The organism is Actinobaculum suis, from assembly GCF_900618115.1.
Classification (GTDB): domain Bacteria; phylum Actinomycetota; class Actinomycetes; order Actinomycetales; family Actinomycetaceae; genus Actinobaculum; species Actinobaculum suis.
In genome coordinates, this window is record NZ_UYIO01000001.1 from 807,399 (window position 1) to 863,538 (window position 56,140).

A 56,140-nucleotide genomic window follows, 5' to 3' on the forward strand; every position below is an offset into this window, starting at 1 on the left:
GGGCAACCAGGTGTTCAAGGAGGCCGCCAAGAAGGCGAAGCCGGTACTCCTGGAGCCGATTATGGATGTGGAAGTTCGCACCCCCGAAGAGTACATGGGCGACGTTATCGGCGACCTGAACTCGCGGCGCGGTACGATTCGTTCGATGGAAGATTCGCGCGGTGTTAAAATCATTCGTGCGGACGTTCCGCTGAGCGAAATGTTCGGTTATGTTGGTGACCTCCGGTCGAAGACCCAGGGCCGTGCAGTCTACTCGATGCAGGCTGGATCCTACGCGGAAGTTCCGAAGGCAGTAGCCGACGAAATCGTGGCGAAGGCCCACGGCGAATAAGCTCCTTTTTCGTTTAGAATTAGGAACTAATAATTCGACAAGGGCGGGTGCGAAAGCGCCAGTCCATAAAGCTGTAAGTAAATTTAGTTAGAGTCCCAGGAGGGCCCAGTGGCGAAGGCCAAGTACGATAAGTCCAAGGTGCACATGAACATCGGCACCATCGGTCACGTTGATCACGGTAAGACGACGACGACCGCCGCAATCACCAAGGTACTTGCGGACAAGTACCCGGATCTGAACGAGTTCACGCCGTTCGATCAGGTGGATAACGCTCCGGAAGAGCGCCAGCGCGGTATTACCATTAACGTTTCTCACGTTGAATACCAGACCGAGAAGCGTCACTACGCTCACGTTGACGCCCCCGGCCACGCCGACTACATCAAGAACATGATTACCGGTGCGGCCCAGATGGACGGCGCCATCCTCGTGGTCGCTGCAACTGACGGCCCGATGGCCCAGACGCGTGAGCACGTACTGCTCGCCCGTCAGGTCGGCGTACCGCAGATCATCGTGGCACTCAACAAGTCCGACATGGTGGACGACGAAGAGCTGCTCGAACTGGTAGAAATGGAGACCCGTGATCTCCTTTCTTCCCAGGGTTACCCGGGGGATGACCTGCCGGTAGTCCGCATCTCCGCGCTCAAGGCGCTGGAAGGCGACGCCAAGTGGGTTGCTTCCATCGAAGAACTCATGGACCAGGTAGACAACTACTTCGAAGATCCGGTTCGCGACACCGACAAGCCGTTCCTGATGCCGATCGAAGACGTCTTCACGATTACCGGCCGCGGTACCGTAGTGACCGGCCGTGTGGAACGCGGTACCTTGCAGCTCAACTCCGAAGTGGAAATCGTTGGTATCCGCCCGGTGCAGAAGACCACCGTTACCGGTATCGAAATGTTCCACAAGTCCATGGACTACGCCGAAGCCGGCGAAAACTGCGGCCTGCTGCTGCGCGGTATCAACCGCGACGATGTCGAACGTGGCCAGGTTGTGGCCGTGCCGGGCACCGTTCAGCCGCACACCCAGTTCGAAGCTCAGGTATACGTGTTGAAGAAGGAAGAAGGCGGCCGCCACAATCCGTTCTTCACCAACTACCGTCCGCAGTTCTACTTCCGTACCACGGACGTTACCGGCACCATTACCCTGCCGGAAGGCACCGAAATGGTTATGCCCGGTGACAACACCGAAATGTCCGTTGAGCTGATCCACCCGATCGCTCTGGAAGAAGGCCTCGGCTTCGCTATTCGTGAGGGTGGCCACACCGTTGGTTCCGGGCGTGTAACGAAGATCGTCCGCTAAGACCAAATGAGTAAAAGTGAAAGGCTCGGGCTAAACGCCCGGGCCTTTTGCTTTGTATACCGCCGCTAGAATATGCGGCTCGCCACTTGCAGCAGCGAATGCTTGCGGAAAGTGGCTCGCTCGCGGCATAATATACAAGTTGCTCGAAACGCGGTGTTAGCACCGCGTTTACGAAGCTGGCTTATCGGCCTCGCGCCGATGTGAATGAAAACTGGTTCCTTGTAACCTCACATAGGGTGGATTGAGCGCTCTCGTTCTCGTTGGCGCGACACGCCCGAGTGCGGGTACCGGGGCACCAACGCAGAAGAGAGGTAGACGCGCCATGGCGGGACAGAAGATCCGCATCCGGCTGAAGGCCTATGACCACGAGGTCATTGACAGCGCAGCCAAAAAGCTCGTCGACGAGGTCACGCGTACCGGCGCGAAAGTAGTCGGCCCGGTGCCGCTCCCGACGGAAAAGAACGTGTTCGTCGTCGTCCGCTCGCCGCACATGTATAAGGACTCGCGCGAGCAGTTCGAGATGCGCACTCATAAGCGCCTCATCGACATCGTTGATCCGACTCTGAAGACGATCGACAGCCTCCGCCGTCTCGATCTTCCGGCGGACGTCAACGTGGAAATCAAGCTCTGAGGTAAGTAGGCAATGAACTCCAAGCAGGCTACTGCCAGCAAGCCCGTCAAGGCTCTGCTCGGCACAAAGCTGGGTATGACCCAGACATGGGATGAACAGGGGCGTGTAGTCCCGATCACCGTTGTGCGCGTTGGAACGAACGTCGTTACCCAGGTGCGCACCCCCGAAGTTGACGGCTATTCCGCCGTGCAGCTCGCTTCGGGTGATGAACAGAAGAAGAACGTAAAGAAGCCGATGGCTGGGCATTTCGCGAAGGCCGGCGTGACGCCGCGCAAGAAGCTCGCAGAAATCCGCACCTCGGACGCTTCCGAATACACGCTCGGCCAGGAACTGACGGCCGATGTTTTCGAAGCGGGCCAGAAGGTTGATGTAATCGGCACCTCCAAGGGTAAGGGCTTCACCGGGGTAATGAAGCGCCACGGCTTCGGCGGTGGTCCGGCTTCGCACGGTGCCCACCGTATCCACCGCAAGCCCGGCTCCATCGGCGCGTGCGCCACACCGTCTCGTGTTTTCCGTGGCACGCGCATGGCTGGCCGGAGCGGGAAGAGCCGCGTGACGGTCCAGAACCTGTCCATCCACGCCGTCGATGCTGAGAAGGGACTCCTCCTCGTCGTCGGTGCCATCCCTGGTAACAAGGGTGGCTCGGTCGTGGTTCGCACGTCCGTGAAGGGAAACTAAGCGATGGCAGACTTCCAGATTGACGTCCTCGATGCTTCGGGGAAGACCACCGGTAGCGCGGTTCTTCCGGAGGCCCTGTTCGACGTCGAAGTAAATATTCCGTTGCTCCACCAGGTCGTTAACGCGCAGCTCGCGGCGGCCCGGGCGGGCACACACAAGACCAAGACTCGCGGGGAAGTTCGCGGCGGTGGCCGTAAGCCGTTCCGGCAGAAGGGTACCGGCCGGGCACGTCAGGGTTCGATCCGCGCTCCGCAGTTCACCGGTGGTGGCACCGTACACGGCCCGCAGCCGCGCTCTTACGCGCAGCGCACGCCCAAGAAGATGATTGCCGCTGCGCTTTTGCAGTCGCTTTCGGACCGGGCTCGGGCCAGCCGCATTCACGCGGTTACCGCCTTCACCGAAGATGATGTTCCGTCCACGAAGAGCGCAAAGAACTTGCTCCACTCCTTCACCGAGGGACGCCGTTCGCTCGTGGTAACGGAGCGCGGCGAAGATACCGCGGTACGTTCCGTGCGTAATCTGCCCGAAGTGCACCCGATTTACGTCGATCAGCTCAATAGCTACGACGTACTGGTAGCCGATCACGTGGTATTCACCGAAAGCGCGCTCAACAAATTTGTGGAAACGCATACGAAGGGTGAGAAGTAATGAGCGATAAGTTCTGGAACCGGGATCCGCACGATATTATCCTCGCCCCGCTGGTGACCGAGAAAACGGCAATTGCCGAAGAAATTGGCCAGTACACCTTCTTTGTTGATCCGCGCGCTAACAAGCCGGAGATCAAGTGGGCGATCGAGAAGATTTTCGACGTCAAGGTGGCTTCCGTTAATACACAAAACCGGAAGGGGAAGACGCGGCGCACGCGTACCGGCATTGCCCGGAAGAAGGATACGAAGCGCGCGATCGTTACCCTGCGGGAAGGCACGATCGATATCTACGGCGACGTCCTGTAGGGCGAGCCCGAGAAGCTGAGGAATAGAACTCATGGGAATTCGTAAGTACAAGCCGACGACCCCGGGTCGTCGCGGTGCGAGCGTTGCCGACTTCGCCGAGATCACCAGATCGACCCCGGAAAAGTCGCTCGTTCGTCCGCTCAAGAAGACTGGCGGCCGGGATAACCGCGGCCGCATTGCCACCCGGCATCGTGGTGGTGGGCATAAGCGGCAGTACCGGATTATTGATTTCCGGCGCTGGGATAAGGATGGCGTACCAGCAAAGGTAGCGCACATCGAATACGATCCGAACCGCACTGCCCGCATTGCTCTTCTGCACTACGTAGACGGCGCCAAGCGTTACATTTTGGCGCCGAAGGGCATTTCGCAAGGCGACGTGGTAGAAAACGGCCCGGATGCGGATATCAAGGTTGGCAATAACCTGCCGCTGCGTAACATTCCGCTCGGTACCACCGTTCACAATGTGGAACTGCAACCGCTCGGCGGCGCGAAGATCGCGCGTTCGGCCGGGGCCTCAGTGCAGCTGGTAGCCCGCGAAGGCCGCTACGCGCAGTTGCGCATGCCTTCCGGCGAAATCCGCAATGTGGATGTGCGTTGCCGCGCCACGGTAGGCGAAGTTGGCAATGCCGAACACATTAACATCAGTTGGGGTAAGGCCGGCCGTATGCGGTGGAAGGGCATTCGCCCGTCCGTCCGTGGTGTGGCCATGAACCCGATTGATCACCCGCACGGTGGTGGTGAAGGTAAGACTTCAGGTGGCCGCCATCCGGTCAGCCCCTGGGGTAAGAAGGAAGGCCGCACGCGCCGTCCGAAGAAGGCCAGCGACAAGCTCATTGTGCGCCGTCGCAAGACCGGCAAGAAGCACTAGGGAGGTAATCGCTTATGCCGCGTAGTTTGAAGAAGGGTCCGTTCGTTGACGACCACCTCATGAAGAAGGTCGACGAACAGAACAAGAACAACACACGTAACGTCATCAAGACGTGGTCGCGTCGCTCTGTGATCACCCCGGATTTCCTGGGTCACACCTTCGCGGTACACGACGGACGCAAGCACGTGCCGGTGTTCATCACCGAAGCAATGGTGGGGCACAAGCTCGGGGAGTTCGCTCCCACGCGCACGTTCCGCGGACATGAGAAAGACGACCGGAAAGGGCGGCGCCGCTAAGGCGCTCCCAGGAGAGTAAGGCAGACAAATGAAAGCACACGCGCAAGCGCGGTTCGTGCGCGTCACGCCGATGAAGGCTCGCCGCGTCGTGGATATTATCCGCGGCCAGCGTGCCGTTGATGCGCTCGATACGCTGCAGTTCGCACCCCAGCGGGCGGCCGTCCAGATCCGCAAGGTATTGGAATCCGCCATCGCTAACGCTCGTTACCACGCTGATGAAGCAGGGGAGCGCTTTGATGAAGAAGACCTGTACGTCACCGAGGCTTACGCCGACGAAGGTCCGACCATGAAGCGTATCCGGCCGCGTGCCCAAGGCCGCGCCAACCGCATCCTGAAGCGCACGAGCCACATTACGGTTGTCGTTTCTGACGATAAACCGAAGGCAAAGAAAACGACTAGGCAGCAGAGGAGGGCCCGCTAGTGGGACAGAAGGTTAACCCAATCGGGTTCCGTCTCGGCATTACCACCGATCACCGCTCGAAGTGGTTCGCTGATTCGACCAAGAAGGGTCAGCGTTACGCCGACTATGTGATCGAAGACGTCAAGATTCGCGAAATGATTACCAAGACGCTGGAACGCGCCGGTATTTCGCGGGTCAATATCGAACGCCGCGCGGAGCGGGTAGTGGTAGACATCCACACCGCTCGTCCGGGCATCGTCATTGGACGGCGCGGGGCAGAAGCAGACCGGCTGCGTGCCGATCTGGAAAAGCTCACCGGCAAGGCAATCCAGCTCAACATTCTGGAAGTCAAGAATGCCGAAGCCGATGCGCAGCTGGTAGCGCAGGGCGTAGCCGAACAGCTCGCCTCGCGCGTCTCCTTCCGCCGCGCCATGCGCCGGGCTATTCAGTCCGCGGAGCGCGCCGGTGTGAAGGGCATCCGCGTGCAGGTTTCGGGCCGTTTGGGTGGCGCCGAAATGTCGCGTTCGGAATTCTATCGGGAAGGCCGTGTGCCGCTGCACACCCTTCGCGCAAACATTGATTACGGCTTCTACGAAGCTCGCACCACCTTCGGCCGGATTGGCGTGAAGGTGTGGGTGTACCGCGGCGATATTACCGACGCCGAGTACTACCGCAGCCTGGCAGAAGCTCCGCGGGGACGCGGCCGGGGCGGCCGCGGGCGCGGAGAACGGCGCGGTGGTGGCCGCGGGCGCGGTGGCGCACGCCGCCAGCAGCAGGCGCCGCAGGCGCAGCAAGCGCAGCCAGAAGCCGCAGAAGCTACTGCTTCGGCTCAGGGCGCTGGCGCCGCCAAGCCGAACACTGGATCGGAGGCATAAACCATGCTGATTCCTCGTCGCACAAAGTGGCGCAAGCAGCATCGCCCGGACCGTCACGGCATGGCCAAGGGCGGTACCGAACTGGCATTCGGTGAATACGGCATCATGGCCCTGGAGCCCGCCTACATCACCAATCGGCAGATTGAAGCGGCCCGTGTGGCTGCCACCCGTCACGTCAAGCGTGGCGGCAAACTGTGGATCAACATCTTCCCGGATCGCCCGCTTACGAAGAAGGCGCTGGGAGTCCGTATGGGTTCCGGTAAGGGCCCGGTGGAAACCTGGATTGCGAATGTAAAGCCAGGCCGCGTGATGTTTGAAATCGCTGGAGTGGATGAAAAGCTGGCCCGCGAGGCCCTGAACCGCGCCCAGCACAAGCTCCCGATTAAGACCCGGTTCATCAGCCGGGAGGAGGTTGAGTAATGGCTAAGGGAATTTCCACCGAAGAGCTCGACGGGATGACCGACGCCGAGCTGCTGGAAAAGCTCCGCGAATCCAAGCGTGAGGCCTTCAACCTTCGTTTCTCCGCGGTCACGCACCGCCTCGAAGATCAAGGTCGTCTCAAGCAAGTCCGTCGCGAAATCGCTCGGATTTACACCATTAAGCGCGAACGGGAGCTCGGCATTCGTACCGCTCCTGATTCCGAAGAGTGAGGCAAAAGATGAGCGAAACACAGGAACGTAATCACCGGAAGGTGCTTCGCGGCTACGTCGTCTCGGACAAGATGGATAAGACCGTTGTCATCGAGGTCGAAAGCCGGGTCAAGCACCCGCTATACGGTAAAATTATTACCCGTACCAAGCGTGTCAAGGCGCATGATGAAACCAATGAGGTACGCGAAGGCGATCTCGTGTCCATCATGGAAACTCGCCCGCTTTCCAAGACCAAGCACTTCCGCGTGGTCGAGGTAATCGAAAAGGCGAAGTAGCGCCCAGAGCACCAAGTCCGGTAAGGCTCGGATAGTTCCGAAGAACCAACCGGCATTCAGTTCGGCAAGGCTCAGTATTGAGAACCAGCACGACAACAGGAGAAGATAAATGATCCAGCAGGAGACGCGGCTAACCGTCGCCGATAACACCGGAGCAAGGGAACTGCTTTGCATCCGCGTGCTCGGTGGCTCTGGCCGGCGCTACGCCGGGATAGGCGATACCTTTGTCGCCACCGTCAAGGATGCTATTCCGGGCGGCAATGTGAAGAAGGGCGACGTCGTCAAGGCGGTGCTCGTCCGTGCAAAGAAGGAAACCCGTCGCGTTGACGGTTCCTACATCAAGTTCGACGAAAACGCAGCCGTCCTGATTAAGGACGATGGCACCCCGCGCGGCACCCGTATCTTCGGGCCGGTCGGGCGTGAGCTGCGTGATAAGAAGTTCATGCGTATCGTTTCGCTCGCGCCGGAGGTGATTTAGTTGGCAAAGATCAAGAAGGACGATCTTGTGCAGGTCATCGCCGGGCGCGATAAGGGTAAGCAGGGCCGTGTGCTCAAGGTAGACCCGAAGAAGGACCGCGTGATCGTAGAAGGCGTGCAGCGCGTCAAGCGCCACCGCCGGGCCGGAGCTCCCGGCTCGCAGACCGCTTCGGGCGGCATCGAAACCATCGAAGCCCCGATCCACATTTCCAACGTGATGCTGGTGGCTCCGGACGGCAAGCCCGTTCGCGTGGGCTACCGCGAGGTGGAAGTGGAACGTGACGGCCGGAAGAAGATTGTGCGCGAACGCATCGGCCGGCGTGGCGGGAAGGAGATCGAGCTGTGACCCCTCGGCTCAAGACCCAATACCTCGAGCAGGTTGTGCCTGAACTCCAAAAGGAATTCAAGTACCAGAACGTAAATCAGATCCCGAAGCTGCAGAAGATCGTGGTCAATATGGGCGTTGGCGATGCCGCGCACGACCACAAGGTCATGGACGGCGCGGTTGCGGATATGGCCGCTATCACCGGGCAAAAGCCGCAGGTGACGCGGGCTCGCAAGTCGATTGCGCAGTTCAAGCTCCGTGAAGGGCAGCCGATTGGTTGCCATGTGACCCTGCGTGGGGATCGCATGTGGGAGTTCCTGGACCGTTTGATTTCGACGGCGCTCCCGCGTATTCGCGATTTCCGTGGCCTTTCGCCGCGTCAGTTCGACGGCCGTGGTAATTATACCTTTGGCCTGACCGACCAGACCGTCTTCCGCGAGATCGACCAAGACAAGATCGATCGGGTGCGTGGTATGGATATCACGATCGTGACCACCGCGCAGACGAATGACGAAGGGCGTGCCGTTCTCCGCCACCTCGGCTTCCCCTTCAAGGAGGCGTAAGAAAACATGGCGAAAACAGCACTGAAGAACAAAGCGGCTCGTAAGCCAAAGTTCAAGGTTCGCGGCTACACGCGGTGCAACCGCTGCGGGCGTCCGCGCTCCGTTTATCGCAAGTTCGGCCTGTGCCGAATTTGCCTCCGTGAGCTCGCGCTACGCGGCGAACTCCCCGGTGTAAAGAAGTCCAGCTGGTAAGAAACTACGTCGCAGGTCCGGTAGGGAAACCGCGACGAGGAAGGGCAAAAGCCCAGAAATGACAATGACTGACCCCATCGCAGACATGCTGACGCGTCTGCGTAACGCCAATTCGGCGTTCCATGAGTCGGTGAGCATGCCTTACTCCAAGATTAAGTCCCGCATCGCGGAAATCTTGAAGCGCGAAGGCTACATCGCCGACTATAAAGTCGAGGATGCCGAGGTTGGAAAGAACCTGACCCTCACGCTCAAGTACGGCTCCAACCGCGAACGTGCCCTGGCTGGGTTGCGCCGCGTCTCCAAGCCGGGCCTGCGCGTTTACGCCAAGTCCACGAACCTTCCGCGGGTTCTTGATGGCCTGGGTGTAGCAATCCTCTCCACTTCTTCCGGTCTGCTCACAGACCGCGAGGCCAAGGACCAGGGCGTGGGCGGCGAAGTCCTCGCCTACGTGTGGTAAGGGAGGAATAGATACATGTCGCGTATTGGAAGACTCCCGATTACCGTTCCGGCCGGTGTAGAAATTACCGTGGCCGAAAGCAAGGTCACCGTGAAAGGCCCGAAGGGCGAACTAGCCTACGAACTTCCCGAACCGATTACGGCGAAGGTGGAAGACGGCGTCGTTACCGTAGAACGGCCGAACGAAAGCCGCGAGGCGCGTTCCCTGCACGGACTGTGCCGCACGCTCATCAACAATATGGTGGTTGGCGTTACCGAAGGCTATGCGAAGAAGCTCGAAATCGTTGGTACCGGTTACCGCGTGGCAGCGAAGGGCCAGGGCCTGGAATTTGCGCTCGGCTTCTCGCACCCGGTTGTTGTGAACCCGCCGGAAGGCATCACCTTTACCGTGGAGGGTAACAACAAGGTAACGGTTTCTGGAATTGATAAGCAGCTCGTTGGAGAAACAGCCGCGCAGATCCGGAAGCTCCGCGCCCCTGAACCGTACAAGGGTAAGGGCATCAAGTACGCTGGCGAAGTTATTCGCCGCAAGGCTGGAAAGGCTGGTAAGTAATGGCTGTTCCTCCACAAGGTAAGGGCAAGTTTGTAGCTCGCTCGCGCCGTCACTTCCGCCTTCGCAAGCGCGTGAGTGGCACGCCAGAGCGGCCGCGTCTGGTGGTCTCGCGTTCCAATCGCAATATGCAAGCCCAGGTGATTGACGATACCGTCGGCCACACGCTGGCCGCGGCTTCCACCCTGGAAGAAGCATTGCGCGATCTGGAAGGCACGAAGACGGAACAGGCGCGCCGAGTCGGCGAACTCGTTGGCAAGCGTGCCAAGGAAGCCGGCATCACCACGGTCGTCTTCGATCGTGGCGGCAACAAGTATCACGGTCGCGTGGCGGCGGTCGCCGATGGCGCCCGCGCCGCTGGACTCGAATTCTAACGGCTCAGGAAAGGCAGAGGAAATGTCTGTGAATGAACAGCAAAACCCGGCCGCCGAAGGCCGGAATCAACAAGACAATCGCGGCGGCCAGCGCGGTCGCGGCGAGCGTGGCGGCCGACGCGAACGGCGTGGCCGGCGCGAAGAAAGCCAGTACGTAGAACGCGTTGTCACCATCAACCGCGTGGCGAAGACCGTCAAGGGTGGCCGCCGCATGTCCTTCACCGCTCTCGTGGTGGTAGGCGATGGCAACGGCATGGTGGGCGTTGGCTACGGCAAGGCGAAGGAAGTACCCGCGGCGATCTCCAAGGGCACGGAAGACGCGAAGAAGAACTTCTTCCGCGTACCGCTCATGGGACGCTCCATCCCGCACATCGTGCAGGGTGAAGATTCTGCGGGCATCGTGCTGCTGCGTCCGGCTGCTCCCGGTACCGGTGTAATCGCCGGCGGTCCGGTGCGTGCGGTAATGGAAGCGGCAGGCATCCACGATGTACTCACGAAGTCCCTCGGATCTTCGAACGCCATCAATATCGTGCGTGCCACCGTGGCCGCGCTGAAGCAACTCGAACAGCCCGAAGCAGTGGCGGCCCGCCGTGGCCTGCCGCTCGAACGGGTGGCTCCGGAAGGCATGCTCCGTGCCCGAGCAGAATTTGATGCGCGCGAACGCGCAGAAAAGGAAGCTGCGGCCGCGCAAGCTGAAAACGAAGCCGCGGCAGCAGGAGTGGGTGCGTAATGGCAAAGCTAAAGATCACTCAGGTCAGGGGCACGGTTGGGCAGAACGAACGGCAGCGGGAGAACCTCCGCACGCTCGGACTGCGGAAGATCGGCCAGAGCGTGGAACATGAAGATACCCCGATCATTCGCGGTATTCTTCGCGTGGTCGCGCATCTCGTAGAAGTAGAGGAGGCGTAGCGATGGCAGAAAAGAATCCGGCCGAAGAGCCCAAGATTCTCAAGATCCACGACCTGCGTCCGGCCCCCGGATCCAACAAGTCTCGTACCCGCGTAGGCCGCGGTGAGGCCTCCAAGGGTAAGACCGCTGGGCGGGGAACGAAGGGTACGAAGGCGCGTAATACAGTACGGCCAGGCTTCGAAGGTGGCCAGATGCCACTGCACATGCGCCTGCCCAAGCTGCGTGGCTTCAAGAACCCGTTCCGCAAGGAATACCAGGTTGTCAATGTTGGGCTGCTCGCCGAACTCTTCCCGGAGGGCGGCACGGTCACGATTCCCGATCTCGTAGCCAAGGGCGCGGTTCGCAAGAACGAACTCGTCAAGGTCCTCGGCGAAGGCGAAATCTCGGTCAAGGTAGACGTGACCGTAGATGCCTGCTCCGGATCGGCAAAGTCGAAGATCGAAGCAGCTGGCGGTTCGGTAACGCTCAACGCGGCCGAATAAGCGGTTCGGTATCGCGAAGCGCGGCCGAACAATCGGTTCGGTAACACGCAACGCAGCCGAACAAACAGCAACAGCAGCGCAATAGATAAGTGCTTCAGGCACTTCTCACCGAATTACGCTCGCGCGTAGTTCGGTACGGCACTGGGGCCCCGCACAACTGAAAGTGCGGGGCCCCAGTCCTATATACGTATTGTGGATATGGCTATACAGCGTGCCGCCTCGGTGAGCGCTCAGGCACAGTTTTCGCTGTGTGAGTGCGAATCCGGAAAGTCGCGGTTATCATGGCCAAGGCATGCTTTCCGCGCGTGCTACCGTCAGGTAGTAGACTGCCAGTCATCACGCGGCAAGCAAACGCAATGCGTCACGTGAAATATTGGCCCTCGCGGGCACAAACGAGGCGAGCCCGGGCTCGCACCATCTGGAGGAACCTTGATTAAGGCCTTTGCAGCGGCGTTCCGCACGCCAGACTTGCGCAATAAGCTTCTCTTCACCATGTTCATCATGGTGATTTACCGCCTCGGAAGCTTTGTTCCGGCTCCCTTCGTGAGCCTCTCGAACGTGCGCCAGTGCCTTTCGACCCAGGCCGGTACGAATGACCTCGTCTCGATGATGAACCTGTTCTCCGGCGGGGCCATGATGCACCTGTCGATCTTCGCACTCGGGATCATGCCCTACATTACGGCGTCGATTATTGTGCAACTCTTGCGCGTGGTGATTCCGCGTTTCCAAGAGCTCCACAAAGAAGGTCAAACCGGGCAGGCCAAACTTACGGAGTACACGCGGTATTTGACCATCGGGCTGGCACTCTTGCAGTCGGCCGTCGTTGTTTCCACCGCTAACTACACCATTTTCCAGGGATGCAACCTGGACGTTATCCCAGACGCTACGTGGTGGACGTACACGATGACCATTCTTGCCATGACGGCCGGCACCGGCCTGATCATGTGGATGGCGGAACTGATTACTGAACGCGGCGTGGGTAACGGCATGTCGATCCTGATCTTCACCGGTATTTGCGCCGGATTCCCGGGCCTGCTTGGCGGCATCTTGCAAACCCACGGCTGGGGCACGGTTGCCCTCGTGGTGGCGGTATTCCTGGTGATCACACTCGTGGTTACTTTCGTGGAGCAGTCGCAGCGGCGCATCCCGGTCCAGTACGCGAAGCGCGTTATTGGCCGGCGCACCTACGGTGGTTCGACGACGTACCTGCCCATCAAGATCAATATGGCGAACGTTATTCCAGTAATTTTCGCGTCCTCGATTTTGATGCTCCCCACCATGATTTCCACCTTCGGCAGTCCGGAGGCCGGCTGGGTGCAGTGGATCCAACGCAACTTCACGCAAAGCGGTTGGGCCTATATTCTTTGCTATGCGCTCCTCACGTTCTTCTTCACCTTCTTCTACACGTCGATTGCTTTCGATACGGAAGAAGTGGCGGATAATATGAAACGCTACGGCGGTTTCATTCCGGGCGTGCGCGCGGGCCGGCCGACGGCAGAATACTTGCACTTCGTTTCCAACCGCCTCACCTGGGTGGGCGCTACTTACCTGGCGATCGTCGCGCTGATTCCGATTTTGCTTTTTGCGGCGCTCGGTATTCACCAGTCCGGTTTCGGCGGCACATCCATCATGATTCTCGTGGGTGTGGGCTTGCAGACCGTCAAGGACATCAACGCCCAGCTCCAGCAGCGGCACTACGAAGGCTTCCTTTCCGGCAATAACAGCCGCAAGTAGCTTCGCTGGAAAAGCTTTGCGCGCAGGCTCGGAATGCGAGCTGGGGTTGTTTCTGGCGGAAGCTACGCGCGTGGTGGCCGCTGGTAAAAGAAATAGCAGTAGAAGGACGAAACATGGCGTATCGACTGATTATCGTGGGTCCACCCGGAGCGGGGAAGGGCACGCAGGCGAAAGGTATTGCAGAACGGCGGGGCATTCCCGCAATTTCTACCGGTGATCTTTTCCGCGCTCACGCGGCCGCGCAAGACGAGCTCGGTAAACTCGCCGCTTCCTATTCGGAACGTGGTGCGCTGGTGCCCGATGAGGTCACCAACCGCATGGTGGCAGAGCGCATTGCCGAAGACGACGCCGCCGCGGGCTTCCTCCTCGATGGCTATCCGCGTAATCTCGCGCAGGTTGATGCCCTGGATGAAATGCTCGGCGAAACCAAGATCGATGCGGTAATCATGCTCGATGTGGACGACGACGTAGTGGTTCGGCGCTTGCTGGGCCGGGCCAAGCAACAAAACCGGGCCGATGATACCGAGGAAGTAATCCGCCACCGGCTTGAGGTCTACCATCAGGAGACCCAGCCGATCGTTGATGCCTACGCGGCGCGCGGGCTGGTAGTACGGATCGATGGTGGGGCTGGGATTGCCGAAACCACGCAGCGCATCGAAACTGCTCTCCAGGATTTCCTTGGCTAAACAACGAGGATGAATTTTGGCTTATGCGGAAACGGCCGCGCCCCGAGGCGCGGCCGTTTCCGCATAAGTGGTTGGTAGATAAAAATATTTTCGGTAGCGGTGCGCAGAAAACTATACAAACGCCAACCGCACAAGCAGAAGTACCGCAGAAGCAGAAGTACCGCAGAAGCAGAAGTACCGCAGAAGCAGAAGTACCGCAGAAGTCAAAAACAGCGCAGAGGTAGAAGAGGAAAAGATGAGAAGCCGCAGCGGCATTCAATATAAAACGAACGAGGAAATCCGCAAGTGTCGGCGGGCGGCACTGATTGTCCGGCAGATCCACAAAGAACTCGTGGCGGCCGCAAAACCGGGCGTTTCCACCGGGGAGCTAGATCGGATCGCTAAAGAAGTGCTAGACGCCGCTGGTGCGGTTTCAAACTTCTATGGCTACTACGACTACCCGGCACAAACCTGCATTTCCGTAAATGACACCGTGGTGCACGGCATCCCCAGCGATACCGAAATCTTACAACCGGGCGATATTGTTTCCTTCGATTGCGGGTCTCTGATTGACGGATGGAACGGAGATTCTTGCTATTCAGTGGTAATCCCTGGTGGGGATCCGGAAGTAACTGCCCGGCGCGAACGCCTTTCGGAACTCACTCGGCAAGCCATGTGGGTAGGTATCGCGGCCATGGCTACCGGAAAATATGTAGGTGATATTGGGGAAGCAATCGACGATTTTGCAACATCCCAAGATCCTGAACCGGGCATCGTGGAAGATTTCACGGGGCACGGGATCGGGAAAGCGATGCACGAACCGCCAAATGTTTTCAATTATGCGACGGCGGCCCGCGGTCCGCGTTTGCGGCCCGGCATGGTGCTGTGCATCGAACCGATTTTCACCGAAGGTGACCAAGCCAATCACACGTTAGCGGACGGGTGGACCACGAAAACGAATGATGGCTCGGATGCCTGCCATTGGGAATCACAAGTTGCGCTCCATAAGGGCGGCATTTGGGTACTCAATGAGCCCGACGGGGGAGCAGCCGGCCTCGCGCCTTTCGGCATCACTCCGGTTCCGCTCGAGGACTAACCCTCGCGGGTGGGTCCCGCGCGGATTAATTCGGTGGGGCTGGTTTTCATACGGCTCCAGCTCGCCTCTGCCCGATCTGGAAGGCACTGTATGCCGTGATGGACCACATGTGTTTGCGACCTTTTCAACACTGGGCGAAACCTAGTAGTATGGGAGGTCGGTACGTTTTGCCCAAAATGGAATTACGGGCGGGCTGCCTGTACCGTGCGCGGCAGGCGGGCGGTAGGAGTAATAGCGGAGGATCATGGCCAAGAAAGACGGAGTCATCGAGGTAGAGGGGACCGTTGTAGAAGCGCTTCCCAATGCGATGTTCAAGGTCGAGCTGGAAAATGGGCACGAAGTGCTGGCCCATATTTCTGGGAAAATGCGTCAGCACTACATCAGGATTCTTCCGGAGGACCGGGTAGTAGTGGAGCTTACTCCCTACGATCTGAGCCGCGGGCGAATCGTGTACCGCTATAAGTAAATACAGAGGGAAGCAAGGATGAAGGTCAAGCCGAGCGTTAAGCGGATGTGCGACAGCTGCAAGATCATTCGTCGCCACGGGCGCGTGATGGTCATCTGCAGCGCAAATCCCCGGCATAAGCAGCGTCAGGGTAACTGACGTTTTTTCAAGCATCGCCTGCTGTGAAGCAACCCCCGGTCCGGAGGCCGGGGCTCGCGTTTTGAGACGTGCGAGTACGGCGATGCAGGATACCTCCGGCCAGATATGAGGAGCTAAGAAATTGGCACGTGTCTCTGGCGTCGATATCCCGCGTGAGAAGCGGGTAGAAATCGCGCTTACATACATTTACGGCATCGGCCGCACTCGTTCCCATGAGACGCTCGCCGCTACGGGGATCAGCCCCGATACGCGCGTGCGTGACCTCACGGACGATCAGCTGGCGACGCTCTCGAACTACATCAACGAGCACTACATGATTGAAGGCGATCTGCGCCGCGATGTGCAGGCCAATATTCGCCGCAAGGTAGAAATCGGGTGCTACCAGGGTATTCGCCACCGCCGTGGCCTGCCCGTGCACGGCCAGCGCACCAAGACCAACGCGCGTACCCGCAAGGGCCCGAAGCGCACGGTTGCCGGCAAGAAGAAGGCCTAAGGGCCTGCCACTCGCATAGCAGTAGTTCGAAAGAAGGAAGAAATGGCTCGTCAGTCAACGGCGGCCCGGCGTCCGCGCCGCGCTACACGCCGCAACGTGGTACAGGGTCAGGCCCACATTAAGTCCACGTTTAACAACACTATCGTTTCTATTACCGACCCCACGGGTGCGGTTATCTCCTCCGCCTCCGCTGGGCAGATGGGATTCAAGGGCTCTCGTAAGTCCACTCCGTACGCAGCCCAGCTGGCTGCCGAATCCGCCGCACGCGGCGCGATGGAACAGGGAATGAAGAAGGTAGACGTCTTCGTCAAGGGCCCGGGCTCGGGGCGCGAAACGGCTATCCGTTCGCTCACCGCTACCGGTCTGGAAGTGACCTCCATTCAGGACGTCACTCCGCAGGCTCACAACGGTTGCCGGCCGCCGAAGCGCCGCCGCGTCTAATCCCGCACTTCGCCGGGTAAGTTTTCCAGCCAGCCGGCTGGAAAATATCCCCGAAGTACATCGAAAAAACTTTATAGCATCCCAATCTCGCTTCGTCTTTAGTGCGGGTAGCGGCAACTATTGCCGCGCCTGGCCTGGGAAAGCGCGAGAATCATGGGTAGTGCAGATTATTTCTCGTAACCGGTCCGAGTGTTACGAGGATTTGCGTGGGCGTCATATAGCGGTCGCCTACGGGAAGGATACAAAGTGCTCATTGCGCAGCGTCCTGTTCTCAAGGAAGAACAGATCTCGGAGCTTCGCTCCAAGTTCGTGATCGAACCGTTGGAACCTGGATTCGGCTACACCATCGGTAATTCTCTACGCCGTACCCTGCTGTCGTCGATCCCCGGCGCGGCAGTTACTTCCATCCGGATCGACGGAGTGCTCCACGAGTTCTCCACCATTCCGGGCGTGAAGGAAGACGTAGCGGAAATCATCCTCAACCTGAAGGAACTCGTGGTTTCTTCGGAACAGGATGAACCCGTTTTGATGTACCTGCGCAAGCAGGGCCCGGGTGAGGTAACGGCCGGAGACATTACACCTCCGGCCGGCGTTGAGATCCTCAACCCGGAACTGCACATCGCCACCTTGAACGAAAAGGGCAAGATCGAAATCGATCTCACCGTCGAACGCGGCCGCGGCTACGTTTCTGCGGCTCTGAATAAGGGTGACGACGACGAAATCGGGCGCATTCCGATCGACTCCATATATTCGCCGGTTGTCCGGGTTTCCTACAAGGTCGAGGCCACGCGTGTGGAACAGCGTACGGACTTCGATCGCCTCGTCATTGATGTTGAGGTGAAGCCCTCGATTACTCCGCGCGATGCGCTGGCTTCCGCCGGTAAGACCCTGGTCGAGCTCTTCGGGCTCACCACGGAGCTGAACGAAGAAGCAGAAGGTATTGAGATCGGTCCGGCTCCGGTGCAAGAGCAGCGTTCTTCTGATCTGCAACGTCCCATTACGATCCTCAACCTGCCGGCGCGTTCTCAGAACTGCCTGCAGCGTGAAGGTATCCACACCATTGGTGAGCTCGTACAGCGTAGCGAAGAAGATCTTCTTGATATTCGCAACTTCGGCGCCAAGTCGATCGAAGATGTCAAGGATGAACTAGCCAAGCTGGACTTGGCGCTCAAGGATAGCGGTGCTGCCTTCAGCTACAGCGACGATTACGGGATGCAGTTCAGCGATAACGCCTAAATAATCCCGGGCGAAGAATTTTTATAGGAGAACACAATGCCTACACCGAAGAAGGGTCCGCGTCTGGGCGGAAGCCCCTCGCATCAGCGCAAGATCATCGCGAACTTGTGCAAGGAACTGGTGCACCACAAGTCCGTCCGTACCACCTTGGCGCGGGCCAAGACGGTGCAGCCCTACATGGAACGCCTCATCACGAAGGCGAAGAAGGGTGATACGCACAATCGTCGCCTGGCGCTGAAGACGCTCAAGGATCGCGAGACCGCTTATATCCTCTTCGAGGAACTGGCCCCGCTGTTCGCGGAACGTCAAGGCGGCTACACCCGCATCGTTAAGATTGGTAACCGCCGCGGAGATAACGCCCCAATGGCCGTTATCTCTCTGGTCACGGAAAAGGTTTCGCCCAAGCAGGCAGTAGTCCGCGAAGCTGAAAAGGCAGCGGAGAAGGCCGCGCGTGCAGAAGCCGCAGCCGCTGAATCCGCAGAATCTGCCGAATCCGCGGAATCTGCTGAATCTGCCGAGTCGGCCGAATCTGCAGCATCGGCGCCGAGCGCCGAAAGCGCTCCCAGCGCAGATAGCCCGGCAGAAGCCGCAAAAACGGAAGAAACCAAGTAGCGCACACGGTTGCAATAGCTAACTAACACGTGGTTGCAATAACCAACGGGTGATTGCAGTAACCAATGCGTGGTTGCAATAACTACTGTGGTTGCAATAACTAAATAGTGCGATACGTCCGCGGGGCGCGTAGCTTTCCCAAGCTACGCGCCCCGCGCGTGTACATTTTATTGAAGCTACGCGCCCCGCGCGTGTACCTTATAGTCCAAATAATTATCGGCGTGGCGGTCGCTATTGTTTTGCGGGCGGGTCGTTCCCGGAAGCGGGCTTTAGTCAGCTGCGTGCTGGGTATTCTTGGAGGCAGGCTTTGGGGAGCTACGTGCTGGCTGTTCTTGGAAGCTGGCCTTAGCGAACTGTTATTTACCCACGGGCGGGCCGTTCGCGGCGGCGGGCCAGGCTCCAGGCTCGCACCCCGCCATTCATACCCGCCGCATTGGGAATGAAAGTTACGCGGGAATCAAAACGAGCCCGCACGGTGGGAGTAATCCGGGCAGCATTGCCCCCGCCAATATAAAGCTTGTCCCACCGGATCACAGGGAACAGAGAATCCACGGCGCGCAGCACACGCCGGCTCCATGCTGCATCTCCCAGGCGGATCCGCTCAATTTCGCCCACTACGTCGTCGTAAGTAAGGCCCCACCGCATTTGTGCATGCGAAATTTCCAGGTGCGGGGCAAGTACGCCGTTGTCAACAATTGCGGAACCTAAACCGGTACCGAAAGTGAGGACCACTTCCAAACCTTCGCCGGAAATTACCCCGGCCGCGGCAACCTCCGAATCATTAATCACCAGCGCGGGCACGCCAAAACGCTCTTCCAAAGCCGCCTGAATATCCAAACCATTCCACGCTGCCTCATTCTCCGGGTCGATCCGGGTATGCGGGCCGGAACGGCGAATATAGTGCGGCGTGTAAATCACCTTGCCATGGCGAATCATGCCCGGCATACCAACGGTAATCCGATCGTAGAGAGGTATCCCAGGCTCGCGCCCCAAGCCGGGAACTTGCGCCAAAAAGTCCGTATCACTGGCAATAATCTCCAGCAGCGCCTCGGGAGAGAAAGGATAGATCACTTCGGTGCGGTGAGCGGGGCCAATTTGGAAGCCACCGGCGTCAAGCAACGTCGTTTTGATACCACCACCACCGCAATCAACGGCGAGTGTGCGTACATCTTTGTGGGAGACTGCTTCCATGGAAGATACGGTAGCGCAAACAGTACGGGTTCGGTTCGATATTGCCTACGATGGCACAGGATTTCACGGGTGGGCGCGCCAACCCGGCCTGCGCACCGTGCAAGGCGTACTCGAAACTGCCTTAGAAACCATTTTACGGGAACCGGTAACGCTCACCGTGGCGGGCCGGACCGACGCCGGGGTGCACGCGCGCGGGCAAGTGGCCCACGCCGACCTAAGCGCGCAGGCAGTTGCCACTTTGCGGGACCGGGCCGGAAGATGCCCGGGAACTGTTTTACGCACCCGCCTGGCCGGGGTGCTATCGCGCGAATACCGGGCCGCTATGGCTGCCGCTAGAAGCAGTACGAGTGGCACTGCGGCCAATACCGCGGGGGCGAATAATGCTGCAGCGCCCGCGGGGACCGGTGCCGCGGTGCGGCTAAACGTGCCGCGCGGGGTGTCCGACGTCGTCGTACGCCAAGTCCGGAAAGTACCAGCAGATTTTGATGCCAGGTTTTCAGCATTGGCCCGCGAATATACGTACCGGGTATGCACCGGGCCGGCTGATCCGTTGCGCCGCCACGACGTTTTGTGGTGGGGCGAAGAACCGCTAGACGTGGCCGCCATGAACGCTGCCGCGTGCGGCCTGCTTGGCACCCACGATTTCCTTTCATATTGCAAGCCGCGCGAAGGGGCTACCACGATCCGCACTTTGCAAAGGTTGGATGTGGTAGAACTCGGAGGCGGGGCCGGCCAACAATTACTCATTCATGCCCGGGCCGATGCTTTTTGCCACTCCATGGTGCGCACGCTCGTGGGGGCGCTCCTGCGCGTGGGGAGTGGAGCACGGGATATTGAGTGGCCCCGGCGCCGGCTGGCAGAATGTAACCGCACCGGGGAAGTAGTGGTAGCTCCAGCGCATCCGCTCACCTTGGAAAATGTTATTTATCCCGAACCGGAAGGTTATGCGCAGCGCGCCCAACAGGCTCGCCAGCGCCGGGATGAATGCTGCTGAGCAAGACGCGAATGCTGCTGAGTGAGCCGCGGCTGAATGCTGCTGAGTGAGCCGCGGCTGAATGCTGCTGGGTGAGCCGCGGCTCCGTTGCGTAAGCCGCGGACGCGCGCGGTGGAAAGCCTCACACACGCACTTAATCTTTGACGGTTGTGCCTCTTCCCGGTATCCTGGATTGTTGTTGTGCGAAGTGAGTACGGTGCTTTTCCCACTCGCCGTGCCAATGCCCAACAAAGATTTTAAATGACCATTTGAGGTCTCGCGCGCGCAGAGCGCTCGTCAATTCGCTTCGCCCGGAAGCTTCTTAACCGCGGCGGTACAGAATCGGCTAGGCAGGATAACTGTGTGCTTGATCAGCAGCGTAGCGAGACCCTAACGAGAAACGAAGGCTACGCAAGTGCGCACGTACACTCCTAAGCCCGGAGACATTGACCGTAAGTGGTACATCGTTGATGCCACAGATATTGTTCTCGGGCGTTTGGCAGCACAGGTTGCCACCCTGCTCCGTGGGAAGCATAAGCCCATTTTTGCTCCGAATGCCGATACCGGCGATTTCGTGATTGTTATTAACGCATCGAAGGTTGCTCTGACGGGAAGCAAGCTCCGCGACAAGATGTCCTACCGCCACTCCGGTTACCCGGGTGGTTTGAAGGCCACGTCTTATGCCGAGCTCCTCGCAACCCGGCCCGAGCGTGCCGTTCAGGAAGCAGTGAAGGGCATGGTCCCGCGTACGCGCCTCGGCCGCAAGCAGATGACGCGGCTCAAGGTTTATGCAGGTGCCGAACACCCGCATATTGCTCAGCAACCGGAGCCGTACGAGCTCAAGAAGATTGCCCAGTAGGCGCAAAGCTTTTCGGAACAGGATTTACATAAATGTCAGAAACGAATGTTGACGCTCAGGTGGAAGAGGAGTTCACGGGTTCCTACACTACGGAAACCGAAACTCCTCGCACCGGACAGGGCGTATCTGCAATGGTGCCGGGCCATGGGCTCGGCCGTCGGAAGGAAGCGGTGGCGCGTGTGCGTCTGCTTCCGGGTACCGGCGAATGGAAGATTAATGGCCGTGGGCTCAAGGATTACTTCCCGAACCCGATCCACCAGCAGCTGGTGAACGCTCCGTTCGCTCTGCTCGATCTGGAAGGCCGTTTCGATGTGATCGCTCGCATCGATGGTGGTGGCACTTCTGGCCAGGCTGGCGCGCTGCGTCTCGGTGTGGCCCGCGCCCTCAACGAAATTGACCGCGAAGCGAACCGTCCGGCGCTGAAGAAGGCCGGATTCCTCACTCGCGACGCACGCGCGGTGGAACGCAAGAAGGCCGGCCTCAAGAAGGCCCGTAAGGCTTCGCAGTTCTCCAAGCGTTAAACGCTATTTTTACAACTTCATAGCGGCCCGGTTGTACGCGTGCACAGCACGAGCACAACCGTCGGCCCGAAAAGTATCGCTCCGCTACCAGCTCGGTAACGGAGCGATACTTTTTACCCGAGTAGGTTTGTACGAGCCAGGCGCTCGCACTTGCGGCGGCTAGTTTTTCCATTTCTTTCCTGCCGGTACTTATCGGCCCGCCCGCATTTATAGCCTTACCAGCACTGATAGAAGATTTGACCGTCAGGTGTGGCCGGGTGCGAGCAGGGGGCCGCTTGCCGCCGTACAATAGCCTTCGGTGTGAGAATTGCACCGGCCCAAACTGCCGGCCGGGTCTCCCGCGCACACTCGTACACGCCCCGCGCGTACCGCCTGCGCGGAGAAGATGCCAATAGTTAAAAACTGCGGCCGCGCAGCGTAGGGAAGGCACAGAGCAGGGAGAAAATATGCCGAGGCTTTTCGGAACAGACGGAGTACGAGGACTTGCTAACCGGGATTTGACCGCAGAGTTAGCTCTGCGGCTCGGGGAAGCAGCGGCCCGGGTGCTCACCCGTGGTTTTAGTGGCGAAGGCCGCCCGCGTGCGGTGATCGGGCAAGATTCTCGCGTCTCGGGCGGGATGCTAGGCCAGGCCGTTGCCGCTGGCCTTTCCGGAGCCGGGGTAGACGTTGAACACGTCGATACCATTCCCACCCCCGGAATTGCCTACTTGACCGCAGAAGGCGACTACGACTTGGGCGTTATGATCTCCGCCTCGCACAACCCCATGCAAGATAACGGGATCAAATTCTTCGCCCGCGGCGGTTTTAAACTAGAAGACGCCAAAGAAGACGAAATAGAAAGCCTGCTCGGCCAAGAATGGGGCCGGCCAATCGGTGCGGGCATCGGCCGGGTTACCGATACCAGCGCCTATGCGGACCAAAAATATATTGACCACCTCGTATCCACGGTCAACACCCGTTTGGACGGCCTGAAAATCGTTGTTGATTGTGCCAACGGAGCAACTAGCGCCGTGGCGCCGGAAGCTTTCCGGAAAGCGGGGGCAGACGTCGTCGTAATTAACGCCAACCCGGACGGCTACAACATAAACGCCGACTGCGGTTCTACCCACCCGGAAAGCATGTGCCGGGCAGTGGTGGAACAGGGCGCCGATTTCGGCGTGGCTTTTGATGGCGACGCCGATCGGTGCCTGGCCGCCGATGGTAACGGCAACCTGGTAGATGGCGACCAAATCATGGCGATCCTCGCGATCGCCGCCCATAAACTCGGCTGGCTAAACAAAAACACCCTGGTGGTGACGGTGATGTCGAACCTGGGCTTGCTACTGGCTATGAAGGAACACGGGATTTCCACCGTGCAAACCGGGGTGGGAGACCGCTACGTGCTCGAAGAAATGCGTAAGAATGGCTATTCGCTGGGCGGGGAACAGTCCGGGCACGTGATTTCAATGCAACATGCCACCACGGGCGATGGCACGCTCACCGCTCTCATGCTGGCCCAACAAGTGGCCGCTTCGGGCCAGTCTTTGGCAGAACTTGCTTCTGTGGTCACGCGCTTGCCGCAAGTACTTATTAATGTTCCCGACGTCGATAAGACGGCCGCAGCCACCAACGAACAGGTGCAAAAAGCCGTGCGAGACGCACAAGCCGAACTGGGAGAAACCGGGCGAGTGTTGCTGCGCCCCTCGGGCACCGAGCCGCTGGTGCGCGTCATGGTGGAAGCCGGAACCGAAACCCAGGCCCAGGCAGTGGCCGAAGAACTGGCAGACGTAGTGCGCGAAAATCTCGCCCTGCGGTAGCAGGTAGCTGGGCCCTGCGATAGCCGGCAACTGGCCGGATCGAGCTGCTGAGCGGCCCGATCCGGCAGTGCCTGCCAGGCCGAGAGCGGGTATGCCTTGCTTATCCGCCCATACCCGGCACGCCTTTACAGTTTGCGGATCAAGACTTCTTCTACCCGGTGGTCGGGGCCTTTCCGCAAAGTAATATCGGCGCGGTGGCGCGTGGGTTCGATGTTTTCCAGCAGGTTCGGCAAGTTAATGGTCCGCCAAATATTGCGGGAGCGTTCGCGCAATTCGTCATCGGGCATATCCGCAAACTGGTGGAAGTAGGCATCCGGCTGGGAGAACGCGATATCGCGGAGCTTGAATTGGCGGTCTAGATACCAGCGTTCCAAATCATCGGGTTCAGCGTGCACGTAAATCGAAAGATCGAAGAAGTCCGAAACCACGGTTTGATCCGCATCTGGCGGATCATCCGGGAAAACCCGCGCCGGCTGTAACACGTTCAGCCCTTCCAGAATCAAAATATCCGGATGATGCACGGTAAGCATGGCATCGGGCACAATATCGTAGGTTACGTGGTCATAAATCGGTGCCGAAACATGATCGCGCCCGGATTTTACTTGCCGCACAAAATCGAGGAGCGCGGCCTGGTCGTAAGATTCGGGGAAGCCTTTCCGGTCCATAATCCCGCGGCGTTCCAACTCCGCATTCGGTAGTAAAAACCCGTCCGTAGTTACGAGTTCCACCTTCGGGGTTAACGGCCAGCGCCGAAGTAATTCTTGCAAAAGCCGCGCCGTCGTCGATTTACCTACCGCCACCGAACCAGCAATCCCAATCACGAAAGGGGTGCGCCGTTCGGTGAGCCCCAAAAACTGGGAAGTAGCCTGGTGCAGTTCCCCAATTTCGCGCGTATACATTTGCAAAAGGGCGGAAAGGGGCCGATAAATTGCGTCCGCCTCAGCCAAATCAATGGGATCTCCCAAAGCTTTCAGCCGCCGCACATCCGCGTGTGTGAGCGGAAGCGGCGAATTTGTAGCGAGCGCGCTCCATTCGTCATGGGTAAAAGAGACGAGGTGGGTGCTGGTCATGCCCCAAGGTTACCTGCATTCGCACAGTTTGTACGCACTACTTTTATGGCGGGCCGCGCCGCGCTATATTTTTTCAGGTGTGTGGAATCGTAGGATACGCGGGTTCAAGCCCCGCTAGTAATAGACCTCAAGATGTAGTGCTGGCCGGTTTGGCGCGCCTCGAATACCGCGGATATGACTCCGCGGGCGTGGCACTCGTGAACGAAAATGGGGAAATTGCCGTTACGAAACGTGCCGGGCGCCTCGATAATTTACGGCAGGCCCTCGCCGCGAAAACCGGCACTGGTATTTCTGCCATTGGGCACACGCGATGGGCCACGCATGGCGCCCCTTCGGATACCAATGCCCACCCGCACCTGTCTTTTGACGGCAAAGTAGCGGTAGTACATAACGGCATTATCGAAAACTATCGGGAGCTGGCCCAGCAGTTGCGGGAAACGCAGGGGATTGAACCCGTCTCGGAAACGGATACGGAGATCGCCGCCCATCAGCTCGCGGTTTTCTTGGCCCAAACCGGAGACCTAAAAGAAGCCATGCTGCGGCTTGCCAATGTACTGGAAGGTTCTTTCACCCTGGTGGCTGTGGACGGCAGCGGGCTGGTAGTGGCGGCGCGGCGTAACTCCCCGTTGGTAGTGGGTTTGGGAAACGGGGAGAATTTCCTCGGATCTGACGTGGCTGCTTTTGTGGGGGAAACCCGCCAGGCTTTGGAAATCGCGCAAGATACGGTGGTGGTTTTGCGCCCGGATACGGTAGAGCTGTACAACTTTGCCGGGGAGCCAACCGCGGGCCGGCCGTTCACGGTGGTTTGGGATGCTTCTGCCGCCGTCAAGGGCGGATACGCCACCTTTATGGATAAGGAGATTCACGAGGAGCCGACGGCGGTAGCCGAGACTCTGCGGGGCCGGATGGTAGACGGCAAACTGGAACTCGATGAGATGCGGATTTCGCCCGATGTTTTGCGCCGGATTGACAAGATCGTGGTGATTGCCGCGGGCACCGCTTCTTATGCCGGCCAAGTGGCCCGATACGCGATTGAACACTGGTGCCGCATCCCCGTGGAGGTGGAACTTGCTTCCGAGTTCCGCTACCGGGACCCGGTGGTTTCCGAAAAAACTTTGACGGTGGCAATCTCCCAATCCGGGGAAACCATGGACACGATCATGGCAATCCGGCACGCCCGTGAACAAGGTTCGAAAGTGTTGGCGATCGTAAACACTTATGGTTCGACGATTGCCCGCGAATCGGACGCGGTGCTTTACACCCATGCCGGCCCGGAAATCGCGGTGGCTTCCACGAAGGCTTTCGTGGCGCAAATTGCCGCCACTTATCTGCTGGGTCTTTATTTGGCACAGTTGCGGGGCAATAAATACCAAGACGAAATCGCGCACTATTTGGATGAGCTCGGGAAAATGCCCGGCCGGATTACCAAAGTATTGGAGCAAGAGGCTGATATTCGCGCCCTGGCCCAAAAAATGAAGGATGCTACTTCGGTGTTGTTCCTGGGCCGGCACGTGGGATATCCGGTGGCCTTGGAAGGGGCGCTGAAGCTGAAGGAAATCGCCTACATTCACGCGGAAGGATTTGCGGCCGGTGAGCTCAAACACGGTCCGATCGCCCTGGTAGAGCCGGGGTTGCCGGTGTTCTTTATTGTGCCGACGCCGCGCCGGCCCGAGTTGCACGCCAAGGTGCTTTCCAATTTGCAGGAAGTGCGTTCGCGCGGGGCGGTGACGATCGTAATTGCTGAAGCTGGGGACGAATCGGTGCGCGAGTTCGCGGAAGAGGTTTTCTGGGTGCCTAACTCCACCCCGACTCTCATGATGCCGCTGGTCACCGTGCTGCCCTTGCAGATTTTTGCTTCCGAAATGGCCGCGGCTAAGGGGTACGACGTCGATAAGCCACGCAACCTCGCCAAGTCCGTGACGGTGGAATAAAAACAAAATGTATCCAAAATTGACACCAAACCGCTAAAAAATGGCGCGCGCGCCTAAACTAGAAATATGTTGAGAACATACGAGGTGGCTACGGTACAGGCGGCAGAAGCCCCGCTCTTGGCGGCGGGCGTGCCGCTAATGAAGCGGGCGGCGCGAGCGCTGGCCAATCGGATCATTTGGGAGTTACGCACTCGCCGGATCCGCTTGGTAGGAGCCCCCATCGCGGTGTTCGTGGGCGGCGGCAATAATGGCGGGGATGCCCTCTATGCCGCCGCGCACCTAGCTGCGCGGGGCGCCCAAGTGCGGCTTATATTATGCGCGCCGCAAGTGCATGCGGCCGGCCTGGCTGCCGCGCAGCGAGCCGGTGCGCGCCTCGCTCCCGGTGCCTACCTGGCACCACCCGCGGTCGCGGTAGCTGATACTGTGCCGGCTGAGTCTGCGCCGGCAGTTGCCGCGCCAGCTGTGGCCGCGCCAGCCGCGGCCGCGCCGGAACTTTCCGCCGCCGATTTGGCGGCAGTGGCCGGTGCGGAAGCTAGCCGGGCGGCTGTGTGGATCGACGGTCTGCTGGGGATTGGCGCTCGCGGGCCGGCCCGCGAACCGATCGCCAGTGTTTTGGAAGTTCTCAACGCTGAACTTGATGCTTCCCCAATGGAGCCGCTCGTGGTAGCGGTCGATACCCCTTCGGGGATTGATCCGGATACGGGCGCTGTGCCCGGCCCCGCGCTGCGTGCCCATATCACGGTGACCATGGGCGCCGCCAAGGCCGGGCTAGTGGTGCCACCCGCCTGCGGCTATGCCGGCAAAATTGACCTGGTAAAACTAGGTTTTGCGGCCACGCTCGGGCAGTGGGCAGTAGCTACTCTTAGCGATGCGGACGTTGCCGATCTGTTGGATATTCCTGGCCCGGAAGCACATAAATATACGCGTGGCGTGGCTGGCATTCTGGCCGGTAGCGCGCCTTACCCGGGCGCAGGCTTGCTCGCTACCAAGGGGGCTCGGGCCATGGGGCCCGGTTACGTGCGCTACCTGGGAGAAGCCGCCGTAGGTAAGTTGATTGCGGCCCGCTACCCGGACGTGGTGCTTGCCCCGGGCCGCGTGCAAGCCTATTGCGTAGGTTCGGGCAACCCACCGGGTGGGAGCCAGCTCCTGCGCCACACCTTGGGCTTGCAGACCTCCGTAGCGCCCGCAACACCGGCTTTGGGTGAAGGAACAGCTGCCGCCGTAGAACCGGCCCGCGGCGCAGAACCAGTAGAACCAGCCGTGCCCGCCGATCTGGCCGCCGGCGTAGAGCTGGCTGCCCCCGTAGAACCGGCCTGCGGCGCAGAACCAGCCGTACCGGCAGATACTGCGGCGCAGGAGGCTATCTCTACCGCGGTACCGGTGGTAATCGACGCCGGCTGCCTGGACGATATTGCCAGCCTGCTCGCTGAAATCCCGGGCGGCCGCCTGCCCGAATATGCGGTACTCACCCCGCACGCGGGGGAAGCCGCGCGGCTATTGGCAGCTTTGGGCCATCCCACAAGTCGGGAGACGATCGAAGCCACGCCGTTGCTTTATGCGCGGAAAATTGCCCGCCTGACGGGCGCTACCGTGGTGCTGAAAGGCGCCGTCGATATTGTGGCAAGCCCGGGCGGGCAAGCCTACGCGCAAGGAGGTGCCCCCGGGTGGCGGGGAGTTGCTGGCAGTGGGGACGTTCTGGCTGGAGCCATCGCGGCTCTGCTGGCCATGCATCCGCAAACAGCGAAACAGCCGGGCGGGGCCGCGCTTTTGGCGGCAGCAGCGGCGCATATACACGGCCGGGCGGCGGCGCGCGCGGCCGACTGCGAATTTGGGTGGCAATTAGTGGAAGAACCGGAGTATGCTCGCGCGGCGGATACTGCACCGGCGCTCGGGGCAGTAGGCGCAGCGCCAGGCCGCCCGCTCACTGCCGCTTCCATCGCCGGCCAGATTGCGCCCGTTATCGGGCATATTCTGGGTAATTCGCTATCAGATTCGCAAGCAGATTTGCGAGCAACCGGAAGGCAGAGTGAAGTTGGTGATTGAGAGTTTCTATCCATCGCGGGCAGAGATTTCCTTAGGAGCCCTGGCGCATAATTTCCGGTGGTTGCGAGCACGCCTGCCTAAGACGAAGATTATGGCGATCGTGAAGGCTGATGCTTACGGGCACGGAATTGTGCCGTGCGCGCGGGCGCTAGCCGCGGCCGGCGCTGATTATCTAGGTGTGGCGCAACTGGGCGAGGCGATGTCTTTAGCCGCACAGTTGCGTGCTGATGAAGAAGCGACGCCGGCCGGCCCAGCCGGCCCTGGCGGTGCGGGGGCACTGCCAGCCACGCACCCGCCCATTTTCAGTTGGATTTATGCGCCGGGTTCGGATCTGCGGGCCGCTTTCCGGGCGGGAATTGAAGTCTCGGTAGGCACTCCCTGGGTGGTAGATGAACTAGAAAGATACGCAGGCGGGGGCATGCGCGGCGCAAAGATTCATATTGCCGTAGATACCGGGATGGCCCGGGAAGGTTTTACCCGCGGGGAATTGGAACGCATACTGCCGCGTTTGCAAGCTTTGGCAAGCGTGGGAGCCGTAGAAATCAAAGGTTTGTGGAGCCACCTAGCACAAGCAGACACCTTGAGTACTTCCGCTCTCGCACCCAGCGGTGAGGCCGCGGGCACAGAATCCGGTGCCGACCAGCAAACATATACCCACGTGGTCAATCCTGCACCTACGCAGGCCCAGATCAGCCGGTTTGAAGAAGCAAAGCAAATGCTTGCCGAAGTGGGAATAACTCCGCCGCTACTGCATCTCGCAGCTTCCGGCGGGGCACTTTTCCACAATAAAGCCCAATATTCGATGGTTCGGCCCGGCATTTTGCTCTACGGTATTTCCCCAAATCCGCAGGTGGCAACGGCCGCCGAATTGGGTTTGCAAGCAGTAATGACCTTGCGCTCGCGAATTATCGGCGCCCGGATAACGGAAAGCACCACCGGGGTGTCTTATGGTGGTACGCAAACCGTGCCGGCGGGAACCCACCTGGGGATCGTGCCGCTCGGGTATGGCGATGGTATTCCGCGGGCAGCTTCCAACCGGGGGCAAGTACTGGTTAGGGGCCATCGCTGCCCGATTATTGGCCGGGTATGCATGGACCAGTTTGTGATCCAATTGCCACCATCTGCCCGCCCGGGCGATGAAGTGGTGATCTTCGGTGATGAAAGTACCGGCGCGCCCACTGCCGATAACTGGGGTGAATGGTCCGATTCGATCGGCTACGAGATTCCCACCCGTATTGGCCCGCGCGTTCGGCGCGTATACGTGGAATAAAGCGCGCGCCTCCTAACTAACAGGCAGGAAGTAGATGCGGGGTTTATCATGGAGCGCGTGATGAAGGAAATCGTAATCCCGGATGCGGAAGAAATGCAGAGCTTCGGCAGGGCGCTGGGCGAATCGGTGCAGCGCGGCGATCTGGTGATGCTTACCGGTCCGCTCGGGGCAGGGAAGACGACGCTGGTGCGCGGGGTAGCAGCCGGCATGAATGTAAGCGGGCGCGTTACCTCGCCCACCTTCGTGATTGCCAATGTGCACAAAAACCGCGGTACTGGCCCGGATCTTATCCACGTGGATGCCTATCGTTTAGAAGGCCTCGAAGAACTCGATGCCCTCGATCTGGATACCAGTTTGGAAGATTCTGCCACCCTCATTGAATGGGGTACAGGCAAAGTAGAAGTCCTTTCCCCAGACCGGCTAGAAATCACGATCACCCGCCCGGAAGGTGCCGCTCGCGGCCAAGACGTAGCCGACCTGTACGTGGATGCGCCGCGCACCTTGACTTTCACTGCCACCGGGCAACGCGCTCATGATTTGCTGGCCGAAACTTTGCACCGCTACCAAGAATCCACGCCGAATCCCGCTCCTGCGGATGAGGAAAAGAGCGAATAAATGATTATTTTGACGATTGATACCTCTGACCAGACCGTAGTTGGCGTGGTGGAAACTAATTTCGGGACGGTTCCCGAAACCGAGGCTAAGTTCCATACTTTGGCCCGCCTGGTTTCTGCAGATTCGCGGAGCCATGCCGAAAACCTGACGCCCATGGTCAGCGATGCGCTCGACGCGGCTGATGTAGACGTGCCGGAAGCTATCGTGGCCGGTACCGGCCCGGGTGCTTTTACGGGTTTGCGTGCCGGTTTAGTAACTGCCCGCACCCTCGCCTTTGCGTGGGATATTCCGCTTTACGGGGTCCCTTCGCTAGATGCCATGGCCTACGGCGCGCTTAGCGCCGGCGCAACGCAAGTGTGGCCGGTGATCGATGCGCGGCGCAAGGAACTGTACATTGCCGGGGCTCGCGCAATTGCCGGGTATAGTGACGTCCTCGTTTTTTCGCCCCCGCAGATCATTAAGCCTGCCGAAGTAGCGACGACGACGCACGGCGCCCCGCTCGCCGTTTCCCGTGCCGATTTGTATCCGGAATTGGCCGGCGCCCAGCTGGTACTTCCCGAACCGGAATATTTGGCGAGTATTGCCCTTTCCCGTTTGGATAACGCGGCCGATCCGGAGGCGGCTTTGAGCACCGAACCGTTGTATTTGCGCCGCCCGGATGTGGCCCGCGGGGTGGCCCAAAAGGCGGGCGATGGCTACCGTTCCTAAACCCGCCGCCGATAATCCGGCCGGAAACCTCGCCCCCGAAACCGGCGTTACCCGCGAAGACCGCAGCACGAGCGAAGGCCAGGCTACCTACGAAGGTAAAAGCGCTGGCGAAAGCCACGCAGAACGCGAAGGCCGCGCTACCTACGAAGGTAATAGCGCCGGCGAAAGCCACGCAGAACGCGAAGGCAATACCGGCGGCGTAGCGCCGGCGCGCGCATTTCGGCTACGCCGGCAAGTGGCGATGCCCGCTGATGCGGATGCGCTCACGCGTTTCGATTTTGCGGTATTCGACCGGGAAGCCTGGCCGGAAGCCGCCTGGCAAGAAGCTCTCAGCTTTCCGGGTTGCCTGGTTCTCATAGATCGACTTATCGAAACCACGCCGCCCCGGCCGGAGGTAGACGATCTGGTTGCGGCCGGAGCCGTCAATTTAGGCGTGGAAGCAGAAATCATGACGATCGGCGTCGATAAATCCTTCCGCGGGCAGGGGATAGGTAGCTCCCTTCTCGATTCTTTGCTCACGGTAGCCGCGGCCTGCGGGGCCGAACAGGTCTTTTTGGAAGTGCGAGAAAACGATCCCGTAGCCCGCGGATTATATGAATCGCGCGGTTTTTACACCGTGGGCACGCGCCCCGGCTATTACCGAGGTACAGACGGGCTAATTATGCGGCGCGATATACATCGTGATGCACAGTAGGCCAGCTCGGCGCTAGACTTTGCGCGTGAGTATTACGGTTCTCGGCATTGAAACATCCTGTGATGAAACCGGCGTCGCCATTGTAAAAGACGGTGAGCTACTGGCAGACGTAACGGCCACCTCCATGGACGAGTACGCACGCTACGGCGGGATTATCCCAGAAATTGCCTCGCGTGCACATCTACAACAAATGGTTCCCACCATTACTGCGGCCCTCGAAAAAGCGCAGACCGCGCTCGCAGATATAGACGCGATCGCGGTGACCGCCGGGCCCGGCCTGGTCGGATCTTTGACGGTAGGAGTTTCCGCAGCAAAAGCACTGGCCTTAGCACTTGGCATACCCCTCTACGGCGTGAACCATATTATTGGACATTTGGCGGTAGATGAGCTCGCGGAAGGCCCTTTCCCAGAAAAGTTCATTGGCCTAGTAGTATCGGGCGGCCATTCCTCGATTTTGCGGGTGGGCAATATTGCCACGGAGGTGGAAGAACTCGGCGGTACTTTGGACGACGCCGCGGGCGAAGCCTTCGATAAAGTGGGCCGCTTGCTCGGCACCCCGTACCCGGGTGGGGTTTACGTAGATAAACTCTCGCAAGCTGGTGACCGGGAGGCAATTCGTTTCCCGCGCGGCCTGGAAAGCGGGAAAAACCGCGAAAAGCACCCCTATGATTTCTCCTTCTCCGGGCTCAAGACGGCGGTAGCCCGCTACATTGAAGGCTGTGAAGCACGCGGCGAAGAAGTTAATAAGCCCAATATTGCCGCCGGTTTTACGGAAGCCATCGTCGATACCCTGACGGAGAAAGCTTTGCGTGCCTGCCACGCCTACGATTGCGATACGCTCGTGATCGGCGGCGGCTTTTCGGCAAACTCGCGGCTGCGGGCGCTCGCGGCCGAACGTGGGGAAGCAGAAGGCATCACCGTGCGGATCCCGCCCCTGCGTTACTGCACTGATAATGGGGCGATGATCGCGGCACTGGGCTATGAGCTAGTAAAAAATAATGTGCCCGAATCTGCACTGGATCTTTCGGTGGATACCAATATGGATCTGAGCACCATCGTCATGAATTAGCAGAAGCGGGAATGGGGCGAGCACATGCCCAGGCAGAGTGAGGAACTCGGCGGTTTTGCTCAAGGGTGAATTATTTCGCTCTAACCTGGCACTCAACTTGACCGAGTGCTAGCTACAGCCTAACGTTAACTCCGGACGTAGTTCTGCTACGGCTTGTGCTTGGGTTTGGGCCCGGCCCCCGCGACGGCGGGTCCCGGCTCTGAGCGCTGACATAATTGCACGAGTCTAGAAGTAAAGGAGGAGACAATTGTCCGTCTCCATTAAGCCGCTTGAGGATCGCATTGTCATCAAGCAGGAAGAAGCTGAAACCACCACGGCCTCGGGTATCTATCTTCCGGATACCGCCACTGAGAAGCCAACCGAAGGCAAGGTGCTGGCGGTAGGGCCGGGCCGCATCGATGACAATGGGAACCGGGTTCCGCTGGATATTAAGGAGGGCGACGTCGTCGTCTACTCCAAGTACGGCGGGACGGAAGTAACGTACGGAGAAGAAACGTACATTATTCTTTCCGCGCGTGATGTGCTGGCTATTGTCGAGCGCTAAAAATACTAGGGCATGGCACTCGTTAATGCGCACTACCGGATGGTAAGCATTGGCCTATATCTGGCAAAAAAACCGGTAGTGGGTAAACGGCAATGATAGCGGGTGTCGCCCAGATTCTGGTCACTGAATATCGATATACATATAAGCGGTAGTGCCGCTTGAATGTGAGATTGGTGTTCGTGCGGATCTATTGGTAGGGCCGGAGCTGGGAGGTTATCTCTTAGCTCCGGCCCTATGTTTTGTTTTTATTCGCGATAAACCCCTATTGCTTTTCGCGATAAACCCCTAACTATTTGGGCCCTTTAGTTAAGGGCCCTTTAGCTCCTATTGTTCAGGACCTTTCTCCCGGACCGCGGAGGAATGACCCCAAGTATTAGATCAAATGTTCCATGCTGTTCACCGAGGTTTACGAGGTGTTTACACGGTTCCAGGATGATGCTGGGTGACCCTGTGAAAACACGGAGTTGTATTCAGGTAACACGAAGGAATAAATATGTCTAAATCGATTTTTAGGCGAGGGTCCGCATATATCACGGCCCTCGCCGTCGTTATGGGTGGGGCCACGATCCCCGCGTATGGCGAGCAAAAGACCGCTGGTGTGCAGGGTGAAGGGCAAACTGTTTCCACGCAGGCTGATACGCAGCAAGTTGGCACCGAATCTGGAAATACCGGAACCGAACAGGGAACCGCAGAAAGTGGAACCGGCGATGCCGGTAGCGGGGAAAGCGGATCCGGCGATGCCGGTAGCGCGCAAACCAGTACTACCAAGATCGATATTGCGGTGATTTCAGACTTCCATGGGCACATTGAAACTGCCGCCCACCTGGCCGGGCAAATTAATAAGTTGCGCGAAGCAAACCCGGGTAATACGTTCTTCGTGGGCAACGGTGATTTGGTTGGCGGTTCCGCCTACGTTTCCTCCATTGCAAACGATCAGCCCACGCTGGATATCCTGAACGCGATGGGCCTCCAAGGTTCCTCTTCTGGAAACCACGAATTTGATCAGGGCTACAACGACTACCGGGACCGCATTAAGAAGGAAGCGAATTTCCCCTTCGTCCATGCCAATGTGGAAGGGGCTCGGCCGGGAGACTTCGCGCCCTACTTTATGCTCAAGACCGAGGATGGGATCCGGGTCGCTTTTGTAGGCACGGTGACGGCCGATATGCCGAACCTGGTTTCTGCCTCCGGAATTAGAGGGCTTACATTCACCGATCCGGTAGAAGCAACGAACCGTGTTGCTGCCCAGCTCAAGGATGGCGACGAATCTAATGGGGAAGCCGATATTGTGGTTGGCCTCATGCACGAAAACCATGAAGTAGCGCAAAAGGTGGGTGCGGATGTAGACGTGCAGGTTGCCGGCCACACCCATTTGCTCGCCGAAACCACAACCGAATCCGGTGCACCGGTTATTGAACCCGGTGAGTTCGGCCGGAACTTTGGGCACATTGTGCTCGAATGGGATAACGAAAAGAAAGAACTGAAGAGCGTTACCGCCGAAAATAAGACGGTGTACGACGTCGAAAAGAAGGCTTTCACCGAGCCAGACGTGATTGATCAAGATATCGAGGCTCTGTATCAGAAGGCTAAGGCGCAAGCGGAAGAATTGGGCGCCCAACCGGTGGGAACCATTAGCGGTATCGCTAATCGCGGTACGAACGATCGGAACACAAACGATACTGGCGCTAACCGCGGTACGGAATCTTCTGTGGGCAATTTGATCGCAGAAGGCTTCTACCAGTACTCGCTCGGCATGGAGAAGAAGGCCGATTTCGGGATTATTAATCCTGGCGGTTTGCGGGCCGATCTAGATCCGAATGGTGATGGCCAGATCACCTACCAGGAGTCCTACAGCGTCCAGCCCTTCGGCAATTCTTATGCGACGATCGATCTGACGGGCGCACAGGTTTACACCATGCTCGAACAGCAGTGGAAGGATGCGGAAGATGCAGCCCGGCCACTATTGCGCTTGGGACTTTCCTATAACACCACCTACCTGTACGACCACGAAGGTGAGCCGGGCAACCGGGTGAAGGCGGTTTACGTTGATGGCAAGCTCGTGCCACGCGATGAATCGCAGACGTATACGATCGCTTCGAACCAGTTCCTGCTGGATGGGGGCGATGGTTTCAGCGTCTTCACGGAAGGTAAGAACTACGCGGATACCGGCATCGTTGACAACGTGGCCTTCAACGAATTCTTGAAGGCCAACCCGGACTTCCAGGTTTCCTACCGTCAGTCTTCAATCGGTATTAACGGTGAAGATAAACTGCAGCCGGGCAAGGAAGCCACGATTAACTTGGCCTCGCTCTCCATGACTTCCTCCGAACCGGTAACCGAAAAGGTAGACCTGTACCTGAACAACACGAAGGTCGGTACCGCAGAAGTGGATAACACGGTGACCCCGCATATTGACGACACCGGGAAGGCCACGATCACCTTCACCGTTCCCGCGGACGCTCCCTTCGAATCCACTCTGCGTGTGGTTGCCGGGGATGCCGATCTGACGATTCCGGTAACGGTGGGCGAACAGACGGCTCAGACGGACACGAATACGGCGGGCACGGATACGGCGGGCACGGATACGACGGGCACGGATCCGGCAGGCACGGATCCGGCAGGCACCGAGAAGCCCGGTGCCGACAAACCGGCTAGCGAAAAGCCGGTTGGTGTGTGGGCGGTTGGTAATGATGCTCGTGGTATTTTCTACGTGAACGCGTGGGGTCAGGGTAAGGCTGATCGTACGGTTAACTATGGCAACCCGAACGATGAAATCATCTTCGGTGACTGGGATGGTGATGGTATAGATACGCCGTTGGTGCGCCGGGGCAACGTGTTCCTGGGCACGAATGGGTTTAGTGGTGTTGCGCAGTTCGAGTTTGCCTACGGTAACGCCGGTGATGAGGTCCTGGTAGGGGACTGGAATGGTGATGGTAAGGACACTGTTGCCGTGGTTCGCGGTAACCAGGTCTTTGTCCGTAACTCGCTGACCAGCGGTGTTGCTGACGCGGTTTATGCCTATGGCAATCCGACCGATACCCTTATTGCGGGGGATTGGAACGGGGACGGCAAGGATACCTTGGCCGCTGTGCGTGGAAATATCTTCTACGTGCAAAGCAAGCTGGAGGATACCAAGGCACCGCTGGAGTTTACTTATGGTACTGCTGGTGACCGCGTGATTGTTGGTGACTGGAACGGTACGGGCAAGGACGGGGTTGGCGTGGTACGTGGCAACCAGTTCTTCTTGAAGAACAAGCTGGTTACGGGCGTGGCTGATGAGGTCTTTGCTTATGGTAATGCGAAGGATGTTTCGGTGGTTGGTGATTGGGACGGGGACGGGATTGACACCCCGGCCGTAGACCGCCGCTAACACGAAGCTAACACCGCTAGCGTCTAACGCCGTAGCTCGCGCCGTTGCTAACGTAAAGCCGGTTTTTAGCAGCTAACGCCGCTAGCGCGGAATCAAACCGCTAGCGCCTAAGTAAATACGAAACCCGGGAGGTGCGAGGCCAGCCAGGCCCCGCACCTCCCGCATTTTCCCCGCGTACTAATTCCGCGATAAATGCGGGTTCCCACAAGAACACAAACCGCGGAATTGGTACCTGGAGCTGCGGTGCTGAGGGTGTGACCGTTGAGGGTGTGGCCATGGAATAATTTGCGTTACTGAAGTTAGGGAGGTGGTTGCCATAGGGGCAGCCACCTTTGCGGCATTAACTGGTGAGCAAATGCTCGCTTTATTCGGAGAATATGCAGGGTGCAGGGCGTAAAATGGAAAAATGGAGTTCGAGAATGACTTTGCACCGCTAGCACTTACTTATGATGATGTTCTGCTCGTTCCGCAACCTACGGATGTTATTCCCTCCGAGGTTGATACTTCCTCTCCGCTCACTCGCAAGATTACCCTGAAGACGCCGATGGTTTCGGCGGCTATGGATACGGTGACGGAACGGAATATGGCAGTAGCTATGGCTCGCCAAGGTGGAATCGGTATTATTCATCGCAACCTATCCGTAGAAGAACAAGCTCAACAAGTTCGGGAAGTGAAAAGGTCTGAATCGGGTATGGTCACCGATCCGGTTACCGTGGGCCCGGAAGCCACCTTGAAAGAACTTGATGACCTGTGCGGCCGCTACCGCATTTCTGGCCTGCCGGTAATTGACGGCGAAGGCACGCTCCTGGGCATTATTACTAATCGCGACCTCCGCTTTGTCAAGAAAAGCGACTACGAAAATATCCGCGTTTCGGAAGTAATGACGCGTATGCCGCTCATTACTGCCCCCACCGGGGTATCGCGGGAAGAAGCACAAGAACTTCTTTCCAGTAACAAGATTGAAAAACTACCGCTCGTAGATAAGGACGGAAAGCTTTCCGGCCTTATCACCGTTAAAGACTTCGTAAAAACCCAGCAGTATCCGAATGCTTCCAAGGACGCAGACGGAAGGCTACTGGTGGGCGCCGGCGTCGGCTATCTGGGTGACGCTTGGGAACGTGCCACCGCGCTTGCCGATGCGGGCGTAGACGTAATCGTTATCGACTCCGCAAACGGGGAAGCCAAGATCGCCCTCGATATGATCTCCAACCTGCGTAAGGACTCCGGGTTTGATGGGGTCCAGATTATTGGTGGAAACGTTGCCACCCGTTCCGGTGCTCAGGCGCTTATCGACGCCGGCGCGGATGCCGTCAAGGTTGGGATCGGGCCCGGCTCGATTTGTACCACCCGCGTGGTTGCCGGGGTTGGCGTTCCGCAGCTCACCGCTGTACACGAGGCAGCAAAGGCGTGCGGACCGGCCGGTGTACCGCTGATTGCGGATGGGGGCCTGCACTATTCTGGCGATATTGCAAAGGCTATCGTGGCCGGGGCAGACACCGTAATGCTCGGTTCCCTGCTTGCTGGCTGTGAAGAAACCCCCGGTGAACTCGTGTTTGTTAGCGGTAAGCAATACAAGCATTTCCGCGGCATGGGTTCGCTCGGTGCCATGAGCTCGCGGGGTAAGAAATCCTATTCGAAGGACCGCTATTTCCAGTCAGACGTTACCAGTGATGACAAGATCATTCCGGAAGGTATCGAAGGCCAAGTGCCGTATCGCGGTGCGCTTTCTTCCGTACTTTATGAACTGGTAGGCGGGCTCAACCAGTCCATGTTCTATTCGGGTGCGCGCACGATTCCGGAACTGAAGGAAAAGGGACGCTTCGTACGGATGACGGCGGCAGGCTTGCAAGAGTCCCACCCGCACGATGTACAAATGACCGTGGAAGCGCCCAACTACTCCGGCCGGAGCTAAACGCGAAAGCAACGCGAAACGCCTGCAAGAAAGCCAAACGGCGAAAGCAAGGCTAACGCAAAGCTACGCGGTAAAGCCGAACGGTAAGGCTGCGCGGCAGAGCTGCGCGGAAAGATTGGCGGCAAGGCTACGCGGCGCAGCCGAAAGCATATGTAGAAAAATATCAGCGTAGCAAAAGCGGGCTGCGGTAGTTCCCACCAGATGGGGGCTACCGCAGCCCGCTAGTTTTATAAACACTATGCGCAGTTGCGGACCTACTTGCCGGGAGCGAAAGTCTCCTCTTCGGTATGAGTCTCATCTTCGGCATGAGTCTCCTCTTCGGTATGAGTCAATGGCCGCGAAAACTGCAAATTGCCAGTATTGGGATACCGGGCAGCGCCCGCTACCGCGGTACGGGCCAACCTTCTTGCGGGCCCGAACCGCGGCCCCGAGATTGCAAGAAAGTTTGGAATTCGTTATTGGCAGCGATCTGCAAGTCCACCACCTCGCGCAGATCCATCTTCGCCACCTGCGGGTACTTGCGGACTATCGCTCCCAGTACTCGCAAAGTTGCCCGCACGTCAGTTTCGGCGTCGTGGAAGGAATCGTTATTGCCAACGCCGTAATGCTCCACCAAGTCTATTAGTCTGCGCTTGCCACGCCGATAACGATCCAGAGCCCGATCTAAAAGATACGGGTCTACTACCGGGAAGATTTCGCCCCCGAGCCGCTCGGTGAGGGTCGGCAAGCCGTGCCGGCCCAACTCCGCCTCCAACAAGGTGAAATCATATGAAGCATTAAAAGCAACTGCGGCAAAACCCCGGCTTAAATGCGCCACGAGCGCATCCGAGATTTCTGCCAAAACTTTCGTGATTGGCTGGCCCTCCTGCTGGGCCCGCTCCGTAGTAATCCCGTGGATAGCGCTCGCCGCCGCCGGGATGGGCACTCCCGGATCGGCCAACCAGAAGCGAGACTGTGCGCCGTCGGACGTGACCCGTACGAGCGAGCACGTAACAAGGCGTTCTTTCGCCGGATTCACACCGGTTGTCTCAGTATCGAATCCGAGGATCGGGTTTTCGGTCCACATAGCAATTCCTTCCGCAGTTGACTGCTCCTACCTTAGCCGCCGCGAGGCGCGTGGGGAGGGAACGCTCTCTCGTAAGAATGCTAAAGCCACCGCGGAGTTGTGTAGAAGAGGGCATTGAGGTCTGTGTATAGTGAGCAACCCTTGGCCTGGGCTGGATTAAATAGACCATGTGATTTGAGCGTGTCTTCCGTGACAGCCCCTGTTGGGCAGGAAGACTGGTAATCATGAAGAAATTCTCGAAGCACACCCCTGAGCAGATTGTGGCCAAGCTCGAGAAAGCCCGGGCCTTGAAGGCCTCGGGTAGTACTGTGGCCGAAGTCTGCCGTGACCTTGGCGTTAGCGAGGCAACCTACCATCGCTGGGTCAGGCAGTACGGCAACATGTCCCGCAGCGAAGCCCGCCGCTTTAAAGAGCTGCAGGAAGAAAACACCAAGCTCAAGCGCTTACTCGGGGAAGCTGAGTTGGAAAAGGCGCTGCTGAAGGAGCTTGCGGAGGGAAAATTCTGACCCCGGCACGCAGGTATGAAGCCATCGATTACGCTCTATCTGTGGGTTATTCGGTGCGCTTTGCCTGCCGGGTCGTCGGGGTATCCACAGCGGCGTACTACAACGCCCGCAAACGCCACCAGAAGCCTAGCGCGGATAAGTACGCCGCAGTGCGCGGTGGTAGGCCTCGGGTGTTGCGTATGGATAACGGCCCGGAGTTCATCAGCCAAGAGCTGACTCAATGGGCAGCCAAGCAAGACACTATCGAAGCGTTCATCCCACCGGGAATGCCCTGGCATAACGGGTTTGTGGAGTCCTTCCACAACCGGCTACGTGACGAGCTGCTAGAAGACGAGATGTTCGACGACCCTGCCCACGCGTCGCACTGCCTGCGACTGTGGTCAGAGCGTTACAATACGCATCATCCTCATTCGAGCCTAGGATTTATCCCACCGACTGAATACGCCAACCAATGGCACCAAACCCAGGAAGGCACTCAAACCGACCGGTCCTAAAAACTAGCCCGGCCCAGCGTCACCACCTGGTAGCCCCTCTGAAGTCCAATTCTGAGGTGCATACACGATAAGGGTAGCGATTCCAGCTAGGCTGGTAAGCGTGAGCGAAGTTGAAATTGGACGCGGGAAACGCGCACGAATTACGTACACGTTGGACGATATCGCGGTAGTACCACGGCGCCGCACCCGGGATGTGCGGGAGGTCTCAACCACTTGGCAACTCGATGCCTACCACCTGGATATTCCGGTCATGGCCGCGCCGATGGATTCGGTAGGTTCCCCGGAAATGATTGTTGAGCTCGGGAAAATGGGCGGGGTGGGCGTCCTAGACCTGGAAGGCTTGTGGACCCGTTACGAAAATCCGAGCGAAGTTTACGCGGAAATAGCCCGTACCTCCGCCGAAAATTCTAATGCGGTATTGCAGCGGCTGTACGCGGCCGAACCAATCAAGAATGAACTAATTGGCCAGCGGCTCACCGAATTGCGTGATGCGGGCGTGGTGGTGGCCGGTGCCTGCTCGCCGGGCGCCGCAAAATCGCTGGTCGGCCCGGTGCAAGAAGCGGGCCTGGACCTTTTTGTAATCCGCGGGACCACCGTATCTGCCGAACATGTTTCTACCACGCGTGAACCGCTCAACTTGCGCACGTTTATTTACGACCTGGATATCCCGGTGATCGTCGGCGGCGCTGTTACCTACCAGGGCGCCTTGCATCTAATGCGTACCGGCGCGGCGGGAGTGCTTGCCGGTTACGGTGGGGGAGCTGCTTCGCAAACCTTGCGCACGGTGGGCATTGCCGCGCCCATGGCTACCACCATTGCCGAAATTGCGGCCGCGCGGCGCGATTATTTGGATGAATCGGGTGGCCGGTACGTGCACGTAATTGCCGATGGGTCCCTGGGTACTTCCGGCGACGTCGTAAAAGCAATTGCTTGCGGAGCTGACGGCCTCATGTTGGGAACCATGCTGGCGCGGGCCGCGGAAGCTCCCGGTGCCGGGTGGCATTGGGGGCCGGAAGCACGCCATCCGCGCCTGCCGCGCGGAGAACGCGTTTATGTAGGAACCGCTGGTTCCCTCGAAGAGGTACTTTTCGGCCCCACTTCTTCGGCGCAGGGGCACACGAATATTATGGGCGCGCTCCGCCACGCGATGTCTGCCACTGGTTACTCGGATATCAAAGAATTCCAGCGCGCAGACCTATCCGTCGTACACCGATAACACCCCGAAAGGACCGGTTTAGAGTTCTCAGGGCCTGACCTATCCGTCGTACACCGATAACACCTCACTAACGAGAAACGGTGTTGGTTGGCATCTGCTCCGCTAAAAGCAACGCTAAAAGCAACGCTAAAAGAAAGCAGAACGCCAACCAACACCGTAACCGGTTAGAAAAACTAGGCCCTTGGCATGATCCCTTTAGGCCTCGTAACGGTACACGTTTGTTTCTCGGGGTTGGAAACCGACCCGACGGTACAGGCGGTTAGCGGCTTCACGGGAGGGCCGGGAAGTGAGGTCCACCGTCCGCGCCCCTACCTTTTGGGCTTGGGCCAAAGCAGCTTCCACGAGTTCCTTACCGGCCCCGTGGCCACGGGCTGCGCTATCAACCACTACGTCTTCCACCCAGGCACGTTTCCCGGTAGGAATCGAGAAAGTCACCAAAGTGAGCAGACCTTGGATTGGTTCGCCTGGCGCCTGCCGGTAAACCAATTGGTACACGCCCGGTTGGTTTAGTACCTCCGCGGCGTGTTCTTGCGAAACACCGGGCAAAGAATGCGAAAGCTGCGGGATTAGCTCCTGATAGGCCGCAAATAGCTCCGGTGTGAGCTCCGAAAAAATCTCAATCATACTTATTGCCTCATTTTGTTTTTATTACAAATTCCAGTGCCGCTACTCTTGTTCCAGTGCCGCTACTCTTGGCACTACCCTTGCCGCTATTCTTCGGGAACCTCGGCCAGGTCGGCCAGCCAAGCCTCGGAACTAATATCGGAAGGCATTCGCCATGCCCCAAGCGGGCCGAGCGAACCGCCCGGAAGGATTTCTGGACCGTTCGGGGAAGTGGACCGCTTGAACTGCTGGCTAAAGAACCTGCGCACAAAAATCCCCAACCAGTGTTTGATTTCCCCGATTGAATATTCGTGCCGCGCGCCCGTATAACCTTGCGGCCACCCGGCTTCCCGCGTGGCATCATGCCAGGCATGGTAGGCCAGGAAAGCAATTTTGGCCGGCTTGTACCCGCGCATTAACCAATACAGGTGGAAGTCCTGCAATTCGTAGGGGCCGATCTGCTGTTGGGTAGACTGCATGGCGCCCTGTGCATCTGCCGGTACCAGTTCCGGCGAGATTTCGGTATCCAAAATTGCTTGCAGGGCCGCATTTGCTTCCTCGCCAAAACGGGAGGTTCCAATCACCCAGCGAATAAGCCCTTGCATGGAAGTCTTGGGGAGGCCGGCATTCACGTTGTAATGGCAAATATGGTCACCCACGCCAAAGGTCGCCCAGCCCAAGGAAGATTCGGAAAGGTCTCCGGTGCCGAGCACGATCCCGCCGCGCTGGCCGGCAATCCGGAACAAATAATCGGCCCGCAAACCAGCCTGCACGTTTTCGAAGGTTACATCGTAAACGGGTTCCCCATGCGCGTAGGGGTGGCCCAGATCGCTCAGAATCTGCATACCCGCAGGCCTAATATCGATTTCTTCGAGAGGTACGCCCAAGGCCTGGCACAGTGCATAAGCATTAGATTTTGTGCCCTGCGAGGTAGCAAACCCGGGCAGGGTGAAAGCCAAAATATTATCCCGGGAAATTCCGGCCCGATCACACGCCGTAACTGCTACCAGCAGTGCCTGCGTGGAATCCAGACCGCCGGAAACTCCCAGCACAATCTTTGGTTGGCCGATCGCCCGCAAACGAGTTTGCAAAGCACTGGCTTGCAAGTTGAGTACTTCTTCCGGATCGATCGGGTGGCCATGATCTTCCTGGAAGGGGAAGCGCGGAAGGGGCCGGCGCAAATCCTGTACGCTTTTGCCCAGTTCTGCCATATCCGGTACCCCAAGCTGGAAGGGAATCTCCGGGTAGTCCACGGCGAGCGCGGCCGGCATTCCCGGCGCTCCCACGCTTGCCGCATCCGTAAACCCGGGGGCGGAGCGCCGCGCCAAAGCAATACCGTCTAGATCAATATCTGCGTAGGTAATAATCGGTTCCGACGCCGTGGGGAAACCGGCTCCGCCCGCTTCGGCTCCAAAACCGGAGTTGGCCAGTAAAGAACCATTTTCCACGATAAAAGCGGAGCTTGCCCAGGCCGCAGAAGTGCTCGATTCCCAAGCACCGGCATTCACGTAGAGAATCGCCCCGCGGGAGCGCGCGGAATCTACCAGGGCGGCCTGCTGGGGCTGCCGCCAACTTCCCGCTACTGCCGGGCTCGCATCCAGCCGCACCGTGAGCGCCGCCGGATCAGATTCTGCCGCGGTGCTATTCGCGCCATTATTTCCCGCAAAATCAATGGTGAAAGAAAAACCGGGAAGATCCGTGGCCGAAAAATACAGGCCGGGAGAACAGGGAATACTGTCCTTGTCTAACTGATACACCAGCCGGGCAGATTCTGCTGCAGGCAAATCCTCCAGCCAGTCGGCGTCGTCGTACGGAATAGTGGGATACGGATACTCCAGGGACTGGCGCGCCAGGGAAGCGCCGGGCGCGAAATACCGGGAACCGTAAGAACCAGCCGAAAAAGCTTGTTGGGGAACGGCCCCCAAAACATAGCCGCGATGGATCACTACCGCGCAAGAATACAGCGCTTGGGAAGATCGCAAGGGCGCACCTACCACCAACATGGGGGTGAGGTCCTGGGAAGCCAGGCGAATCTGTTCCAAAGCGCGGTAGCTTTGCTCCAGCAAAGCATCTTGGAAATAGAGATCTTCGAGGCTGGCGCCGCTTACTGCCAGAGCGGGGAAAGCGGCCAAAACGGCGCCTTGTGCGGAAGCTTGCTGGGCGGCAAGGATAATGCTGCTGGCATTGGCGAGGGGCTTACCGGGTGTAACCGCGGGAGAAACCGCGGCGATGCGGGCAAAGCCATGCGTGTAGAGCGAATAGAAATCCTTCATGGTAAAAGTCTCTCACTGCTCTTCTGGGAGCTCATTAGTGAAATCAGCCTCCTGTAGGCCCATCGTCCCGGCAACGGAGTCAAAAACGGCGCGATTAGTAATTTTACCGGCCGCAGTGTTAAGCCCTGGGCGGAAGCCGGGGTCTGCGGTCAGCGCTTCGCGCCACCCGTGATTTGCGATTTGCATGGCATAAGGCAAAGTGGTGTTCGTCAACGCTTCGGTAGCAGTTTGAGGTACCGCGCCGGGCATATTCGCCACGCAGTAGAAGATCTTCCCATCCACGTCGAAAGTGGGATGTTGGTGCGTGGTGGGATGCGAACCTTCAAAACAGCCACCTTGGTCGATCGCAATATCTACCAGCACTGAACCTTCTCGCATTTTGCGGACCATGGCGCTGGTAACTAGCTTCGGGGCGGAAGCCCCCGGGATGAGCACGGAACCGATTACGAGGTCCGCATTGGCCACGGTTTCTTCAATGTTTTGCGCATTAGAAGCCAAGGTTTTGAAGGTGGAACCGTAAGTGGAACGCAAAGCGGCAAGCCGTTCTACCGAAATATCGAGCACGGTTACGTCTCCGCCCATGCCGGCGGCCATTACGGCGGCGCTTTCACCAGCCACACCGCCACCGACCACCGCTACCCGGGCGGGCCGCGTTCCGGCCACGCCGCCAATGAGCATGCCCGATCCGCCCTGGGCTTCCATCAGATGGTAAGAACCAATAATTGGGGAAAGGTTGCCGGCTACCCGGCTCATGGGGGCGAGCAAGGGGAGCTTGTTGCCTTCGCGCACGGTTTCATAAGCTACGGAAATTGTGCCGGCATCCAGCAGGGCCCGTACTAGTCGGGTATTGGAAGCCAGATGCAGGTAGGTGAAGAGTACGAGGTCGGGCCGCAGGTAGTGGTATTCCTCCGGTTCTGGTTCTTTGACTTTCAAAACGAGGTCTGCCGCCCAAGCTTGTCCGGCGGTCCCAATCTTTGCGCCTGCCGCAGCGTAAGCCTCGTCAGAAAAACCGGAAACGCGCCCGGCGTCGGACTGCACCACAACCTCGTGTCCAGCCTCGGTAAGTTCACGCGCACCGGCAGGCGTCAAGGCCACGCGGTACTCGTTATTCTTCAATTCAGTAGGGACTCCAATTCTCATGGTGCAAGTGTAGGTGGCAAAAGGGCGCGGTTCATCCCCTATTCGGCTACTGAGGCGGCACGTTGGGTAACTTGTGGCGCTCGGCGCAGTAAACTCGCGGTGCTTGGTGTGGGAAACTTGCGGTGCTTGGCGCAGTAAACCCGTGGTGCTTGGTGTAGGAAACTTGCGGCGTTAGGTGCAGTAAACCCGTGGCGCTCGGCGCAGGAAACCACGCCGGGCACCACGGGCGTTCTAGCACGTTTTAACGCGGTTTTAGCGCCGCTTCAAATTAGTGCGGAGCAGGTTGCGCCGGCTCAGCCTGCGGCTAATAACCAGGCAGATACCACCGAAAATCAGTACCAGGAACAAGAATTCGAAGGTTTGGGTTTGCCCGTCTGGGAACCAGCTATTGAAGAAAGTATCTTCCAGGCCTCTCACCCAGTTTTGGAAAGCTTCTAGGCCGGGTTGGGCCCAGGCCCCGAAACTCTGCACGGGCCCGGCCAGGAGTCCCGCAATCGGTTGGATCAGGAAACGGTCCAGGGTGTCTAGCCCCCAGCCGAGCACCCAATTGATCGGCCTGGAAAGGGCGGAGTAGATAACTGCGATCACCACCACGATCGCACCGAACATGGCCGTATGCAGCACTACCGTACGTACCCGCCAGCGCGTAAAAATACTGGCCAGGGCGATCGCTAAGGCATAGGTGGCAATTCCGATCAGGAAGTAGCCAAGAAGGATGTGCCAGTAGTTACCGCTATAGGGGAGAGACGCGCCCGGCTCCCAGGGCGGCGCAAAACCGTCTAGATCCGCATATCCCAGGGTGGTAAGTTCCGAGGTTTTAATCGTGCCGGAAATGGCCAGGGTGTCGGTACGCAAGCCGTGGATGAACAGCACCAGGTTGGTGAGGAAAGCTAAAACCAAGAACGCGAGGGATATGCTCCGCAGGCCCGCCCCGCGCAAGGCCCGCCAAATATGCACCCGCGTGTACCCGGCGTTCAAGTAGGCCTGGGTACGCAGAGTTTGCAGAGCCCCGACCAAAGAAACTATAGAAATACACGGCACCATTAACTCATGCAAAATGAGCAGACCCGGCACCGAGTGCAGATAAGCCAAGTGGGTGGCGTCCAACGGCGCGGTGGCATGCCCATTGGTGAAAGAAAGAAGCACCACGAAGATAATTGCAAAGCCCAGGGCGAGGATTTGCTGGCGGAAGAAGCGCCCGCGCAGCGAGCCCGCGCCGCCTACAAATTTTTCTGCCACGTGCCCGAGGCTGGCATTAAGCCCGCGGTATATCTCACCTAGGCTCCGCCCTTGGGCCACGCCAAGGTTATGCCGCCGGCCGGCATTCCGGCCGCGCCTGCCGGGGTGCGTGCCTGCCTGATCGGCGTCAGAGCAGGAGAGGGGCTGCGCTCCGGTAGCTGGTTTCTGGTCGTGCATCATTGCGGGTCTCCTCCCATGCTTTGTTTTTGTGAATCGGAGAGTGTGAGGGCCATGAGCACTTCGGTCAAAGAAGCAAGTTTGCCGTTTTGGCCGTACTTGGCACGTAGCTCGTCTGGGTCGCCGTCGGCAATTACAGTGCCGTGGTCAAGGAAAATTGCCCGGTCTAGCAGGTTCTGTATTTCCTCAATGAGATGCGAGGAAAGGATGATAGTGCGCGGGTGCGCGGTGTAATCAGCCAGCAAGCACCGGTAGAAAATTTCGCGGTACACCGCGTCCATTCCCAAATGCACCTCGTCCAGGATGGTGACGGGAGTGCGGGCTGCCAGGCCGAGCGTGGCGTGGAAGGCCGCGAGTTGCCCGCGCGAAAGCTGCAAGGGGGAAGCCTTAGGGGAGAGTTCGAAAAGTTCGAGCAGCTCGTGGGCATATTCGCCATCCCAGGTTTCGCGTGCCTGTTCCCACACGTGCATAGTGGTGGTGAGCGGAGAATCTGGGAAAGCCACTGTAGCTTCCGAAACGTAGGCGATTGCTGCCATGGCGGCCGCGCTTTCAAAAACACGTTCGCCGCGGTAGTACACCTCCCCGGAATCCGGTTTGAGCAGACCCGCTAAAAGCATGCCGAGCGTGGATTTTCCAGACCCGTTACGGCCTAGCATGCCGGTAATACTCGGACTCGTAAACTCTAGCGTGACCTGCGATATTGCCGGCTTTTTGCGATAGGTAAAGCTGAGTTTCTCGGTGCGTATCACAGCGCTTCTCCTTCCGTGTGCTTGGTGTTTTCTGTCTCGAAATGGGCGCGGGCAAACCGCAAAATCTGAGCGATGGTGAACCCTAAATTCAACCCTTCGTCCAGCGCGGGCCCCAGTACTTTTTCCGCGTACTCTTCTCTGCCGGTAGCGCGCAAAAGCTGTTCGGCTCGCGCGGTCACAAACATTCCCACTCCGCGCCGTTTCTCCAGTAACCCCTCATCTACCAGCAGGTTCAGTGCCTTATTAGCGGTAGCAGGGTTAATTTTGTAGGCGGCCGCGTACTGGGTGGTGGACATTGTTTGCGAACCTGCGGGCAATTGCCCGGAAAGGATCTGCTCGCGAATGTTCTGTGCGATCTGCAGGTAGATAGGCATTCCCGAAGCGAAGTCCATACACACCCCCTTGGTTAGTTACATGAGTAGCTAACCAAGTAACTGGGGTGCGTGTCAAGGGGGCGATTTTTCGCTCCGGTTTGCGGTGCCTGGCGGCGGTGTGGATAACTTGTCGACGACGCCGAAAAGCCCGCCCCAGAGCCATTTGGCCGCACGTTCCTGGCGGTGCTAAAAGCGCTTAGCAGGAATATGAAATAGCGCTTACTCGAAGGCTACATAGAGGTGAATGGCGTACGGAAATGAAGTCTCAAGCGGGCAAAATCACGCTCACAGCGGTGCCAAAGGCGTTACTCTGGAGATCTAGGCAAAAATAGGGCGCCACCGAAGGTGATAACGCCCGCGGTTAACGTATTTGCCTTCGTAGCTAGGCAGGAGAAAAAATGCAGGCAGCAGCTACTAACAAAGAGTCGACTGATGCGCCCGGCAAGGCCCCGGTGAATGCAACCACTGAGGGCACGGTAAATGTGACCACCGGGGGCGCCGTAAATGCGGCCACCAGGGACTCGGCTAGGGACTCAGCGATTGCGCCCCAGGAAGAGCCGGCACGCGGTAGCGAGTTAGCAATCGGCCAGCTCGGGCTGGGCCGGGCGGGGGCTATGCACGCGAAGATTCTCAATTCGCGGGTGGCACGTTTGGTGATCGCTGATCCCCAGCCAGGCCGGGCTGAACAAGTAGCTGCCGAACTGGCAGAGATTTCGCGCGCCCAAGGCATTAGCGGGGCCCGGGTAGAAGTAGCTAGCCCGGAAGAGATCGAAACGGGGACGGGCCGGGCCGCCGGTCTCGATGGAGTAGTAATTACCAGTCCCACCAACGTGCATGGAGAGCAGATTATTGCGGTAGCACAACGCGGGCTGCCGGTATTTTGCGAAAAACCGGTTGCTACCTCGCTGGCAGAAACTTTGCGGGTGTGTGCTAATACCCCGGCGGATGCGCCAATCCATATTGGTTTCCAACGCCGTTTCGATCCCGCCTATAGCGCCGCGCGCAAACATGTAGCGGCTGGAAAACTGGGAGAATTGCGGCGGGTGATTATGCACACCATGGACCAAAACCCGCCGCACCGCGAATTTCTGGCCGCTTCCGGTGGGATTTTCGTGGACTGCCTGATCCATGATTTTGATGTCCTGCGCTGGGTCACCGGCCAAGAAGTGGAAGAAGTCTTTGCCTACGGAAACGATTTGGGCCTAGCTGATTTCCGCGATTTTGCGGATGCGGCCGAAACCGTGGCCGTCCTCAAAATGACGGGCGGGGTGTTGGTAACGGCGTCGTCGTCGCGCTACAACGGGCACGGGTACGACGTGCGTATGGAACTGCACGGAACTACCCGCACCGAAGTAGTGGGAATGGATGAAAAGCTCCCTTTGGTTTCTCTGGAACCCGGGGTGAGCTACCCGCAGGGTGAACCGTGGGTGGATTTCATCGCGCGGTTTGCGGAGTGTTATGCCCGCGAAATTGATGCCTTCCTAAAAGTTGTACAGAACGGGGAAGCGGTACCGGCAGGGCTAGCAGATGCCGTGCGAGCCCTAGAAATTGCGGAAGCGGCCCAGCGGTCGTTCCAGGAACACCGCCCGGTAACGGTCGCCGAAATTCGGCAGGCTCACGCGGAAATCGGCACCAAGTAAACCGGCGATGGCCGAGCTAGCCGGCTTCTAGCAGCGAAAGCGAGACACATATGGACCTCAGGCTCGATGCGAATCTTTTTGATTACAGCTTCATCGTGCTCTATGTGGCCTTAGTGATAACGATCGGGTGGGTGACCCGGCGCAAGGTTACCTCGGCCGAGGATTTCTTCCTTTCCGGGCGCTCTTTGCCAGCCTGGATTTGTGCCATGGCTTTCCTTTCCGCCAATATTGGCGCGGTGGAACTAATCGGCATGGCTGCCTCCGGTTCGCAACACGGGCTACCCACCGTGCACTACTACTGGATTGGGGCCGTGCCGGCCATGGTGTTCCTCGGCCTGGTCATGATGCCGTTCTATTACGGAGCGCGGGTGCGGAGCGTGCCCGAGTATTTGCGTTTGCGGTTCGATAAAGCCACGCACGTGTACCAGTCGGTGATCTTCACTATTTCTACCATTCTGGTAGCTGGGATTAACCTGTTTGCCTTGGCCTTGCTGATCAATGTGCTGATCGGGTGGCCGCTATGGATTTCTATCGTATTTTCGGCGGGGATTGTGCTTGTCTATACCGCGGCCGGCGGGCTTACCGCCACCATGTATAACGAAGTGCTCCAACTCCTGCTCATTATTGCTTTTATAACCCCGCTGACCATTGGCGGTCTGGCGCGCGTGGGCGGGCCGGCCGGGCTCGTAGAAGCCCTGCAAAACTCACAGGTACTTGGCCCGGATGGGCTATCCGTGTGGGGCGGGACCGGGCTTAGTAATACCACCAACCCGTACGGGAACTGGATTGGGATTGCCCTGGGCATGGGCTTTGTGAATTCCTTCGGATACTGGACCACGAATTTCACGGAAGTACAGCGGGCGCTTTCTGCCCGCGATATGCGTTCGGCCCGGCTCGCCCCAATCCTGGCAGCCATCCCGAAAATGTTCCTGCCGGCCGTAATTATTGTGCCGGGGCTGATCGCCGCCGTGCTTATTCCGGAACTACATACCGGCCAACTGGCCTACAACGAAGCGTTACCAGCTTTAATTGGGCAGATTATGCCGCACGGTTTGCTCGGATTAGCTCTGGCCGGGTTAATCGCCGCGTTTATGGCGGGCATGGCAGCTAATATTTCGTCTTTCACAACCGTGATCACCTACGACCTGTGGGAAACCTATATTCGGCCCGGCAGGTCTGACTCCTACTACGTAAAAGCCGGGCGGCGTTTTACTTTCTGGGGTGTGATCATAGCCGTCGGCACGGCCTTTATTGCCGCCGAATTTTCGAACCTGCAAGACTACACACAACTATTGCAGTCAATTTTCAACGCACCCCTGTTCGCGACTTTCATCCTCGGCATGTTTTGGAAACGCATGAGCCCGCAAGCGGGCCTGTGGGGACTGGTGGCCGGCGCGGCCGGAGCCGGGTTTGTACAAATCGGCAACGCGGCAGGTTTTCTCACCTTTAATTCTTCCCAAGCAGCTTCCTTTATGGCCTCGGGCGTGGCATTCGTGGCCGATATTGCCGTATCCGTGCTGGTCACCTGGCGTACCCCGCCCAAACCCCTAGAAGAACTAGACGGCCTGGTATGGGGGAGAACCAAAATGACGATTCGCGGTGCCCTGCCTGCCCCGGATTTAGCGGCCGCGCAAATTGCCGAAGCCCGCCAGCGGGAAGCAGCCGGGGAAAAACTGCACTGGTGGGAACGGCCCGGCCCGCTCGGCGGCGTCGTTCTCGCGGTTTGCCTAGTACTCAACGTGTGCTTCGCCTAAAACCGCGTCGCTTAACACCGGGGTTTGCTCCCAGCTAAGCAAAAGGAAGCTAATCTGCGCTAAACCAAAGAAAACGAGCCGGCGCTAAGCCAAAGAAACGAAACAACCGCCCGGCAGAGAAAGAACCAAGTACCCAATAGAAAAAGAACCAATCAAACACCAGGGAAATAACCGCCGGTACTAAACAGCAAACTAGCTAAGCACCAAGGAATCGAACAAATGACTAAAGAAAACAAAGAGCAAGCGGCAGCAAAGGGCACGGCAGCGGCGCCAGCAAATCCTCGCCGGTCCGGCTGCATGCGGTTTTCGGTATTAGATTTGCGGGTTTGGATGGCGGTGATGCTGGGCGGGTTTGGGTTTATGCTCACGGTGTACGGATTATTCTTTGTGACCGCGGAAGATTTGGCGAAAGCCGCGGGGTTGAACCTGAATTTGTGGACGGGGATCGCTATGATCGCGGGCGGGGTGCTGTGTGCGTGGCGAGCCGCAACCCACCCGGAAAGCGATGCGGGAGAGGGAAACCTCGCTGAGACGAATCCGGAGGTGCTCTAGCCTCGAGATCAAGGTAAGGTTTGAGCAGGATATGCCCGCAGCGCTCGGGACAATCAATTGAGCGAAAAACCAAACCGTAGATCGATACACGGAGGGAAGCGAGGAAGGCATGACCATTGCGGTTGCCTATAAGGTTGCCCGTAATCCGGAAGCCGCCAGGGTTACGGAAAGCGGGGATATGGACTGGTCTCGTGCGCGCCCAGTAATATCTGACGACGACGTCGTTGCCATGCAAGTAGCGGCCGATCTCGCGGCGCAACTTGGAACCGAATCCTTAGGGATTACCGTCGGAAGCAGCATCGCGGCCAGCGGTGCCATCAGAAAAAGTGCTTTATCAAACGGTCCGGATCGGGCTCTCATCGTGGCTGATGATGCTACCGAAAAATGGACCGCCACCACGATGGGGCAGGCTTTGGCCACGCTCGTGAAACGGGAAGGGGATATCACCCTCCTTCTTACCGGCCCGGGCAGTATTGATGAAGGTGGCCGGGTGATCCCGGGGATCGCCGCGGCTCATCTGGGCTGGCCCTGTTTCCAAGACGTCACCAAAATTGAGCTTCGGGAAAACGGGACTTTTCGGTGCTTACAGCAAGTAGGTGCCGAACTACGCCGCATTGATCTATGCGGTCCGGCAGTAATCGCGGTTACCTCGGATGCGGCAGAAGTATCCGTGCCGAGCATGCGCGATATTATTGGCGCCGGCAAGAAACCTTACGCGGAAGTTTCCGTGGCCGAACTGGGGCTTTCTCCGATTACAGCCAGTCCGCTTGCCCGGCGGAAAGCCGCCGAAAAGCAACGCAAGCATATTATCTTTAGCGGGCAGGAAGCACCGGCACAATTGGCGGCCGCCCTGCGCGATGCCGGCTTCATTGGAGGTAACAAGTGACGGTTTGGGTTCTTAGTGCCGGAGCAGATGTGAGTGAACTCGTAGCGTTCGCCAAGCGCCGCGGTCCAGTAAATGTAGTGGGCGTAGCAAATGGTACGGAAGCTACTGATGCTGATGTAGCCGGCGCGGATCGCGCCATTCGCGTGGAACTGGAAGCGGGTATTCCGCCGGAAACCGCGGCAATGTACGTGGCCGGCCTGGTGGAGCTGGGCCCGAACGATCTCGTCTTGGCACCGAGTACAGGGGTTGCACGTGCCTTTGCGGGGGCCGTAGCCGTCAAATATGGCCTCCCGCTCCTTACCGGAGTGCGTAGCTTTGACGAAAACACCTTGACCCTTGCCCGCTTTGGCGGCGCAACCTTAGAGGACTATCCGCTAGAAGCGCCCCTAGTGGCGATTATGGAACCAATGTCCGCAGCCGCCGCAGAAACTAGCGCCGCCGCGGAAACTTGTGCCGCCGCGGAAACTAGCGCCGCCGCCGATACAGCCGGCGCACCAGCTACCGCAACACCGGCTGCCGCAACACCAGCTGCGGCTGCAGAACCGCCAGCTACGGCTGCGGCACCGGAAGTGGAAGTGCTCAGACCCGAGGAGGCAGACCTGCTTGGCTGTGCCAAAATCACGGACCGGCAAGCCGCCGAGGTAGGAGAAGTAGATCTTTCCCGCGCCGATAGGGTAGTAGCCGCCGGGCGCGGATTTGTACATAAGGAAGATCTGCACCTGGCTGCTGAACTGGCTACCGCCCTAGACGCGGCTCTCGGTTCTTCGCGGCCCCTGTGCGATGTGGAAGGGTGGATGAGCCGCGATCAATACCTCGGCTTGGAAGGCGTGCGCATGCGTGGCAGCCTGCTCGTTACCGCCGGTGTTTCCGGGGCAATCCACTTTACGGCCGGCGTGGCCGAAGCAGAGACGATCGTTGCCATTAATAATGATCCGGAAGCCGGGATTTTCGAAGTAGCCGATTACGGCATCGTGGGAGACCTTTATGAAGTGCTTCCGCAGCTTACTGCCGAAATCGAAAAGTTGAGATAACTATCAAGATTACTCCTCCCTCTTGACAAAAATCAGCCATCCTTTACTATTGCTTTACCTAATAGTGGGTTACCTGAATTAGCTTCGGAACTCCGGCGTAATTCAGGCCGGTCCCGGAAATAAACCCCTATGAAAAGTACATAGAAAGCAGTAAGTAAAGGAGGCTGATTCCATGCTGGCAAAGGGGAATGCCGCCGCGGAAAAGAACACTCTGCCCGGTTTGGACACCCAGGCAGGAAAAGCCGTTGTGAAAAATAAGAGGGGCTCTATTCTCGGAGCTATATTCCTCATGGCCACCTCGGCTATCGGTCCTGGTTTTATTACCCAAACCGCTACCTTCACCTTCCAGTTCGGGGCGGCCTTCGGCTTCGCCATCCTGATCTCGATCCTGATTGACATTGCGGTCCAGATGAATATCTGGCGCATTATCGTAGTTTCCGGAAAACGAGCCGGAGAACTGGCGAATGCGGCCCTGCCGGGTTCGGGTCTCGTGCTGGCCGTGCTCATTATTGGCGGCGGGCTGGTTTTCAATATTGGCAATATTGCCGGCGGCGGCATGGGCATGAATTCCATGTTCGGGATCGACGTCAAACTGGGCGGCCTCATTACCGCTCTCTTCGCTATCGGCATCTTCCTGTGGAAACGTGCCGGTAAAATCATGGACTCGGTAATTATCCTCCTCGGCGTCGTCATGATTTGCCTCATGTTCTACGTAGCCGTGGTTTCCCAACCTCCCGTGGGGGAGGCGCTGCGGCAAACCGTGCTTCCCGATACCATCAACTGGGCTACGATCACCACGATCGTGGGCGGTACCGTGGGTGGTTACATCACGTATTCGGGAGCGCACCGTTTCCTCGATTCGGGTCATAGCGGCCCGGCAGCGGTCAAGGACGTGACGAATGGATCCATCAACGGCGTCGTCGTTACCGGTGTTATGCGCTATTTGCTGTTCCTTGCCTGCTTTGGGGTGGGCGCCTCGGTGCTCGCCAAAGACGCTTCCGTGGTGATCATGGACCTCATTCCGGAAGAAATGAATCCAGCCGGGTGGGCATTCTTGCAGGTCATGGGTGATGCTGGTTTGCGTATCTTCGGCATGATCCTGTGGGCAGCTTCTATTTCCTCCGTGATCGGTGCGGCCTTCACATCGGTTTCATTCTTCTCTGTGTTCAACAAGAAATTCGCACATGGCTGGCCGCGCAATATCGCTACCGTGGTGTTTATCGCCGTTTCCTTGGTGTGCTTCCTCGTGTGGGGGCAAGCTCCGGGCACGATGCTCGTTTTCGCGGGCGGGTTGAACGGCTTGATCTTGCCCATCGGCCTCACGATCTTCATGTACATCGGGTGGTTCCGCGCCCGCGACCTGCTGCAGGGGTACCGTTACCCGAAGTGGCTGCTCGTAGCCGGTACGG

The 56,140-nt window shown here is 58.5% G+C and carries 63 protein-coding genes and 1 pseudogene (2 of these 64 only partly in view); 54 read left to right on the forward strand and 10 right to left on the reverse strand.

Going from position 1 to position 56,140, the window contains the following annotated elements:
* The 32 genes from fusA to rplQ form a co-directional block, all read left to right on the forward strand.
* Positions 1-331, forward strand: the final stretch of a protein-coding gene (gene fusA / locus H8274_RS03215; RefSeq protein ID WP_074661395.1) for an elongation factor G. Its footprint begins 1,802 nt before the window's first position; the window shows 331 of its 2,133 coding nt (coding positions 1,803-2,133); its start codon lies beyond the left edge, outside the window; it ends in the stop codon at positions 329-331.
* A gap of 108 nt (positions 332-439) precedes the next feature.
* Positions 440-1,630, forward strand: a complete 1,191-nt coding sequence (gene tuf, locus H8274_RS03220) for an elongation factor Tu (protein WP_049618700.1) — start codon at positions 440-442, stop codon at positions 1,628-1,630.
* A gap of 322 nt (positions 1,631-1,952) precedes the next feature.
* On the forward strand, positions 1,953-2,261 hold the full coding sequence (rpsJ, locus tag H8274_RS03225; protein ID WP_074661388.1) for a 30S ribosomal protein S10: 309 nt from the start codon (positions 1,953-1,955) through the stop codon (positions 2,259-2,261).
* 12 nt (positions 2,262-2,273) lie between these two features.
* Complete coding sequence (gene rplC / locus H8274_RS03230) at positions 2,274-2,939, forward strand: 50S ribosomal protein L3 (RefSeq protein WP_049618698.1); 666 nt, start codon at positions 2,274-2,276, stop codon at positions 2,937-2,939.
* Positions 2,940-2,942: 3 nt separating this feature from the next.
* A complete protein-coding gene (gene rplD, locus H8274_RS03235) occupies positions 2,943-3,587 on the forward strand; it encodes a 50S ribosomal protein L4 (protein WP_049618697.1) in 645 nt (214 codons plus the stop codon).
* Positions 3,587-3,892, forward strand: a complete 306-nt coding sequence (gene rplW, locus H8274_RS03240; RefSeq protein ID WP_049618696.1) for a 50S ribosomal protein L23 — start codon at positions 3,587-3,589, stop codon at positions 3,890-3,892. Before rplD ends, rplW begins: the two co-directional genes overlap by 1 nt.
* A gap of 31 nt (positions 3,893-3,923) precedes the next feature.
* Entirely contained in the window at positions 3,924-4,760 is an 837-nt protein-coding gene (rplB, locus tag H8274_RS03245) for a 50S ribosomal protein L2 (RefSeq protein WP_049618695.1), read from the forward strand.
* A gap of 14 nt (positions 4,761-4,774) precedes the next feature.
* Complete coding sequence (gene rpsS / locus H8274_RS03250) at positions 4,775-5,056, forward strand: 30S ribosomal protein S19 (RefSeq protein ID WP_049618694.1); 282 nt, start codon at positions 4,775-4,777, stop codon at positions 5,054-5,056.
* A gap of 28 nt (positions 5,057-5,084) precedes the next feature.
* On the forward strand, positions 5,085-5,477 hold the full coding sequence (gene rplV, locus H8274_RS03255; protein ID WP_049618693.1) for a 50S ribosomal protein L22: 393 nt from the start codon (positions 5,085-5,087) through the stop codon (positions 5,475-5,477).
* Positions 5,477-6,331: a 30S ribosomal protein S3 gene (gene rpsC, locus H8274_RS03260; RefSeq protein WP_074661385.1), complete on the forward strand. Its 855-nt coding sequence runs from the start codon at positions 5,477-5,479 to the stop codon at positions 6,329-6,331. Before rplV ends, rpsC begins: the two co-directional genes overlap by 1 nt.
* Before the next feature lie 3 nt (positions 6,332-6,334).
* Entirely contained in the window at positions 6,335-6,751 is a 417-nt protein-coding gene (gene rplP / locus H8274_RS03265; RefSeq protein ID WP_049618691.1) for a 50S ribosomal protein L16, read from the forward strand.
* The gene (gene rpmC, locus H8274_RS03270; RefSeq protein WP_049618690.1) at positions 6,751-6,981 is read left to right on the forward strand and encodes a 50S ribosomal protein L29; all 231 of its coding nucleotides are present in this window, start codon (positions 6,751-6,753) and stop codon (positions 6,979-6,981) included. The genes rplP and rpmC overlap by 1 nt, the downstream gene beginning before the upstream one ends.
* Positions 6,982-6,989: 8 nt before the next feature.
* Positions 6,990-7,256: a 30S ribosomal protein S17 gene (gene rpsQ, locus H8274_RS03275; protein WP_049618689.1), complete on the forward strand. Its 267-nt coding sequence runs from the start codon at positions 6,990-6,992 to the stop codon at positions 7,254-7,256.
* Between the two features lie 109 nt (positions 7,257-7,365).
* A complete protein-coding gene (gene rplN / locus H8274_RS03280; protein WP_049618688.1) occupies positions 7,366-7,734 on the forward strand; it encodes a 50S ribosomal protein L14 in 369 nt (122 codons plus the stop codon).
* A complete protein-coding gene (gene rplX, locus H8274_RS03285; RefSeq protein WP_049618687.1) occupies positions 7,735-8,079 on the forward strand; it encodes a 50S ribosomal protein L24 in 345 nt (114 codons plus the stop codon).
* Entirely contained in the window at positions 8,076-8,621 is a 546-nt protein-coding gene (gene rplE, locus H8274_RS03290) for a 50S ribosomal protein L5 (RefSeq protein WP_049618686.1), read from the forward strand. The genes rplX and rplE overlap by 4 nt, the downstream gene beginning before the upstream one ends.
* 6 nt (positions 8,622-8,627) lie before the next feature.
* The gene (locus tag H8274_RS03295; RefSeq protein WP_074661381.1) at positions 8,628-8,813 is read left to right on the forward strand and encodes a type Z 30S ribosomal protein S14; all 186 of its coding nucleotides are present in this window, start codon (positions 8,628-8,630) and stop codon (positions 8,811-8,813) included.
* Between the two features lie 58 nt (positions 8,814-8,871).
* Positions 8,872-9,270: a 30S ribosomal protein S8 gene (rpsH, locus tag H8274_RS03300; RefSeq protein WP_049618685.1), complete on the forward strand. Its 399-nt coding sequence runs from the start codon at positions 8,872-8,874 to the stop codon at positions 9,268-9,270.
* Between the two features lie 15 nt (positions 9,271-9,285).
* Positions 9,286-9,822 (forward strand): 50S ribosomal protein L6, encoded by a 537-nt coding sequence (gene rplF, locus H8274_RS03305; RefSeq protein WP_065414909.1) that lies wholly within the window; start codon positions 9,286-9,288, stop codon positions 9,820-9,822.
* Complete coding sequence (rplR, locus tag H8274_RS03310) at positions 9,822-10,193, forward strand: 50S ribosomal protein L18 (RefSeq protein WP_049618683.1); 372 nt, start codon at positions 9,822-9,824, stop codon at positions 10,191-10,193. Before rplF ends, rplR begins: the two co-directional genes overlap by 1 nt.
* A 22-nt stretch (positions 10,194-10,215) precedes the next feature.
* Entirely contained in the window at positions 10,216-10,923 is a 708-nt protein-coding gene (gene rpsE, locus H8274_RS03315) for a 30S ribosomal protein S5 (protein ID WP_185933817.1), read from the forward strand.
* Complete coding sequence (rpmD, locus tag H8274_RS03320) at positions 10,923-11,102, forward strand: 50S ribosomal protein L30 (RefSeq protein ID WP_049618681.1); 180 nt, start codon at positions 10,923-10,925, stop codon at positions 11,100-11,102. Before rpsE ends, rpmD begins: the two co-directional genes overlap by 1 nt.
* A gap of 2 nt (positions 11,103-11,104) precedes the next feature.
* Positions 11,105-11,584, forward strand: a complete 480-nt coding sequence (gene rplO, locus H8274_RS03325; RefSeq protein ID WP_049618680.1) for a 50S ribosomal protein L15 — start codon at positions 11,105-11,107, stop codon at positions 11,582-11,584.
* 429 nt (positions 11,585-12,013) lie between these two features.
* On the forward strand, positions 12,014-13,318 hold the full coding sequence (gene secY, locus H8274_RS03330; RefSeq protein ID WP_185933818.1) for a preprotein translocase subunit SecY: 1,305 nt from the start codon (positions 12,014-12,016) through the stop codon (positions 13,316-13,318).
* Positions 13,319-13,431: 113 nt separating this feature from the next.
* On the forward strand, positions 13,432-14,004 hold the full coding sequence (locus tag H8274_RS03335; RefSeq protein ID WP_185933819.1) for an adenylate kinase: 573 nt from the start codon (positions 13,432-13,434) through the stop codon (positions 14,002-14,004).
* Between the two features lie 235 nt (positions 14,005-14,239).
* On the forward strand, positions 14,240-15,079 hold the full coding sequence (gene map, locus H8274_RS03340; protein ID WP_074661364.1) for a type I methionyl aminopeptidase: 840 nt from the start codon (positions 14,240-14,242) through the stop codon (positions 15,077-15,079).
* A 244-nt stretch (positions 15,080-15,323) separates the two neighbouring features.
* On the forward strand, positions 15,324-15,545 hold the full coding sequence (gene infA / locus H8274_RS03345; RefSeq protein ID WP_049618676.1) for a translation initiation factor IF-1: 222 nt from the start codon (positions 15,324-15,326) through the stop codon (positions 15,543-15,545).
* An 18-nt stretch (positions 15,546-15,563) separates the two neighbouring features.
* On the forward strand, positions 15,564-15,683 hold the full coding sequence (gene rpmJ, locus H8274_RS03350; protein ID WP_074661360.1) for a 50S ribosomal protein L36: 120 nt from the start codon (positions 15,564-15,566) through the stop codon (positions 15,681-15,683).
* A 121-nt stretch (positions 15,684-15,804) separates the two neighbouring features.
* Entirely contained in the window at positions 15,805-16,176 is a 372-nt protein-coding gene (gene rpsM / locus H8274_RS03355) for a 30S ribosomal protein S13 (RefSeq protein ID WP_049618675.1), read from the forward strand.
* A gap of 42 nt (positions 16,177-16,218) precedes the next feature.
* A complete protein-coding gene (gene rpsK, locus H8274_RS03360; protein ID WP_049618674.1) occupies positions 16,219-16,617 on the forward strand; it encodes a 30S ribosomal protein S11 in 399 nt (132 codons plus the stop codon).
* A gap of 246 nt (positions 16,618-16,863) precedes the next feature.
* Entirely contained in the window at positions 16,864-17,853 is a 990-nt protein-coding gene (locus tag H8274_RS03365) for a DNA-directed RNA polymerase subunit alpha (RefSeq protein ID WP_049618673.1), read from the forward strand.
* Between the two features lie 36 nt (positions 17,854-17,889).
* A complete protein-coding gene (rplQ, locus tag H8274_RS03370) occupies positions 17,890-18,465 on the forward strand; it encodes a 50S ribosomal protein L17 (protein ID WP_049618672.1) in 576 nt (191 codons plus the stop codon).
* 360 nt (positions 18,466-18,825) lie between these two features.
* Here the strand turns inward: rplQ and H8274_RS03375 are convergent, their stop codons facing one another.
* Positions 18,826-19,656, reverse strand: coding sequence for an ROK family protein (locus H8274_RS03375; RefSeq protein ID WP_185933820.1), 831 nt, complete (start codon positions 19,654-19,656; stop codon positions 18,826-18,828).
* On the opposite strand from H8274_RS03375, the gene H8274_RS03380 reads away from it, so the two are divergent.
* The 4 genes from H8274_RS03380 (at position 19,655) to glmM (ending at position 23,805) form a co-directional block, all read left to right on the forward strand.
* Positions 19,655-20,650, forward strand: coding sequence for a tRNA pseudouridine synthase A (locus H8274_RS03380; RefSeq protein ID WP_185933821.1), 996 nt, complete (start codon positions 19,655-19,657; stop codon positions 20,648-20,650). The two genes, H8274_RS03375 and H8274_RS03380, sit on opposite strands and share 2 nt — an antisense overlap.
* 394 nt (positions 20,651-21,044) lie before the next feature.
* Positions 21,045-21,488: a 50S ribosomal protein L13 gene (gene rplM / locus H8274_RS03385; protein WP_049618669.1), complete on the forward strand. Its 444-nt coding sequence runs from the start codon at positions 21,045-21,047 to the stop codon at positions 21,486-21,488.
* 32 nt (positions 21,489-21,520) lie between these two features.
* Complete coding sequence (gene rpsI / locus H8274_RS03390; protein WP_049618668.1) at positions 21,521-22,009, forward strand: 30S ribosomal protein S9; 489 nt, start codon at positions 21,521-21,523, stop codon at positions 22,007-22,009.
* A gap of 446 nt (positions 22,010-22,455) precedes the next feature.
* Entirely contained in the window at positions 22,456-23,805 is a 1,350-nt protein-coding gene (gene glmM, locus H8274_RS03395; protein WP_065414917.1) for a phosphoglucosamine mutase, read from the forward strand.
* Between the two features lie 125 nt (positions 23,806-23,930).
* On the opposite strand, the gene coaA is transcribed toward glmM, so the two are convergent.
* On the reverse strand, positions 23,931-24,875 hold the full coding sequence (gene coaA, locus H8274_RS03400; protein WP_185933822.1) for a type I pantothenate kinase: 945 nt from the start codon (positions 24,873-24,875) through the stop codon (positions 23,931-23,933).
* 77 nt (positions 24,876-24,952) lie between these two features.
* On the opposite strand from coaA, the gene glmS reads away from it, so the two are divergent.
* The 10 genes from glmS (at position 24,953) to guaB (ending at position 39,031) form a co-directional block, all read left to right on the forward strand.
* Positions 24,953-26,806, forward strand: a complete 1,854-nt coding sequence (gene glmS, locus H8274_RS03405; protein ID WP_185933823.1) for a glutamine--fructose-6-phosphate transaminase (isomerizing) — start codon at positions 24,953-24,955, stop codon at positions 26,804-26,806.
* Between the two features lie 66 nt (positions 26,807-26,872).
* A complete protein-coding gene (locus H8274_RS03410; RefSeq protein WP_185933824.1) occupies positions 26,873-28,849 on the forward strand; it encodes a bifunctional ADP-dependent NAD(P)H-hydrate dehydratase/NAD(P)H-hydrate epimerase in 1,977 nt (658 codons plus the stop codon).
* Positions 28,833-30,119 (forward strand): alanine racemase, encoded by a 1,287-nt coding sequence (gene alr / locus H8274_RS03415; protein ID WP_185933825.1) that lies wholly within the window; start codon positions 28,833-28,835, stop codon positions 30,117-30,119. The genes H8274_RS03410 and alr overlap by 17 nt, the downstream gene beginning before the upstream one ends.
* Before the next feature lie 48 nt (positions 30,120-30,167).
* Positions 30,168-30,734, forward strand: a complete 567-nt coding sequence (gene tsaE / locus H8274_RS03420) for a tRNA (adenosine(37)-N6)-threonylcarbamoyltransferase complex ATPase subunit type 1 TsaE (RefSeq protein WP_185933826.1) — start codon at positions 30,168-30,170, stop codon at positions 30,732-30,734.
* On the forward strand, positions 30,735-31,442 hold the full coding sequence (gene tsaB, locus H8274_RS03425; protein WP_065419534.1) for a tRNA (adenosine(37)-N6)-threonylcarbamoyltransferase complex dimerization subunit type 1 TsaB: 708 nt from the start codon (positions 30,735-30,737) through the stop codon (positions 31,440-31,442). It abuts the gene before it with no gap.
* A complete protein-coding gene (locus H8274_RS03430; RefSeq protein ID WP_185933827.1) occupies positions 31,426-32,136 on the forward strand; it encodes a GNAT family N-acetyltransferase in 711 nt (236 codons plus the stop codon). Before tsaB ends, H8274_RS03430 begins: the two co-directional genes overlap by 17 nt.
* 25 nt (positions 32,137-32,161) lie before the next feature.
* Complete coding sequence (gene tsaD / locus H8274_RS03435) at positions 32,162-33,205, forward strand: tRNA (adenosine(37)-N6)-threonylcarbamoyltransferase complex transferase subunit TsaD (RefSeq protein WP_049618660.1); 1,044 nt, start codon at positions 32,162-32,164, stop codon at positions 33,203-33,205.
* A gap of 247 nt (positions 33,206-33,452) precedes the next feature.
* Positions 33,453-33,749: a co-chaperone GroES gene (gene groES / locus H8274_RS03440; RefSeq protein ID WP_049618659.1), complete on the forward strand. Its 297-nt coding sequence runs from the start codon at positions 33,453-33,455 to the stop codon at positions 33,747-33,749.
* A 493-nt stretch (positions 33,750-34,242) separates the two neighbouring features.
* On the forward strand, positions 34,243-37,119 hold the full coding sequence (locus H8274_RS03445) for a bifunctional metallophosphatase/5'-nucleotidase (protein ID WP_185933828.1): 2,877 nt from the start codon (positions 34,243-34,245) through the stop codon (positions 37,117-37,119).
* Between the two features lie 406 nt (positions 37,120-37,525).
* Positions 37,526-39,031, forward strand: coding sequence for an IMP dehydrogenase (gene guaB / locus H8274_RS03450; protein ID WP_185933829.1), 1,506 nt, complete (start codon positions 37,526-37,528; stop codon positions 39,029-39,031).
* A 254-nt stretch (positions 39,032-39,285) separates the two neighbouring features.
* On the opposite strand, the gene H8274_RS03455 is transcribed toward guaB, so the two are convergent.
* Positions 39,286-39,432 (reverse strand): hypothetical protein, encoded by a 147-nt coding sequence (locus H8274_RS03455; protein ID WP_185933830.1) that lies wholly within the window; start codon positions 39,430-39,432, stop codon positions 39,286-39,288.
* The gene (locus H8274_RS03460; protein WP_185933831.1) at positions 39,414-40,097 is read right to left on the reverse strand and encodes an exonuclease domain-containing protein; all 684 of its coding nucleotides are present in this window, start codon (positions 40,095-40,097) and stop codon (positions 39,414-39,416) included. Before H8274_RS03460 ends, H8274_RS03455 begins: the two co-directional genes overlap by 19 nt.
* 224 nt (positions 40,098-40,321) lie before the next feature.
* Between H8274_RS03460 and H8274_RS10000 the strand changes: the two are divergent.
* Positions 40,322-41,097, forward strand: a pseudogene (locus H8274_RS10000) (transposase).
* Between the two features lie 100 nt (positions 41,098-41,197).
* Positions 41,198-42,313, forward strand: coding sequence for a GuaB3 family IMP dehydrogenase-related protein (locus tag H8274_RS03475; RefSeq protein ID WP_049618892.1), 1,116 nt, complete (start codon positions 41,198-41,200; stop codon positions 42,311-42,313).
* 195 nt (positions 42,314-42,508) lie between these two features.
* Here H8274_RS03475 and H8274_RS03480 read toward each other — a convergent pair whose 3' ends face one another.
* The 6 genes from H8274_RS03480 to H8274_RS03505 form a co-directional block, all read right to left on the reverse strand.
* Positions 42,509-42,937, reverse strand: a complete 429-nt coding sequence (locus tag H8274_RS03480) for a GNAT family N-acetyltransferase (RefSeq protein ID WP_049618891.1) — start codon at positions 42,935-42,937, stop codon at positions 42,509-42,511.
* 86 nt (positions 42,938-43,023) lie between these two features.
* Positions 43,024-45,189, reverse strand: coding sequence for an NAD(+) synthase (locus H8274_RS03485; protein WP_049618890.1), 2,166 nt, complete (start codon positions 45,187-45,189; stop codon positions 43,024-43,026).
* A gap of 12 nt (positions 45,190-45,201) precedes the next feature.
* Entirely contained in the window at positions 45,202-46,329 is a 1,128-nt protein-coding gene (gene ald, locus H8274_RS03490) for an alanine dehydrogenase (protein ID WP_049618889.1), read from the reverse strand.
* 252 nt (positions 46,330-46,581) lie between these two features.
* The gene (locus H8274_RS03495; protein ID WP_049618888.1) at positions 46,582-47,748 is read right to left on the reverse strand and encodes a hypothetical protein; all 1,167 of its coding nucleotides are present in this window, start codon (positions 47,746-47,748) and stop codon (positions 46,582-46,584) included.
* Entirely contained in the window at positions 47,745-48,494 is a 750-nt protein-coding gene (locus tag H8274_RS03500; RefSeq protein ID WP_049618887.1) for an ATP-binding cassette domain-containing protein, read from the reverse strand. Before H8274_RS03500 ends, H8274_RS03495 begins: the two co-directional genes overlap by 4 nt.
* The gene (locus tag H8274_RS03505) at positions 48,491-48,886 is read right to left on the reverse strand and encodes a GntR family transcriptional regulator (RefSeq protein ID WP_185933833.1); all 396 of its coding nucleotides are present in this window, start codon (positions 48,884-48,886) and stop codon (positions 48,491-48,493) included. Before H8274_RS03505 ends, H8274_RS03500 begins: the two co-directional genes overlap by 4 nt.
* A gap of 380 nt (positions 48,887-49,266) precedes the next feature.
* Between H8274_RS03505 and H8274_RS03510 the strand changes: the two genes are divergently transcribed.
* The 6 genes from H8274_RS03510 to H8274_RS03535 form a co-directional block, all read left to right on the forward strand.
* A complete protein-coding gene (locus tag H8274_RS03510) occupies positions 49,267-50,508 on the forward strand; it encodes a Gfo/Idh/MocA family protein (protein WP_185933834.1) in 1,242 nt (413 codons plus the stop codon).
* 50 nt (positions 50,509-50,558) lie between these two features.
* Positions 50,559-52,262 (forward strand): sodium:solute symporter family protein, encoded by a 1,704-nt coding sequence (locus H8274_RS03515; RefSeq protein WP_185933835.1) that lies wholly within the window; start codon positions 50,559-50,561, stop codon positions 52,260-52,262.
* A gap of 219 nt (positions 52,263-52,481) precedes the next feature.
* A complete protein-coding gene (locus H8274_RS03520) occupies positions 52,482-52,814 on the forward strand; it encodes a hypothetical protein (RefSeq protein ID WP_141670162.1) in 333 nt (110 codons plus the stop codon).
* Positions 52,815-52,923: 109 nt separating this feature from the next.
* Positions 52,924-53,700, forward strand: a complete 777-nt coding sequence (locus H8274_RS03525; RefSeq protein WP_049618884.1) for an electron transfer flavoprotein subunit beta/FixA family protein — start codon at positions 52,924-52,926, stop codon at positions 53,698-53,700.
* Positions 53,697-54,731 (forward strand): electron transfer flavoprotein subunit alpha/FixB family protein, encoded by a 1,035-nt coding sequence (locus tag H8274_RS03530; protein ID WP_244924515.1) that lies wholly within the window; start codon positions 53,697-53,699, stop codon positions 54,729-54,731. Before H8274_RS03525 ends, H8274_RS03530 begins: the two co-directional genes overlap by 4 nt.
* A 172-nt stretch (positions 54,732-54,903) precedes the next feature.
* Positions 54,904-56,140, forward strand: partial view of an NRAMP family divalent metal transporter gene (locus H8274_RS03535; RefSeq protein WP_074661294.1) — the 5' portion only. It continues 71 nt past the right edge of the window; the window shows 1,237 of its 1,308 coding nt (coding positions 1-1,237); it begins with the start codon at positions 54,904-54,906; the stop codon falls past the right edge of the window.

Excerpts from the sequence above, each read along its gene's own strand:
- H8274_RS03375 (WP_185933820.1), bottom strand. The coding sequence starts at position 19,656 with ATGGAAGCAGTCTCCCACAAAGATGTACGCACACTCGCCGTTGATTGC.
- H8274_RS03480 (WP_049618891.1), bottom strand. The coding sequence starts at position 42,937 with ATGATTGAGATTTTTTCGGAGCTCACACCGGAGCTATTTGCGGCCTAT.
- H8274_RS03410 (WP_185933824.1), top strand. The coding sequence starts at position 26,873 with ATGTTGAGAACATACGAGGTGGCTACGGTACAGGCGGCAGAAGCCCCG.
- H8274_RS03515 (WP_185933835.1), top strand. The coding sequence starts at position 50,559 with ATGGACCTCAGGCTCGATGCGAATCTTTTTGATTACAGCTTCATCGTG.
- rplC (WP_049618698.1), top strand. The coding sequence starts at position 2,274 with ATGAACTCCAAGCAGGCTACTGCCAGCAAGCCCGTCAAGGCTCTGCTC.
- rplB (WP_049618695.1), top strand. The coding sequence starts at position 3,924 with ATGGGAATTCGTAAGTACAAGCCGACGACCCCGGGTCGTCGCGGTGCG.
- infA (WP_049618676.1), top strand. The coding sequence starts at position 15,324 with ATGGCCAAGAAAGACGGAGTCATCGAGGTAGAGGGGACCGTTGTAGAA.
- rplD (WP_049618697.1), top strand. The coding sequence starts at position 2,943 with ATGGCAGACTTCCAGATTGACGTCCTCGATGCTTCGGGGAAGACCACC.
- H8274_RS03295 (WP_074661381.1), top strand. The coding sequence starts at position 8,628 with ATGGCGAAAACAGCACTGAAGAACAAAGCGGCTCGTAAGCCAAAGTTC.
- H8274_RS03445 (WP_185933828.1), top strand. The coding sequence starts at position 34,243 with ATGTCTAAATCGATTTTTAGGCGAGGGTCCGCATATATCACGGCCCTC.
- H8274_RS03505 (WP_185933833.1), bottom strand. The coding sequence starts at position 48,886 with ATGGACTTCGCTTCGGGAATGCCTATCTACCTGCAGATCGCACAGAAC.
- H8274_RS03510 (WP_185933834.1), top strand. The coding sequence starts at position 49,267 with ATGCAGGCAGCAGCTACTAACAAAGAGTCGACTGATGCGCCCGGCAAG.
- glmM (WP_065414917.1), top strand. The coding sequence starts at position 22,456 with ATGCCGAGGCTTTTCGGAACAGACGGAGTACGAGGACTTGCTAACCGG.
- rpsJ (WP_074661388.1), top strand. The coding sequence starts at position 1,953 with ATGGCGGGACAGAAGATCCGCATCCGGCTGAAGGCCTATGACCACGAG.
- map (WP_074661364.1), top strand. The coding sequence starts at position 14,240 with ATGAGAAGCCGCAGCGGCATTCAATATAAAACGAACGAGGAAATCCGC.
- ald (WP_049618889.1), bottom strand. The coding sequence starts at position 46,329 with ATGAGAATTGGAGTCCCTACTGAATTGAAGAATAACGAGTACCGCGTG.
- rpsE (WP_185933817.1), top strand. The coding sequence starts at position 10,216 with ATGTCTGTGAATGAACAGCAAAACCCGGCCGCCGAAGGCCGGAATCAA.
- rplW (WP_049618696.1), top strand. The coding sequence starts at position 3,587 with ATGAGCGATAAGTTCTGGAACCGGGATCCGCACGATATTATCCTCGCC.
- rplR (WP_049618683.1), top strand. The coding sequence starts at position 9,822 with ATGGCTGTTCCTCCACAAGGTAAGGGCAAGTTTGTAGCTCGCTCGCGC.
- rpsK (WP_049618674.1), top strand. The coding sequence starts at position 16,219 with ATGGCTCGTCAGTCAACGGCGGCCCGGCGTCCGCGCCGCGCTACACGC.
- H8274_RS03495 (WP_049618888.1), bottom strand. The coding sequence starts at position 47,748 with ATGATGCACGACCAGAAACCAGCTACCGGAGCGCAGCCCCTCTCCTGC.
- coaA (WP_185933822.1), bottom strand. The coding sequence starts at position 24,875 with ATGACCAGCACCCACCTCGTCTCTTTTACCCATGACGAATGGAGCGCG.
- tsaB (WP_065419534.1), top strand. The coding sequence starts at position 30,735 with ATGATTATTTTGACGATTGATACCTCTGACCAGACCGTAGTTGGCGTG.
- rplF (WP_065414909.1), top strand. The coding sequence starts at position 9,286 with ATGTCGCGTATTGGAAGACTCCCGATTACCGTTCCGGCCGGTGTAGAA.
- H8274_RS03520 (WP_141670162.1), top strand. The coding sequence starts at position 52,482 with ATGACTAAAGAAAACAAAGAGCAAGCGGCAGCAAAGGGCACGGCAGCG.
- rplO (WP_049618680.1), top strand. The coding sequence starts at position 11,105 with ATGGCAGAAAAGAATCCGGCCGAAGAGCCCAAGATTCTCAAGATCCAC.
- rpsH (WP_049618685.1), top strand. The coding sequence starts at position 8,872 with ATGACAATGACTGACCCCATCGCAGACATGCTGACGCGTCTGCGTAAC.
- rplP (WP_049618691.1), top strand. The coding sequence starts at position 6,335 with ATGCTGATTCCTCGTCGCACAAAGTGGCGCAAGCAGCATCGCCCGGAC.
- guaB (WP_185933829.1), top strand. The coding sequence starts at position 37,526 with ATGGAGTTCGAGAATGACTTTGCACCGCTAGCACTTACTTATGATGAT.
- H8274_RS03380 (WP_185933821.1), top strand. The coding sequence starts at position 19,655 with ATGGAAGATACGGTAGCGCAAACAGTACGGGTTCGGTTCGATATTGCC.
- H8274_RS03335 (WP_185933819.1), top strand. The coding sequence starts at position 13,432 with ATGGCGTATCGACTGATTATCGTGGGTCCACCCGGAGCGGGGAAGGGC.
- H8274_RS03525 (WP_049618884.1), top strand. The coding sequence starts at position 52,924 with ATGACCATTGCGGTTGCCTATAAGGTTGCCCGTAATCCGGAAGCCGCC.
- rpmC (WP_049618690.1), top strand. The coding sequence starts at position 6,751 with ATGGCTAAGGGAATTTCCACCGAAGAGCTCGACGGGATGACCGACGCC.
- tsaE (WP_185933826.1), top strand. The coding sequence starts at position 30,168 with ATGGAGCGCGTGATGAAGGAAATCGTAATCCCGGATGCGGAAGAAATG.
- rpsI (WP_049618668.1), top strand. The coding sequence starts at position 21,521 with ATGTCAGAAACGAATGTTGACGCTCAGGTGGAAGAGGAGTTCACGGGT.
- rpmJ (WP_074661360.1), top strand. The coding sequence starts at position 15,564 with ATGAAGGTCAAGCCGAGCGTTAAGCGGATGTGCGACAGCTGCAAGATC.
- H8274_RS03430 (WP_185933827.1), top strand. The coding sequence starts at position 31,426 with ATGGCTACCGTTCCTAAACCCGCCGCCGATAATCCGGCCGGAAACCTC.
- H8274_RS03485 (WP_049618890.1), bottom strand. The coding sequence starts at position 45,189 with ATGAAGGATTTCTATTCGCTCTACACGCATGGCTTTGCCCGCATCGCC.
- rpsS (WP_049618694.1), top strand. The coding sequence starts at position 4,775 with ATGCCGCGTAGTTTGAAGAAGGGTCCGTTCGTTGACGACCACCTCATG.
- rplV (WP_049618693.1), top strand. The coding sequence starts at position 5,085 with ATGAAAGCACACGCGCAAGCGCGGTTCGTGCGCGTCACGCCGATGAAG.
- rplN (WP_049618688.1), top strand. The coding sequence starts at position 7,366 with ATGATCCAGCAGGAGACGCGGCTAACCGTCGCCGATAACACCGGAGCA.
- H8274_RS03460 (WP_185933831.1), bottom strand. The coding sequence starts at position 40,097 with ATGTGGACCGAAAACCCGATCCTCGGATTCGATACTGAGACAACCGGT.
- rpsQ (WP_049618689.1), top strand. The coding sequence starts at position 6,990 with ATGAGCGAAACACAGGAACGTAATCACCGGAAGGTGCTTCGCGGCTAC.
- rpmD (WP_049618681.1), top strand. The coding sequence starts at position 10,923 with ATGGCAAAGCTAAAGATCACTCAGGTCAGGGGCACGGTTGGGCAGAAC.
- rplQ (WP_049618672.1), top strand. The coding sequence starts at position 17,890 with ATGCCTACACCGAAGAAGGGTCCGCGTCTGGGCGGAAGCCCCTCGCAT.